Annotated in this window: 42 protein-coding genes and 3 pseudogenes; 22 read left to right on the top strand and 23 right to left on the bottom strand. The window is 64.5% G+C overall.

The window, feature by feature from the left end:
* The first annotated feature begins 133 nt into the window (after positions 1–133).
* On the top strand, positions 134–1,093 hold the full coding sequence (locus CIW48_RS20775) for a helix-turn-helix domain-containing protein (RefSeq protein ID WP_149312463.1): 960 nt from the start codon (positions 134–136) through the stop codon (positions 1,091–1,093).
* Positions 1,094–1,374: 281 nt separating this feature from the next.
* Here the strand turns inward: CIW48_RS20775 and CIW48_RS20780 are convergent, their stop codons facing one another.
* A complete protein-coding gene (locus tag CIW48_RS20780; RefSeq protein ID WP_173009334.1) occupies positions 1,375–3,279 on the bottom strand; it encodes a mechanosensitive ion channel family protein in 1,905 nt (634 codons plus the stop codon).
* Positions 3,280–3,629: 350 nt separating this feature from the next.
* Between CIW48_RS20780 and CIW48_RS20785 the strand changes: the two genes are divergently transcribed.
* Entirely contained in the window at positions 3,630–4,454 is an 825-nt protein-coding gene (locus CIW48_RS20785; RefSeq protein ID WP_246695351.1) for an MBL fold metallo-hydrolase, read from the top strand.
* An 85-nt stretch (positions 4,455–4,539) separates the two neighbouring features.
* Here CIW48_RS20785 and CIW48_RS20790 read toward each other — a convergent pair whose 3' ends face one another.
* Positions 4,540–4,776: a hypothetical protein gene (locus CIW48_RS20790; protein ID WP_149312466.1), complete on the bottom strand. Its 237-nt coding sequence runs from the start codon at positions 4,774–4,776 to the stop codon at positions 4,540–4,542.
* Positions 4,777–4,991: 215 nt separating this feature from the next.
* Here CIW48_RS20790 and CIW48_RS20795 point away from each other — a divergent pair, with 215 nt between their 5' ends.
* On the top strand, positions 4,992–5,744 hold the full coding sequence (locus CIW48_RS20795; protein WP_149312467.1) for a glucose 1-dehydrogenase: 753 nt from the start codon (positions 4,992–4,994) through the stop codon (positions 5,742–5,744).
* A gap of 316 nt (positions 5,745–6,060) precedes the next feature.
* Here the strand turns inward: CIW48_RS20795 and CIW48_RS20800 are convergent, their stop codons facing one another.
* The 3 genes from CIW48_RS20800 to CIW48_RS20810 are packed head-to-tail and all read right to left on the bottom strand — an operon-like array spanning position 6,061 to position 8,199.
* Positions 6,061–6,963, bottom strand: a complete 903-nt coding sequence (locus tag CIW48_RS20800) for a sigma-70 family RNA polymerase sigma factor (protein ID WP_149312468.1) — start codon at positions 6,961–6,963, stop codon at positions 6,061–6,063.
* Between the two features lie 46 nt (positions 6,964–7,009).
* Complete coding sequence (locus CIW48_RS20805; RefSeq protein ID WP_246695346.1) at positions 7,010–7,438, bottom strand: hypothetical protein; 429 nt, start codon at positions 7,436–7,438, stop codon at positions 7,010–7,012.
* Complete coding sequence (locus tag CIW48_RS20810; protein ID WP_149312469.1) at positions 7,435–8,199, bottom strand: NAD(P)H-binding protein; 765 nt, start codon at positions 8,197–8,199, stop codon at positions 7,435–7,437. The genes CIW48_RS20805 and CIW48_RS20810 overlap by 4 nt, the downstream gene beginning before the upstream one ends.
* Before the next feature lie 244 nt (positions 8,200–8,443).
* On the opposite strand from CIW48_RS20810, the gene CIW48_RS20815 reads away from it, so the two are divergent.
* Both CIW48_RS20815 and CIW48_RS20820 read left to right on the top strand, forming a co-directional pair.
* Positions 8,444–9,211 (top strand): hypothetical protein, encoded by a 768-nt coding sequence (locus CIW48_RS20815; protein ID WP_149312470.1) that lies wholly within the window; start codon positions 8,444–8,446, stop codon positions 9,209–9,211.
* On the top strand, positions 9,159–9,887 hold the full coding sequence (locus CIW48_RS20820) for an adenylate/guanylate cyclase domain-containing protein (protein ID WP_281407370.1): 729 nt from the start codon (positions 9,159–9,161) through the stop codon (positions 9,885–9,887). Before CIW48_RS20815 ends, CIW48_RS20820 begins: the two co-directional genes overlap by 53 nt.
* Positions 9,888–10,410: 523 nt before the next feature.
* On the opposite strand, the gene CIW48_RS20825 is transcribed toward CIW48_RS20820, so the two are convergent.
* Both CIW48_RS20825 and CIW48_RS20830 read right to left on the bottom strand, forming a co-directional pair.
* On the bottom strand, positions 10,411–11,667 hold the full coding sequence (locus CIW48_RS20825) for an adenylate/guanylate cyclase domain-containing protein (RefSeq protein WP_149312472.1): 1,257 nt from the start codon (positions 11,665–11,667) through the stop codon (positions 10,411–10,413).
* 861 nt (positions 11,668–12,528) lie between these two features.
* Complete coding sequence (locus CIW48_RS20830) at positions 12,529–13,182, bottom strand: DJ-1/PfpI family protein (RefSeq protein ID WP_149312473.1); 654 nt, start codon at positions 13,180–13,182, stop codon at positions 12,529–12,531.
* A gap of 70 nt (positions 13,183–13,252) precedes the next feature.
* Between CIW48_RS20830 and CIW48_RS20835 the strand changes: the two genes are divergently transcribed.
* The 5 genes from CIW48_RS20835 to CIW48_RS20855 all read left to right on the top strand — a co-directional run bounded on the left by CIW48_RS20835 (position 13,253) and on the right by CIW48_RS20855 (position 17,333).
* On the top strand, positions 13,253–13,864 hold the full coding sequence (locus tag CIW48_RS20835) for an XRE family transcriptional regulator (protein WP_149312474.1): 612 nt from the start codon (positions 13,253–13,255) through the stop codon (positions 13,862–13,864).
* A gap of 177 nt (positions 13,865–14,041) precedes the next feature.
* A complete protein-coding gene (locus CIW48_RS20840; RefSeq protein WP_246695347.1) occupies positions 14,042–15,304 on the top strand; it encodes an MFS transporter in 1,263 nt (420 codons plus the stop codon).
* A gap of 90 nt (positions 15,305–15,394) precedes the next feature.
* The gene (locus CIW48_RS20845; RefSeq protein ID WP_149312476.1) at positions 15,395–15,790 is read left to right on the top strand and encodes a Rid family detoxifying hydrolase; all 396 of its coding nucleotides are present in this window, start codon (positions 15,395–15,397) and stop codon (positions 15,788–15,790) included.
* A gap of 32 nt (positions 15,791–15,822) precedes the next feature.
* Entirely contained in the window at positions 15,823–16,380 is a 558-nt protein-coding gene (locus CIW48_RS20850; protein ID WP_246695348.1) for an MOSC domain-containing protein, read from the top strand.
* Between the two features lie 5 nt (positions 16,381–16,385).
* Positions 16,386–17,333 carry a PDR/VanB family oxidoreductase gene (locus tag CIW48_RS20855; RefSeq protein WP_149312478.1) on the top strand — a complete coding sequence of 316 codons (948 nt, stop codon included), beginning with the start codon at positions 16,386–16,388 and terminating at the stop codon, positions 17,331–17,333.
* A 291-nt stretch (positions 17,334–17,624) separates the two neighbouring features.
* Here CIW48_RS20855 and CIW48_RS20860 read toward each other — a convergent pair whose 3' ends face one another.
* On the bottom strand, positions 17,625–18,017 hold the full coding sequence (locus CIW48_RS20860) for a helix-turn-helix domain-containing protein (RefSeq protein WP_149312479.1): 393 nt from the start codon (positions 18,015–18,017) through the stop codon (positions 17,625–17,627).
* Positions 18,018–18,099: 82 nt separating this feature from the next.
* Between CIW48_RS20860 and CIW48_RS20865 the strand changes: the two genes are divergently transcribed.
* Both CIW48_RS20865 and CIW48_RS20870 read left to right on the top strand, forming a co-directional pair.
* On the top strand, positions 18,100–18,831 hold the full coding sequence (locus CIW48_RS20865; protein WP_149312480.1) for an SDR family oxidoreductase: 732 nt from the start codon (positions 18,100–18,102) through the stop codon (positions 18,829–18,831).
* 412 nt (positions 18,832–19,243) lie between these two features.
* Positions 19,244–19,336, top strand: a pseudogene (locus CIW48_RS20870) (IS5/IS1182 family transposase); the annotation flags it as partial.
* A gap of 74 nt (positions 19,337–19,410) precedes the next feature.
* On the opposite strand, the gene CIW48_RS20875 reads toward CIW48_RS20870, so the two are convergent.
* Entirely contained in the window at positions 19,411–19,686 is a 276-nt protein-coding gene (locus CIW48_RS20875; protein ID WP_149312481.1) for a hypothetical protein, read from the bottom strand.
* Between the two features lie 484 nt (positions 19,687–20,170).
* Between CIW48_RS20875 and CIW48_RS20880 the strand changes: the two genes are divergently transcribed.
* A complete protein-coding gene (locus CIW48_RS20880) occupies positions 20,171–21,775 on the top strand; it encodes a porin (RefSeq protein WP_173009336.1) in 1,605 nt (534 codons plus the stop codon).
* Positions 21,776–22,452: 677 nt separating this feature from the next.
* Positions 22,453–22,749: a hypothetical protein gene (locus tag CIW48_RS20885; RefSeq protein ID WP_149312482.1), complete on the top strand. Its 297-nt coding sequence runs from the start codon at positions 22,453–22,455 to the stop codon at positions 22,747–22,749.
* Positions 22,750–22,834: 85 nt separating this feature from the next.
* Here CIW48_RS20885 and CIW48_RS20890 read toward each other — a convergent pair whose 3' ends face one another.
* From CIW48_RS20890 to CIW48_RS20930, 8 genes are all read right to left on the bottom strand, one after another.
* Positions 22,835–24,220: a HAMP domain-containing sensor histidine kinase gene (locus CIW48_RS20890; protein WP_149312483.1), complete on the bottom strand. Its 1,386-nt coding sequence runs from the start codon at positions 24,218–24,220 to the stop codon at positions 22,835–22,837.
* Positions 24,207–24,887 carry a response regulator transcription factor gene (locus CIW48_RS20895; RefSeq protein WP_149312507.1) on the bottom strand — a complete coding sequence of 227 codons (681 nt, stop codon included), beginning with the start codon at positions 24,885–24,887 and terminating at the stop codon, positions 24,207–24,209. Before CIW48_RS20895 ends, CIW48_RS20890 begins: the two co-directional genes overlap by 14 nt.
* Before the next feature lie 176 nt (positions 24,888–25,063).
* Positions 25,064–26,452 carry an efflux RND transporter periplasmic adaptor subunit gene (locus CIW48_RS20900; RefSeq protein ID WP_149312484.1) on the bottom strand — a complete coding sequence of 463 codons (1,389 nt, stop codon included), beginning with the start codon at positions 26,450–26,452 and terminating at the stop codon, positions 25,064–25,066.
* On the bottom strand, positions 26,452–29,721 hold the full coding sequence (locus CIW48_RS20905) for an efflux RND transporter permease subunit (RefSeq protein WP_149312485.1): 3,270 nt from the start codon (positions 29,719–29,721) through the stop codon (positions 26,452–26,454). The genes CIW48_RS20900 and CIW48_RS20905 overlap by 1 nt, the downstream gene beginning before the upstream one ends.
* 1,111 nt (positions 29,722–30,832) lie before the next feature.
* The gene (locus CIW48_RS20915; protein ID WP_149312487.1) at positions 30,833–31,363 is read right to left on the bottom strand and encodes a tyrosine-type recombinase/integrase; all 531 of its coding nucleotides are present in this window, start codon (positions 31,361–31,363) and stop codon (positions 30,833–30,835) included.
* On the bottom strand, positions 31,320–34,484 hold the full coding sequence (locus CIW48_RS20920; protein WP_149312488.1) for a CusA/CzcA family heavy metal efflux RND transporter: 3,165 nt from the start codon (positions 34,482–34,484) through the stop codon (positions 31,320–31,322). The genes CIW48_RS20915 and CIW48_RS20920 overlap by 44 nt, the downstream gene beginning before the upstream one ends.
* Before the next feature lie 9 nt (positions 34,485–34,493).
* Positions 34,494–35,834 carry an efflux RND transporter periplasmic adaptor subunit gene (locus CIW48_RS20925; protein WP_149312489.1) on the bottom strand — a complete coding sequence of 447 codons (1,341 nt, stop codon included), beginning with the start codon at positions 35,832–35,834 and terminating at the stop codon, positions 34,494–34,496.
* A 55-nt stretch (positions 35,835–35,889) separates the two neighbouring features.
* Positions 35,890–36,087 carry a polyhydroxyalkanoate synthesis regulator DNA-binding domain-containing protein gene (locus CIW48_RS20930; protein ID WP_091777698.1) on the bottom strand — a complete coding sequence of 66 codons (198 nt, stop codon included), beginning with the start codon at positions 36,085–36,087 and terminating at the stop codon, positions 35,890–35,892.
* Positions 36,088–36,334: 247 nt separating this feature from the next.
* On the opposite strand from CIW48_RS20930, the gene CIW48_RS20935 reads away from it, so the two are divergent.
* The 5 genes and pseudogenes from CIW48_RS20935 to CIW48_RS34140 all read left to right on the top strand — a co-directional run.
* Positions 36,335–37,012, top strand: coding sequence for a response regulator transcription factor (locus CIW48_RS20935; protein ID WP_149312490.1), 678 nt, complete (start codon positions 36,335–36,337; stop codon positions 37,010–37,012).
* On the top strand, positions 37,005–38,390 hold the full coding sequence (locus CIW48_RS20940; RefSeq protein WP_149312491.1) for an ATP-binding protein: 1,386 nt from the start codon (positions 37,005–37,007) through the stop codon (positions 38,388–38,390). The genes CIW48_RS20935 and CIW48_RS20940 overlap by 8 nt, the downstream gene beginning before the upstream one ends.
* A 98-nt stretch (positions 38,391–38,488) precedes the next feature.
* Positions 38,489–39,215 (top strand): annotated as a pseudogene (locus tag CIW48_RS20945) (IS630 family transposase); the annotation flags it as partial.
* Between the two features lie 934 nt (positions 39,216–40,149).
* Positions 40,150–42,846 (top strand): EAL domain-containing protein, encoded by a 2,697-nt coding sequence (locus tag CIW48_RS20950; RefSeq protein ID WP_149312492.1) that lies wholly within the window; start codon positions 40,150–40,152, stop codon positions 42,844–42,846.
* Between the two features lie 65 nt (positions 42,847–42,911).
* Positions 42,912–43,100: pseudogene (locus CIW48_RS34140) on the top strand (transposase); the annotation flags it as partial.
* Between the two features lie 553 nt (positions 43,101–43,653).
* Here the strand turns inward: CIW48_RS34140 and CIW48_RS20960 are convergent.
* From CIW48_RS20960 to CIW48_RS20975, 4 genes are all read right to left on the bottom strand, one after another.
* Positions 43,654–44,334, bottom strand: a complete 681-nt coding sequence (locus CIW48_RS20960) for a hypothetical protein (RefSeq protein ID WP_149312494.1) — start codon at positions 44,332–44,334, stop codon at positions 43,654–43,656.
* 543 nt (positions 44,335–44,877) lie between these two features.
* Complete coding sequence (locus CIW48_RS20965; RefSeq protein WP_149312495.1) at positions 44,878–46,026, bottom strand: response regulator; 1,149 nt, start codon at positions 46,024–46,026, stop codon at positions 44,878–44,880.
* A gap of 15 nt (positions 46,027–46,041) precedes the next feature.
* The gene (locus tag CIW48_RS20970) at positions 46,042–46,410 is read right to left on the bottom strand and encodes a response regulator (protein ID WP_091777687.1); all 369 of its coding nucleotides are present in this window, start codon (positions 46,408–46,410) and stop codon (positions 46,042–46,044) included.
* Positions 46,407–48,833 carry a HAMP domain-containing sensor histidine kinase gene (locus CIW48_RS20975; protein ID WP_207105492.1) on the bottom strand — a complete coding sequence of 809 codons (2,427 nt, stop codon included), beginning with the start codon at positions 48,831–48,833 and terminating at the stop codon, positions 46,407–46,409. Before CIW48_RS20975 ends, CIW48_RS20970 begins: the two co-directional genes overlap by 4 nt.
* Positions 48,834–48,898: 65 nt before the next feature.
* Between CIW48_RS20975 and CIW48_RS20980 the strand changes: the two genes are divergently transcribed.
* Complete coding sequence (locus CIW48_RS20980) at positions 48,899–49,582, top strand: Crp/Fnr family transcriptional regulator (RefSeq protein WP_149312497.1); 684 nt, start codon at positions 48,899–48,901, stop codon at positions 49,580–49,582.
* A 58-nt stretch (positions 49,583–49,640) separates the two neighbouring features.
* Here the strand turns inward: CIW48_RS20980 and CIW48_RS34145 are convergent, their stop codons facing one another.
* A complete protein-coding gene (locus tag CIW48_RS34145) occupies positions 49,641–50,378 on the bottom strand; it encodes a formylglycine-generating enzyme family protein (protein ID WP_246695349.1) in 738 nt (245 codons plus the stop codon).
* Between the two features lie 291 nt (positions 50,379–50,669).
* Between CIW48_RS34145 and CIW48_RS34150 the strand changes: the two genes are divergently transcribed.
* Together CIW48_RS34150 and CIW48_RS20990 are read left to right on the top strand one after the other, a co-directional pair.
* Complete coding sequence (locus tag CIW48_RS34150) at positions 50,670–51,368, top strand: hypothetical protein (protein WP_246695350.1); 699 nt, start codon at positions 50,670–50,672, stop codon at positions 51,366–51,368.
* A gap of 307 nt (positions 51,369–51,675) precedes the next feature.
* Positions 51,676–52,572 carry a DUF4399 domain-containing protein gene (locus tag CIW48_RS20990; RefSeq protein ID WP_149312499.1) on the top strand — a complete coding sequence of 299 codons (897 nt, stop codon included), beginning with the start codon at positions 51,676–51,678 and terminating at the stop codon, positions 52,570–52,572.
* 518 nt (positions 52,573–53,090) lie between these two features.
* Here the strand turns inward: CIW48_RS20990 and CIW48_RS20995 are convergent.
* The coding region (locus tag CIW48_RS20995) for a calcium-binding protein (protein WP_149312500.1) at positions 53,091–53,521 on the bottom strand (431 nt) is incomplete at its 5' end.

The following is a 53,521-nucleotide window of genomic DNA, read 5'->3' on the forward strand; positions in this document are numbered from 1 at the left end:
CCACCGCCGGACCGAGGCAGGAGTGGCTGGACGGACAATCTCCGCTGCTTTCCGGCCAAGGCACATCGGGCGACTTGCCAAGGATACGGCAGCGGTGCATTGGCCGTAGACGCGCTTAAGATGGTTTCTCGCCATGCACGCTGTCGCGGTTCTCGCGCTCCATGGCGTCATCGCCTTCGACCTCACCATTCCATGCGAGACGTTCGGCCGTTTGTCCCTGCCGGACGGCTACCGCGTGCGGGTCTGCGGTGAGGGGCCTGAGGTTCGATCCTCGGCTTTCACGATCCGGGCGCCCTGGACGCTGGCCGACACCGCTGACGCCGACACCGTGATCGTAGCCGGCGTCGAGGATCCGAGCCTGCCGGTACCGGACGCGGCAATCGAGGTCGTTCGAGCCGCGGCGGCGCGGGGCGCACGTGTGGCCTCGATCTGTACGGGAGCCTTCGTCCTGGCCGCCGCCGGCCTGCTCGATGGCCGGCGTGCCACGACACACTGGCGGGCCGCACAACTGCTCGCGGCGCGCTATCCGCAAATCACCGTCGATGCCAACGTCCTCTTCGTCGACGAAGGTTCCGTGCTGACCTCGGCCGGCGCATCGGCGGGGCTCGACCTATGCCTGCACATGGTGCGCTGCGACCACGGCCAGGCCGTCGCGGCGGACGCGGCGCGCTTGGCCGTCGCGCCGCTCGACCGCGCAGGCGGCCAGGCGCAATTTATCCGCCAGGACCGGCCCTGTCCGGGTACGAGCCTGGCGCCCCTGCTCGATTGGATGGCCGAGAACCTAGCCTCTGACGTGACCGTGGCCGAGATCGCGCAGCGGTCGGGCATGAGCGTCCGGACCTTCAACCGCCGCTTCCGGGAGCAGACGGGCACGAGTCCGATTCAGTGGCTGCTCGATGCGCGCGTGCGAAGAGCCCAGGAGCTTCTGGAGACGACGCGCCAGAGCGTGGCGGCCATCGCCGCCGCCACGGGCTTCGAGGCGCCGGCGAGTTTCCGCGCCCGCTTCCGCCGCACGGTCGGCGTCAGTCCTGCCGGATACCGCCAAGCCTTCGCAGGCCGTCGTGACGAGGACGCCCCCACAGGGAGCCCTTAAGCAGCCTCGTCTGGGTCGAGCGTCCTTCTGCTCGGCCGATGATCGGCCGCCGCGAGACACCCGTCGGCGAGTTCTCCAACATATTCCGCGTCACGCGCAGTTATTGGGTGAAGAGCGGCCACTCCGTTCGCTCCAACCGGAGGTCTGGAAGTCGCCGAAAGCAGCCCGTCCGCTTCGGGAAGTGGAATGCGAGGAAGCGGATGCTCTTTCCGCTAAGGGTCTCACGCATTCTCAGGCGCGTGTTCAGCAGCTGCTCATCACGCGTGACGGCGCCGGCGTGATCAAGCAATGGATGGGCTCGTGCCCAACAGGATGCTGGAGGTGGCAGCGTTCGACAGGATGCGGCGCAGCAACTCCGATCTGATCCTGGCTTGGCTGCCGGGCAATGTACGAACCAAGACCGCAAACCGAACAGACGACTCCGACATGGCTGTCGCACCTAGGAAGCGCGGTGACGAAATCAGCAGGGCCTTCAGCGTCTCGTCTGCCTCTATCTCGGCGACGGCCGCCTCTATGACGCGTGCGGTAGCTTCGTAAGCCACCCCGTGAGGCACGAAGATTGGAACCTCCAGACCCGCCCAGTCGCGCGAAAAATTTGTCACCGCCTTCAACTCGCCGAACGCGACCGTGTGCATGTGCCCGTTGTCGTCGCGCAAACGGACAGAGCGCAACGAGAACGCCTCCACTTGGCCCTGCAGATTGCCGCTCTCGATGGTCTCGCCCACCCGGAAGGCGTCGTCGAACAGCAGGAAGAAGCCCGCGATGATGTCCCGGACGAGCGCCTGTGCTCCGAAGCCGATCGTGAGGCCGACCACGCCCGCGCCCGCGAGAAGTGGACCGATCTGCAGGCCGAAGGCAGATGCTATGCTCAGGGCCGCCGTTACCAAGAGCGCGACGAACACCACCGTGCGCACAGCGGGCAGCACGGTCGCGAGGCGGTCCGCGCGCTGGTCGCCTCCCACATGGGCGAGGCCGCGATCGATCAGGCTGCGGACAACCTGCCAAGCCAAGTCGGTTCCGAGTAGGATCAACAGCGCGGATACAGCTTCGGTGGTCATCGGCAGATCCAGCCCCCGGTCGGATCCGGGGAGGCCCTCGACAAGGAGCAGTAAGGCCGCGATCAGGGCGACGTTACGAGCGACACGCGCGACGATGCGCTCCTCGCGCGTCAGTGTACCGGCACGGTTCGGCCCGAAGGCGACCGTCCGTGCCGCGTCACCCAAGGCCAGCGACAGGGCCGGCGCAAGGCCCAGCACCAGTACGGCCCAGGCGGCACCGGGGAGGCCGGCCTGGGCCAGCAGCCATGAGGCGGCCGGAACAAATCCGAGGGCGACGGCGACCGGACGTGGCGACTGTCGCCCGGTCCCTCGCAGTGACACGACGACGGCGCCGACCACAGCTGGGACCAACAGCGCACAGAGCAAAAGCGTCAGGCTGGTGACCGCGTCGGCGTAGGCCGGTCCCGAACCGCCCAGGCGCAGCAGGGCCGACCAGAGGAGTCCCGTCGCTGCGGTGAGGGCCAGAACCGTGACCCCATGCTGCGCGCGCCACGCCGCGTTCGTCGGCAGAGCCACAAGACGCAGTCGCGGACCGCCGGGTGCGAACAAGAAACGGCCGAATGCGCGTGCGCTGCGCACGGCGACGATGGCTAGGAGCGCGTCGAGAGCCATGACGCCTGCCAAACCCGGAGGGGCTGCGACGAGGTAGGCGAGGCAAGCGCCGGCCGCGAAGCACAGGACGAGACTCTGGGCGAACAAGAGGCGTTGGGCCTGAGCCACCAGCCTCTGGCGTGCCGTGGCGAGAGGGCTGTCCACGATCCGCTGCATCCACGGTGTAGACCAGCGCCAGAATAGGCGCTCAGCAAGCCAACCGCCGAGCCAGAGCAGGAACAGCCGCGCAACCAGACCAGCCGGCGACGCTGTCTCGTCGGCGACGAGCGCCGCGGCCGCCCTAAGAGTCGCTGCGGGCAGGGTCGCCGTGGCCGCTGCCAAGTCGTTCGACCGGTCGCGAATTGTACCGAGATGCTGGTCGACGGCGCGGCTGAGCGTGAGGCCGGCGAAGCCGAGCGGCGGAGTCTGGGCGCGGGGTGCGGTCGGGGCCATCGACAGAGCAGCGACGAGCGCCAGGCCCCCGACAAGTCGGAACCTCATCAAGAGCGATTTGCGCGCATGAACCGCGACCCACACACGAGAAGAATGCGACACCGTCGTCGCCGGGTCGTCGCCCCCTCCTACACCACCTTGCGCGTCGCGCCACCAGACCGGCTAGCCGGCGCGACCGAAAAGCCTCGACCCGAGTAACACGCTCAATCGGTGGCCGTGTCACAGTCACGGTCACTACTTCGTCCTGACCGCATGGCGCGCAAGTTATTGCCCGGAAAGTCCGGACACCCGCGCCGTGCGAAGGATTGAGCATGATAAGTGTGGCAACCTCTGAGACAGGATCAAGTGGGCCCGACAACGAAGCGCGACATAGCCATGAACCCGATGAGGCGGTTCCGTCGCGCTATGCGCTCCGAATTGGCGAAATCGATGTGATGGTGATCAGTGACGGAGTGCTTCCGCTTCCGACCAAGATGCTGGCACACAACGCTGATCCGGCTGTTCGATCAGCTTGGCTTAATGACATGTTTCTTCCGTCAGACGCTTTCGACTGGTCGTTGAACGTGGTTGTGGTCCAAAGCGGTGAGCAGACGATCCTCATCGACGCCGGACTCGGGCTGGACCCGGACCTGAACCTGCCGCGGGCCGGGCAGCTCAACAAACGGCTGGCGGCGGCCGGGATCGCCCCCGGTTCTGTCACCGACGTGGTGCTTACCCACTTGCATATGGATCACATTGGCGGCTTGCTCGTCGAGGGCGTGAAAGACCGCCTGAGGCCGGATCTACGGATCCATGTAGCCGCCGCCGAAGTAGATTTCTGGGCGGCACCCGACTTCACACTCGCCGTCATGCCGCCTGGGTTCCCAGATGCGCTCCGGACCACCGCCAAGCGCTTCGTGACGGAGTACCGAGAGCGGCTGCGGCTATTCGACGAGGAGAGCACGATAGCGCCCGGGGTGGTTGCCCACCGAACCGGTGGCCACACACCCGGTCATAGTGTCGTCCGCGTGGCATCCGGGAACGATCGCCTGACTTTCGCCGGCGATGCCGTCTTCACGGTCGGGTTCGACCATCCCGAGTGGCATAACGGCTTCGAGCACGACCCCGAGGAGGCGGCGCGCGTCCGGCTCCACCTGCTGCGGGAGCTAGCGGCGACCCGCGAGCTGTTGGTGGCAACGCACCTCCCGTTTCCTTCCGTTGGTCGGGTGGCCGTCGATGGTGACGCTTTCCGCTGGGTACCGGTATTTTGGGATTACTGATACTGGGCTAATTCGGCTTTGATGGCAAAATTCGGTTGCTCCCGCTGCGGCCTGTACAGCAGGGGGAGCGATCCACGTCCGTGTCTCAGCGACTGATCTCGACGGCTTTATGGAGAAGCTTGTCTGGAGTGCTCACCATGTCGGTGGCCTCGATGTGACGACTCTCCGCTGAAACAACAGAGATCCGAAACGGGCCAGCGCTATTGGTGCGCACGCAATACAGCAATCCAACTATTTTTTCGGCCGCATCAGCGCCGTCTGTATGCATGTTTGTCTGCGGAACCTGCAACAATGAAATGGATGGCCGATGAATCTGCCCCATATGTTCTTGCTCGGCCGCAGTAAAACCAACCGACGACGCTGCTACCCACTGATGGAATAAGCCCGATCTCTCCGTATCACATCGCTGGCTCTCTTGGTCGCTTTTTCTCGCACCATGTCACACGTGCCGATGGGGCTTCGTCTTGTGTTCACTCGAGAGAGCAGCGTGCGCGTTCGAACCGGACAAGTGCACGCACCGGACACAGGAGACGAGATATGAACAGGTTTGCGGGCAAGGTCGCGATCGTCACCGGCGGAGGTGGCGGCATTGGCCTGTCAACTGCCAAGCGCTTTGCGTCGGAAGGCGCAATGGTCCTGATCACGGGACGACGGCGGCAGGCGTTGGACGATGTCACAGCCGGCCATCCGAATATCCGTGGCTTCGTAGCCGATGCCGCCTCACCAGCCGATGCTGCCCGGACGATCGGCAGGGCGGTCGAGCAGTGGGGACGGGTCGACGTGCTGGTAAACAACGCTGGCGCCGGTGCTCCATCGGCGCTCGCGAACGCAGATCCTGATCGTGCCGGTGCCGTCTATGCTGTCAACGTGATCGGCCCGACTCTTCTCGCATCCGCCGCGATGGGACATCTGGAGGAAAGCCGGGGCGCGATCGTCAACGTCTCCAGCACCCTTGCCCGCAAAGCGATTGCCGGGTTCGCCGACTACGCCGCCAGCAAGGCTGCGCTGGAGCAGGCGACACGCTGCTGGGCACTCGAACTCGCTCCGAAGGGTATTCGCGTCAACGCAGTTGCTTCCGGTCCTGTGGAGTCGGAATTCCTTCGGGTCAGGATGGGCTTTTCCGAGGAGGAAGTCGAAGCCATCAAATCACAGGAAAGAGAGATGATACCCCTCAAGCGGAGGGGTGAGCCGGACGATGTCGCCTCTTGGATCCTGCACCTCGCATCGTCCGAGGCAGGTTGGGTGACAGGACAGGTCCTCGGTGTCGACGGCGGCTTCTCCATCCTATAATGCCGAAATTCTACTCCTGACAATGGGCCCGACATTAAATTATAACTCTAAGAAGCGTCGTGGTCTGCATTTATTTGGCGCAGATTGATTGCTCATGATAAAATCAAAGGATGATTGATTTCGGATTTGCGCCGATGAGAGGACCGCTCGATTGTCGCGCGTAAGGCCGAACGCACGGTCCTCCCTCAACAAACTGATATACGGAACGCAGATCGGCTTCCGCGAGCTAGTCTCTGGCTGCGGTGTTCCACCAATCTCGATGGCCGGGTTTTGAAGGGACGCCGTTCTTAAGGTATCCCTGTGCCGTTCACTTAAATCACCTGTCGAGCTCTGCGGCTACGTGCCGAAGCTTGTCGGGATTGCGCACCATATAGATCGCGGTGATGCGTCCGTCGCTGACCTCAAGTGCGGTGGTCTGAAGCACACCACCACGATCGGCGCTGACGTAACCGGGTAATCCGTCGATGATCGCGGTGCGCAAAAGGACGGGTTGGAAATACGCCTTGCCGGAAAGCCCTGCGAAGAGCCGAAGAAGTCGATCCAAGCCGCGGATCACGTTGGGATAGGCGAGAACACGGCCACCGCCGTCCGAGCGGAGCTCGACATCGGCGGCGAGCAGTGATGCGAGCGCCGTCGTATCGCCGTCGCGCGAGGCGTTGAAGAAGGCGCGCGCGATTCGATCGGCCTCGGCCGCGTCCACGCGATATCGCCGGCGCCCAGACTCGACGTGCTTACGGGCGCGCACTGCGAGTTGCCGCACGGCAGCCGGCGCACGATCGAGCGTTGCTGCTACCTCGGGCAGCGCGACCTCGAACACGTCGTGCAGGAGGAAAGCCGCCCGTTCAAGCGGCGACAGCCGTTCGAGAGCCAGCATCAGCGTCATCGTCACGTCGTCCCTGACCGTCTCGTCTGGCTCACTCGCGCCCATAAAGGGTTCGGGAAGCCAAGCACCGACATAGGTTTCGCGCCGAGCCCGTGCCGATTTCATGTGGTCGAGGGATAGCCGCGTCACGATGCGCGTGAGGTAGGCGGCGGGTGCCGCGACACTGTCCTGAACGCCTGACCAGCGCAGCCAAGCCTCCTGAACGATATCTTCGGCCTCGCTCAATGAACCAAGCATGCGATAGCCGAGGCGCAGCAACCTTGGCCGTTGCGCCTCGAACTCCGCAATGCGCGCATCGTCTCGCGCTACCGATTTAGCTGAGGTTCCAGAGAGCATACCGGCGCTCCTTGGCGTCGACGCGAGATCCCTCGCACGCAGGTTGTTATGTCAGGCTCGGACGCTTTTTGGCGGACGCCAGACCGCACTCCGCCCAGACGACCAGCGCGGCAGCGATGATTGCTGGCAACGACACGGCTGGAAAGTCGCGGGCCAGGGCAGACGGCGCACAGATCCCCGCCAGTACCTCCCAGACATGAAAGAATGCGTGGCCGGTGAGCCAGAGCGTCACGGCACCCCAGAGCACGATCCGCATTGCAGGCCTCAAGACCCCAACCAGCACGGCGCCGCCGAGCAGCAGGAAAATCAGGCCGATGTCGCGCAGAAAGTGCTGGTTGAATGGACCGGTGGTGGGCACGCCGGGCACCGTCTCGTACCAAGCCATAGGCGCGGCGAGCATGAACACGCCGTTCGCCGCTAGAACCAGACCGTAGAAGGTCGCGAATGCGAGGCAGGAAGACGAGGCCCGCATCATGCGCTCCGTCCATTGCTAGAAGAGGCGGTCAGCCACGCATCAAATCGCGTCGGCATAATGCGCGCGTTCGCTCCCGGCGTCAGCGTGGCGTCCGTAATCGGGATGCCGAAATAGGGCGCCGCTGGATCAACCACGATGCGGCGGGGATCGTCGCGGTGACCGAGCCAGGTGCCGACGAATTCAGCGAAAGGCGCGCGTTCCGGCCCGGCGATCTCGACGATGCCATTTACCGGCTTGGCAAGTACGACTTCTGCAAGCGCCTGCGCGACGTCACGCGAGGCGATGGGCTGCATCGCTGCCGGAGAGAGGCGGACGAGACCGCCCTTCGTTCCCGCGTCCGCAATGGCGCCCATGAACTCAAAGAACTGCGTCGCCCGGATGATCGTGTAGGGGACGCTCGCGGCCGCGATCAGCTGCTCCTGCGCCAGTTTGGCTCGTAGGTAGGCTGGGGCATGCGCTCGGTCAGTCCCAACCACCGACAAGGCGACATGGTGACCAACACCAGCCTCTGCTTCAGCCTGGACGAGGTTGCGCCCCGAGGTCTGGAAGAAGGCCAGCACGGCAGCCTCCTCGAAGGAGGGCGAGTTGGAAACGTCGATTACAGCCTGCGCACCGTGCAGCGCCGCCGGGAGCCCCTCGCCAGTCAGCGTGTTCACACCGGAGACGGGCGAAGCGGGTACGGCGTCGTGGCCGAGCCTGAGCAGATTTGTGATGACTTGGCGGCCGATCAGCCCGGTCCCGCCAATGACGACGATCTTCATGGTTGTCTCTCACTCGCTCGCGCCGGACCAAGACCGGCTCATGCTTTGACGAGACAGCGAACGGTATCGTGACATCCGCGGGCGAGTAGCGTCCGTCAGGCCGGATGCGGTCAACTCGACTCCTCCGGCTTAGGAACCGCCGTGTCACATCATCATCGTTGGATGTCACAGGCGAGCCCGACGTCTCGTCCCTGTTGTGTGCGCCGGGCCAAGGACTGTCTCGGACGGCAACCTGGTAAGCAGCATGGAATTGAGAATTGGTAGCCGACCGATAAGGTCACCGCCACGCGGCAAGTTCTGGGCTCGAAATCCCGACCCGGGCGCACTGGGTCGGCGCGTTGCGGCGGCGCTCGCCGAGGAGCGCCGGCGCAGCGGCCTGCTTGGCGCGCATGCGCTCACGCTGGCCTACGTCATCATCGCGATCTGGTGCGCCGTGGTCCATCCCTGGCCGGGCGCTGTGTTCTACTTCGGTCTCGCGGCCGCCTTCGTTGCATTGGCGCTCGGCTGGTGGCGACTTTCACACCGGCCTCTGCCCTCGTTCATGGTCCTTGGCTTCGTCCTGGCGAACGCCGCCTTGCTAACTATCACCCTGCTTGTCCCAAACCCGCTCGATCCACCACCCTGGCCAGTACAGATGAAATTGCGGCCGCCTGCCTTTCCGTTCTTTCTGATGTTGATTGCTTGGTCCACGTTCACGCTGTCGCCACGGCTCGTGCTCGGCACAGGGCTGATCATCGTCGCGACCTGGAGTGTCGGAATCGCCATCGTGGCGCTCCAGCCAGAAACCCAGCTCGGCTTTGGGTTACCCGGCGCGGCCGCCGCGGCTCTAACGCGCTACCTCGATCCCGCCTTCGTCGATGCCGCCGCCTGGGCGACGAGCGTGTTCATAGGCTGTCTGATTACCGGGATCCTCTCGATTGTCGTGCACCGCACGCAGCAATTGGTCGCCGCCCAGGCTTGTGTCGAGCGCGCCCGCGATAACCTTACGCCACGTCTCCGCGAACCTCGTTGACGAACTCGCTGAGCTCGACGAGCCATTCGGGCCTGCTCGGGTCCAAGACGCCGCGATCCTCTTCGCCGACGTGATCGGATTCACGAGCCTGTGCGAGGGATGTTCGCCGAAAGATGTCATGGCGATGCTGCGCGGCTTCCACGAGCGTATGGCTGACTGCGTCTTCGAGACTGGAGGAACACTCGACAAATTTGTGGGCGATAGCGTTATGGCTACCTTCGGGACTCCGAAGCCGGGTCCTCGCGATGCCGCCAACGCGCTTGCCTGTGCTCGCAAGATGCTGACTTGTCTTGACGCGTGGAATATCGAGCGTCGTGCGCACGGTGAACCGGCTCTACAGATCGGAATCGGTCTGCATTTTGGGCCGGTTGTACTGGGCACCATCGGACACGAGCGACGGCTCGAATACGCGGTGCTCGGCGACACGGTGAACACTGCGAGCCGCCTCGAAGCGCTAAGCCGCAATCTCCAGACGTCGCTCGTGAGCAGTCATGCCCTGATCGAACAGGTTCGCGCTGAGGTCGGCGAGCATACCATTACAGGCATGCGCCGGCATCCTGCCGTAGTCGTCCGGGGTAGAACGCAAGCAACGGAAGTCTGGATCCTGGGCGAGCACGGTTGCAAGGCCCGATCACCGCTTTCTCAGGCCAGATCCGCAGCCACAGCTCAAACCTAGGGAGACTGCAAGCAGACCGGAGCGGGCATGTCTGCTTTCGGGGAGGCTCGTATGCGCCTCAGATGAGCGGATTGGGCGCCAAATCGAATGTCTGGTCCTGCGTGCGATGGCGATCCGGCGTGACGTAGTCTGGCCGAAAGCGGCTGGTCCGATTCGGAGGTGGTCGGCTGGAAAAGCGGACGGCCTCCTACCGACCCAACCCGGCCGTTTGCGCCGCCGTCGGCACTTCCCTATAGCGGCCCTTCGCCGGCCGTCCGGCAACGTCTGCTCGGGGTGGCGAGCCGTCACCGAACCAACGCTCGCAAGCCAATAGCTTCTTTGGCCGATGAGCCTACCCCGACCAAGGGCCCCGGCAGAACCGCATAAGTGCATCCATGTCGGCAGATTTATATATAAGATGGCCTCCATCAACCCAATCAATGCAGATCTACGGCCCAGTTCCAATCTTATGGATTTTATAATAGATGGATTACAGGGCAACAAAAGCCACCGCCCTCACAGGAAGCAGGGGCGCGTCCAAGTTCTAAGAGGGCATTTGATTCTCGCTCCGGTGCATAAACACTTGTCGTCGAATTAGTACGTATGCGTTCAGTTCACCGAATCCTTTAAGAAATATTTTACCACGTTCCTCGAACTGATAATTGTCCTTCAAGCGCCAATAAGTTGTCTCCGTAACCTGAATTTGACCTTGCTCAGAACTGTGTTCCATTCTGCTGGCGAGGTTCACGGTATCCCCCCATAAGTCAAACGAGAGCTTTCGGAGTCCAATAACGCCGCTGATAAGCTGGCCTGTAGCTATTCCTACTCTGACTGCTACTGGGTACCCGCTCCGCTGAGCAAAGCTTTCCACCTCCGAAACTAGATCCAGTGCAAAATCGGCCATTGATTCGGCCGCGCTCCGTGCTTCACCATCAATTCCAGAGACAACCATGTAGCCATCCCCAATGGTTTTAACCTTCTCGACACCGTGGATCTCTGTCAATCCGTCGGCAATAGAGAATATTTCATTCAGAACTTCGACTAAGTGGTGAGGCGATAACTGCTTTGTCAAAGTGGTAAAACCTACCAAATCAGCAAATAATACATGAGCCTCACCGTGCGACTCGGCGATCACTTGATCACCTTGTTTCAGGCGAGCAGCAATATGGCGAGGTAGCATGTTGTCGATCAATGCCTCCGATCGCGCACGCTCGCTCTCGATCTCCTTGTCTTGGAGAAATCTCGTGCGTTGCAGACTTTCGTAGCGGAACGTGACTATAGATCCTGCCGTAATAGCCGAAATGACAAAGAAATTGTTCGCCACTGCTAGATCTACGCGCAGGCCAGATGCCAACACGGCCGCATTGTAGGCCAGCATCAGGCTTAGTCCCCCAAATAGCGAGGGCATGAAGAGCAATCGGAAGAAGCCGAAATTGAACATCAGACACAATACAATACCGCTCAGCCCCACAGTAAGACCATTCGGCATGTTCGAGATTATGAAGACGACGCTGGCTCCAGCAAGAAATACGTCTAAAGCAAGGATCAATTGGGGCAGCCGCCCACCGCCGAAGAGCGTCATGGATATCAATAAAAAGGCAGTCACCGAAAATCGGACTGACAAAGAAAGCACTACAATCTCTGGAGCCGTGATGTAGTCCCAAATCGCAAACGATAAATAGATTGACGATCCTAGCGCCAAGGCCGATCTTGACGCGTTCGAATACATTTTGGCATAATGAGACTGAAATTCTGCCTCCAAATCAGCAGGAAATGATGGGAACATTGTACGTTCCATCATTTAGCGATATCCTATCATTTTGACGATACTCCAGATCATTATCAACACTATTGAGACACTACACCGACAATTTTCTACCGGGCAGCGCTCCGGTTTTGCGTCTGCACGCATTCGCGAGCCTGTCATGCATATATCGGTACGTCGTGGGTCCTGTATAGCGAGAGTAGTTTACCTGCTATCGCGCTTTCGTGTTCTCCATCTTGGAGCCATGGTGCAGTCGGGCAGCATCACAATCGGGCCTGATTACGGCACGACATTCGAGTCGGCCGGGCGGGGCGTAGTCGCTTCACCTGACCAAGGACAAGCCTGCACGTGCTTAGCCGCGCTCGCGAATCACCATCCGGGAGATCGTTACCTTCAAAATGCTAGGGGCAGTCTGCTTCTTAGTTTCAGATGCATGCAGCGGCCGGACCGCTACCGGCCTTGCTCGGTCGATCAGGGCCGCTCAGACGTCCAGCAAGCGGACCTTTCGAAGGTCCGAGAAGGGCCGCGAGCAGGCACTGAGATGATGTCGGCTTCCGTGCTTCGCCGCCCGGAAGCGGACAGGCGGAAACCACCCAATCCAGCCGCTTCGAGGCGGCCGACGCCGGACCGTAAATGGCCGAAAGCCGTCAGTGCGCTACGCCGGAGAGTTGTTGGGAAAGCGGACGGCTTTCTCCCGAGCGAACGTTGCCGTTTCGGGGATCGCGCGCGCTGCCCCAAGCAATCGTTTCAGCACTGAAGCATGCCCAGGGAGGGCGCATCGAGGCGGCGGCTGGGCCGTATGAAAGGCTGGGCCCGAGCACCGGGATTAGCCCAATGGCACATTGGCGACTTCGTTGAGCCGGCCTGGAGGTTGCCAGCTTGTTCTTCGGCCTCCCATCACAACTCGGAACAGGCCGCGACGATGCCCAGAGCGTCGGCATTCGCCGCAAGCGCCCGGTCGTATTCGATCAACCGCGCCACGGCTTGGCAGGCATCCAGGCCGTAAAGCTTCCCGATCAGGTACAGGGTGGTGTCGATGGCGAGCGAGACACCGCCTCCGGTGACCACCACGTCATCGACAATTGCCGCAACCCGGGTGGTTACGCCTGCGGCTCTCGCGAACAGCAGGTCAAGGGGTGCGACTGCCTCGGTACCGGCCGCCACGCGCCGAGTCGTAGCGCTGCGCCCATCAAGGCTGCCCGCCGCCGCAAGGATCAGGGCTCCGGTGCAGACGGAGGCCAACGTCTCGGGACGTCGACCCCGCAGGAAGGTCAGAAGCCGAGCATCTTCCGACGCCTGAGGCCAACCCGGACCACCGCAGACGATGAACACGTCGCAGTCCGGGACATTGTCCACCCCGAAGGGTACCGCGACGGTCAAGCCGCCCGCCATGTGGACCGGTCCTGCCTCGACTGCGATCACGGCGTCGGCGAGGTTTGGCAGGATGCGCCGGGCCATGGAAAGGACGCCGACGGTTCCTCCCAGATCGATGGGCTCGATGCCCGGATAAACGATGATGCCGATGCGCGCCGGTGCATCCCGATCTCGCATGGTATTCTCCTCTTGATCGTCGGAAGGGTCTTGTCGCAGGACCCTAGACCTTCAGGGTGGACAGGACGGAATGACCCTTCGAACGACGGTGCGGCGGGAGCAGATCGAGAACGAGGCGCGTTCGCAACTCGCGATTGTGGCAGACGAGGTGCGCCTCCATCGCAAGCAACGCGATTTGTCCCTAGAGGCGCTCGCGACCCTGTCCGGCGTCAGCCGCTCGATGATCTCCAAGATCGAGCGGGGCGAGGCCGTGCCCTCGACGGCCGTGCTCTCGCGCCTCGCCGAGGCCCTGGGGGTCACCTTCTCACGCCTGATGGCATCGGAGGCCGAGCGCGAGATCCTGCTGATCCCAGCCGCGCGCCAGCCCGTGCTGCGCGACGAAGCCTCCGGCTTCCTGCGCCGCTGCCTGTCGCCGGTCCTGCCAGGGCGCGGTATCGACTGGGTGCTCAACACACTGCCGCCAAACGCGAGCACGGGCGAGTTCGTGGCGCATCGCCGGGGCGTGTCCGAGTACATCTACGTCCTCAAGGGCAGGCTGCAGGCGGTCATCGGTGATCGCGTTCTGGTCGCAAACCAGGGTGACAGCCTGTATTTCGAGGCCGATGCCGGGCACGCTTTCAGCAATATCGGTTCTGGACCCTGTGAGTACTTCCTAGTCATCGACGCGTCCCGCCTGCGCTGACGCCGGGCTCCAGACCGCGCCGCGCCTCCGCCACGCGCGCAATCCAACATGGCACACCGATTGCCTCCCCGATAGTGGAATTCATTCCACTCAGATGAGAGAGGCGGGCCTGTCATGACCAGCATCCCTGCTATCGCTGCGTTGAACCTTGAAGCCACGCCCGCCGATGACCGGCAGATGCGTCAGATCATCCTGGCCAGCATGCTCGGCACCATCATCGAGTGGTACGATTTCCTGATCTACGGCACGGCTGCCGCCCTCGTGTTCAACAAGCTGTTCTTCCCGGGCCTCGACCCCGTCGCCGGCACGTTGGCGGCGTTCGCTTCCTACGCGGTCGGGTTCGTGGCGCGCCCGCTCGGCGGCGCGATCTTCGGTCATTACGGCGACCGACTCGGCCGAAAGGGGATGCTGACCCTCACCATGCTGATCATGGGCGTCGGCACCTTCCTGATCGGCTGCCTGCCAACATATGCGCAGATCGGCCTGTGGGCGCCAGCTCTCCTCGTGGCCCTCCGGTTGCTGCAGGGCATTGGCATCGGCGGCGAGTGGGGTGGCGCGGTCCTGATGGTGATCGAGCACGCGCCCGAGCACAGACGCGGGCTCTACGGCAGCCTCGTGCAGGTCGGCTTCCCTCTCGGCATCGCGGCCTCGACCGCGACCTTCCTCTGGCTGACGAGCCTGCCGGAGGCCGATTTCCTCTCCTGGGGCTGGCGTCTGCCGTTCCTGGCGAGCGCGCTCCTGATCGGCATCGGCCTGTTCGTGCGCCTGCGGCTCGTCGAAACGCCTGCCTTCGCCCGGATCAAGGAGGAAGCCGCGGTCGCGCATATGCCCCTCCTCGACGTGATCACGAAGCAGCCGCGCACCTTCCTGATCGCGGTCGGCCTCAAGGTCTCGGAGGTCGCCTGGGTCTACATCCTGACAGTGTTCTCGATCGTGTACGCGACCAAGACCCTTGATCTGCCCCGCTCCCTGATCCTCAACGCGATCCTGCTCGCGGCCGCCCTCGAACTCGTCACCATGCCGCTGTTCGGCTGGCTCTCGGATAAGATCGGACGCCGACCGATGTACTTCGCGGGCTCGGCTGTCAGCGCCGCCTGCGCGCTCGTCCTCTTCGGCCTGCTCGACACCCGCGACCCGACGATTGTAGTCGTGACCATCGCGGTGATCATGAGCCTGACCCACGCGATGATGTTCGGCCCGCAGGCCGCGTTCATGCCGGAGCTATTCGGGACGCGCACCCGCTACAGCGGCGCTTCGCTGGGCTGCCAGGTCGCGGCGGCAATCTCAGGCGGCTTCGCACCAATCATCGCCACCGGGCTCCTCGCCTGGGCGGGCGCGACTTGGCCGATCGCGCTGTACCTGATCGCCCTCGCGGTCGTGAGCTTCGTCGCCACGATGGTCGCGGCAGAGACACGGCATCTCGACATCGCACGAAGCTGAAAAGGCCGCGCTGCCGCCCAGCGACATTCCATTGTGATGGAAATTCATCCACTGTGCGTGGCGAACACCTAAGCGTCGAGCGAGGACATAATGACGGACAGGACGGTACTCAGCACCGAGGGAGCGGCCAAGGCCGTCGGACCTTATGCGCAGGGCACGCGCGTGGGCGATCTGGTCTTCGCCTCTGGCCAGCTCCCGATTGATCCGGCGACCGGCGCCATTCCCGACGGCGTCGAGGCCCAGACCCGGCAATCGCTCGCCAACCTCGCTGCGGTGTTGGCCGCGGGTGGCGCAAGTCTCGCCACAATCGCTAAGACGACCGTATTCTTGAAAAATATGGACGATTTTGCCGCGATGAACGGCGTTTATGCCGAGCACTTCCCCGAGGCGCCTCCGGCCCGCTCAACCGTCGAGGTCGCGCGCCTTCCGCGCGACGTCCTCGTCGAGATCGAGGCGATCGCCCTCGCGACAGGCGCCTCGGCATGAGCGCGGATGCGACCCGCGACGCAGGCCCTGCCATGATCGACGCATTCGCGCATCCTGCCGGATCTGCGGCTCTCCCGATTCCCGGTGGTGCCACCGCCTGGAGCGGCACGTTGCTCCACATCCACATCGCACCCACGGCGAGCTACGAGATGGAGGAGTTGCAGGAGGCGACCTGCGTCGCCGGCCGCGGCATCGTAGGCGATCGCTACTTCTCGGGAACCGGCACATACTCGCCGAAGCCCGACGTGCGTGAGGTGACGCTGATTGAGCAGGAGGCCTTGGACGCCCTCGCTCGCAACGATCCCCCGCTGCAGGGTGGGCCGATCACTCTGTTCCCGATTGACCACCGCCGCAACCTCACAGTCCGGGGCGTGCCGCTGAACCACCTCGTCGGCCGCCGCTTCCGCGTCGGGGATGTGATCCTGCGCGGCGGGCGGCTGAACTTCCCCTGCAAGTACCTGGAGGAGTTGCTCGGGTTACCCGTCTACCTACCGCTCTACAATCGTTCGGGGCTGAATTGCAGCATCGAACGCGGCGGCGTGATCCGCCCCGGCGACGGGATCAGCCTTCTCGACGGGGCCGCGGACTGAACGCCATGACCGCGCGCATCATCATGAAGCTCAAGGTGGCGTCGGCACGGCTGACGACGCCTGCAGTGCTGCATCTCCGCCTGATCCACCCGCAGCGCCCGGAGCTTCCGGCCTGGGATCCGGGTGCCCATGTCGACCTGCGGCTCCCGGATGGCCGCGTGCGGCAGTACTCACTCTGCGGAGACCCGGCAGACCGCTCGGGCTACGAGATCGCGGTCAAACACGAGAACGCGGGCCGGGGTGGCTCGTCCTGGGCGCACGCGAACCTCCGGCTTGGCGCTGTCGCCCACGTCTCGGCGCCGCGCAACAACTTTCCCCTCGTGGAATCGGCCCGCGAGCACATTCTGATCGGCGGCGGCATCGGTGTGACGCCCTTCGTCGCGATGGCGCGCCGACTGGCGGCGCAGGGAGCGGGCTTCGTCCTCCACGATTGCGCGCCTTCGGCCGAGCAAGCCCCGCTCCTCGACGAACTCCGCGCCGTTTGTGGCGGGCGCCTGCGCGAATGGTTCTCGTCGAATGGCCGCCGCTTCGATCCGGCCGAGATCGGGCCGCCCCGGGACGGGGCCCACGTCTACGCCTGCGGGCCACAGCGCCTGCTCGACGCCGTGCGGGACTCCTTGAGTGCGGCGTGCTGGCCAGAGGCACAGGTCCACAGTGAGGTGTTCCAGGCCACCCTCGACGAGAACTTCAAGCCGGAACCGTTCGACGCGCGCATCGCTTCGACCGGCGCGGTGCTGCATGTGCCGGCCGACCGCTCGCTGCTCCAGGTGCTGCGCGATCACGGGTTTGCCACCGCCTCCTCGTGCGAGCTCGGCGTATGCGGGACCTGCACCTGCGGTTACCGGGACGGCGTGGTCATCCACCGCGACGTCGTCCTGCCGGTGGCGAGCCGTCAGGACCGGATGACCCCTTGTGTGTCCCGAGCTCGTGTCGGCGTCACACTGGATCTCTGAAGCGCCGCGCCGGCTTCCACCCGTCACGAAGAGGAAGGTGTTTGCCTCTCGTTCCAGGAGCCAGTCAGGGGAACATTCACGACAACCTCGCGACGGCAATGAGCGAGGACCGCTTGGCCTTCACGCGCGACATGGAGGCCAGCGCCCTATGGTCGCGAAGCTATCGACCGAAGCTGGCCGAAAGCAGCCGGTCTGTTTCGGAGCAGGACATCCGCAAAAGCGGACGGCCTCCTACCGACCCCGATTAGACACAGCAGTTCAAGATCTGGCGAGCCGGAGGCAGGCGCGCTCTCACGGCCTAGTTTTGGTGCTGTCATGCTCGTGGTTGGCCGCGTCAATCGCCGCACCGTTGTCGAGGGCCCACGCGCAGAGCGCCTCGAAGGGCTGGCGTAGCGAATGGCCAAGCGGGGTGATCGCATACTCGACGCCGATCGGTGCGGTCGGCAGCACTGTCCGAGTCACCAGACCGTTGCGCTCCAGCCTCTTCAACGCGTCCGCCAGCGCCTTGTGCGTGATACCATCGAGCCGCCGCTTGATCGCGTTGAACCGTGCCGGTCGCGGGCAGAGCACCGTGAGGATCAGGATCGTCCACTTGTCGGCGATCTTGTCCAACACCGGGCGGACCCGCGCCATGTTGGCGAGCGCGCACTCGGACGCGGCATCGAGATCGGTATCATCGACCATATCTAGGCTAACCTAAGTGCGTTCTTGATAGCAGATATACGATCTGTATCTCCTGAGCCATCGCGGATGAAGGGATGCGCTGATGGCTCGCATGATGGACAAGGTGGCTCTCGTGGTCGGTGGGGCGAAGGGCATCGGCCTGGCGGTCGCCGAGCGGCTGGCGATTGAGGGCGCGTCAGTCGTCCTCACCGGACGGCGAGCCGACGAGGTCGAGGCAGCTGCCGCGAGGATCGGGAAAGGTGCGCGGGGTCTGGTCGCGGACGCCGCCCGACAGGAGGATTTGCGCCGCGTCGTGGCGACGGTGCGGGAGGCGCATGGCCGGATCGACGCGCTGGTTCTCAACGCGGGCATCTCAGAACCGGCGACCCTGCGCGACGGGACGCCCGAGCATTTCGACCGGCACTTTGCGGTCAACGTCCGTGGTGCCCTCTTTGGGCTGCAGGCGGCTCTGGGCGCGATGGGGCGGGGTGCGTCCGTCGTGCTGATGGGGTCGATCGCCGACGCCGCGGGCATCACGCCCTACGGGACCTATTGCGCGACGAAGGCGGCGCTACGTTCCTACGCGCGCACATGGACCGCGGAACTTGCCCCGCAGGGCATCCGCGTGAACGTGGTGGCCCCCGGCCCAACCGACACGGCCATGATGGCGCGCGTGCCGGAGGAGGCGCGGGCCGCGCTGATCGCGCCGATCCCGCTCGGCCGCATGGCGCGTCCGGAGGAAGTGGCGGCGGCCACGCTGTTCCTGCTGAGCGACGAGGCGAGCTTTGTCGCGGGAGCCGAACTGTGCGTCGATGGCGGGATGCGACAAGTCTAGCTCCTCGAGCACGGTTTCAGCGTGTCCGCTTCGGCCTGTTTGCATCTCCGAAGCGGATCGTCTGAAAACCACCCATCTGAAATGTTCGCGCGAGCGACGCGTGGCGGCAGGTCCTGGCCGCAAGCGGCACTTCCGCTTTGGAGAAGCCAGCCGGAACAGCGGACCGATATTTGCCGCCCCGACGGGCGCAGCCCTCAACGTATGGCCATCTCAGAACCGGATGCCGGCATACCGCCTGCCCGCAGAGGCTAAGCTGGAGCGGTCGCGGCGGCCGCGCCGCGTCGCAGCTCGATGGCGCCGGCCTCGGCCTGGGGTGTGAACTGAGCCAAGCTGTTACAGGGTTTGTCGTTTTGTTATTCAGGCAACCGTTTTGCGGCCTGGAGGTGGCGATGACAGACTTGTTCTGGGTCTGGACTTCCGCCGCATCGCCACCTGCTACGGCAAGCTCGCCCGAAACTACGCCTCGGCCCTCGCGCTGGCCACCGTCATCGCCTTCTGGTGCTGATCGAGTCCAAACCCGTGTGCAGGAATGCGGCTCACCACTCCGTGCACGTGTCGTGGCTCCCGAATGGCGCAGCCTCACGCCGGCGGAGTCGCTGCGCCGGCGACGCGCAGAACCCTGACCAGCCATGTCCGGATCGCCCAAACGGTCCGAATGAGGACGGCTGCCGCAAAGGCGGAGCTGACGGCGATCAAGGCCGCACCGATCAGAGTATTGCCCGCGTCGTCGTACTTCAGCGACTCTGCCAGCGGCAGGAACATTACGTAGGAATGCGAGAACGCGAGCAGGCCGAATAAGGACCAAGCTAGGATGATCACGAATGCGCCGGCAATCCAGAGATCCAGTTCACGCATATTAAGCTCCCGGCAAGAGCCGGCTTCATACCCTCAATGAACTTTGAAAACCATCCCGGTTTGATATTTGTAAATTAAAATTCAATCTTGGCTTCGAAACACGATTGTAGAGAAAGTATAATATTTCAAGAATTGAAACTCTTCTGGATGGATCGCGAAGGAAGGATGTCGGGCCGCCACCCGCAGCGGGCTCTGACATGCGCCCCTTGCCGCCTTCTCTTGAGAAGGACGGCGTCATCGCTGATAGACCGATTTGAAATCCAAATTCCAGTTTATATATCTAATATCAATTTTCAAATCAAATCGTATTTTATTTGTCAAATATACATTACTACGATACGGTCAAGCTGCCGATCTCGTGATCGGCCAAACTTCTAAAATACTGCGACAGACCGCCGGATACGGAAGCATTCCGTGGCCTGAACGCGGAGCTTTGGGTTGACGCTTGCACGCATGTGCTCGCGACGTCGCATGTGGGGACATTATGACTGATCTCAAGACGCTCTTGTTGTGCAGTTCGGCTGTGGTGGTTTCGGGCGTCGCCGCAGAGGCTGCCGACCTTCCAACCACGAAGGCCGCGCCGATTGAGTATGTCCGTGTGTGTAACGCTTATGGCGCCGGCTTTTTCTATATTCCTGGCGGCGATACCTGCATCCGCATTTCAGGCCGCGCGCGGTACGATTTCCTGTATCAGACCAGTAAGGTCCGCACCGCAACCGGCGGCGACTTGACGGGCTATCTCGGGCTGCTGCGCCTCAACCTCGATGCCCGCACGCAGACCGATTACGGGACACTCCGCGCTTTCCTGCGTCTCGACCTCGCCGATCGCAGCGGTCCCTTCCTCACCTCCGGATCCCGCCAGCGGGAGGGCTTGGCCTTTCCGGGCCTGGGCGCCGACGCCTTCAACCGCACGCAGACCTACGTCAACGCCGACAAGGCCTTCATCCAGTTCGCCGGGCTGACGGCCGGCCGGGCAGCCTCGTTCTTCGATTTCTACGCCCACGACTTCGAACTGATCGGCGGCACAGCCGGTTCGGATACGTTCAGCACGAACCTGCTGGCCTACACGGCCTCGCTCGGCAACGGCGTCACCCTGAGCGCCTCCATGGAAGATCCGGTCTACCGGCGCTTCCCGGTCTTCGGGAGCGGCGGCGCAGTCGGCGCATTCACGGCCGCCGGCGGCTTCGCCGGATACAGCAACGGGTTCAACCCATTCACCCCCGCCACATACCTCGCCCCCATCGTGGTCGGGCCAGGCAACGTCGCCTTCGTGGACGTCACGCAGAAATCGCGGCTGCCGGATTTCATCGGCGTCGCGCGCATCGATCAGGCGTGGGGCTCCGCGCAGCTGTCCGCGGCCGTTCACGAGATCAACGTCGGGGACGCGTCCAGCAGCGTGGCAGGCGTGTCGACGGCAACGCCCGGACTCGGCATCTCGCCCACCGGACGCGCCTCGAGTGCCTATGGCTGGGCGGTGCAGGGCGGGCTGAAGGTCAACCTGCCGTTCATCGCCATGGGGGATACCCTCTACCTCCAGGGTGCGTACGGTCAGGGCGCTCTGAGCTATACCGGCATCTCGAACTATACGGCTCCGTACGATGCCCTCGCAGCGGCTCCGGTCGGGGGCGGCTCGTTCCAGCAATATTACGCGGATGCCGTGCTCAACCCGGCGACGGGTCGGCTCGAACTGTCGACCACCTTCTCGGCCGTCGCTTCGCTGCTCCATTACTGGGGGCCCGCCTGGCGCTCCGCGTTCTTTGGGAGCTATGCGGAAATCAACTACAACACGAAGGGCCGTAACGCCCTCGGGCTCCTGGGCTTCGGCTTCGCGCCGGCCGGCGCCAGCGCCGCCAACGCCCTCGCCTTCGCCTTCGCGACGAGCCCGGTGCTGCGCGGCAACAACCAGGTCGTCACCGGCGCGAGCCTGATCTGGACCCCGGTGAAGGATCTCGATATCGGCGTCGAGGGCGAGTACATTCGCACCGCCCTCAACAGCGGTGTCACACCAGATATATCAAAGAATTCGCTGCGCTACGTGAATGCGCAGGACGCGGCGCAATTCCGGTTCCGCGTGCAGCGGGATTTCTAGGCGCATTCTCTTCACGCCCTGTCACCCGATCGATTGCATGGAGCTCAGCTGAAAGGCTGAGCTCTTACATTTTTCGGTTTCAATAACAAGTATTACTTACAATTTACCATTTAAAATCTATTTTCATTGCCCACGCCCCTGAGTGATGTACAAGTAAGTCAGCTCCTTGGAGGCGCTCGTCGCCGCTGAGCGGGCGTTTGCTGCGGTTTCGAATTCGACGGGCTCAGGTACCGGAGCAGGTCGAACCGAACCCAAAGCTTCAGACCCAACGACTTCGCCGACCGGGAAACCGGTCGGCATTTTCGTGTCGCAGCTTCGGTTTCAGGAGTCTCACCGCGGTCGCCGGAACGCCTACGCTGTGGCCCTGCCGCGCCGGACACATCCCGGCTTCGCGGTGCCTCGCGAATCGTCACCGCTCCGGCGGCCCTTCAGGCATGACCGCATAGCGGAACGTTCATGGCAGAGCAGCCGGATCCGGACCTGATCGGGCAGCGATGAGAGCGTCAAGCTTTCCTGCGGCAACCGCAAGAATATCTGCCTGAAATATAATTTATAAATCCAAATTACTTCAAATACTGAAATAATTATTCCGCAAGAAAACATAGAATTTCAATCGGCTCCGTCACACTGTGTACTCCCGTCGCTGATATGCGACTGCTTGAATAAGAGATCGGGTCATGAAAACTCTTGTCCTGGCTTGCTCGTTCGGCGTCATGCTGATCTCGGGCTCCGCCTTCGCCCACGAATCCAGCGCGCAGATCGATCCCAGCCTGATCATCCGGACGAACGGCAGTGGTCTCGACGCGTGGTCTTACGCCGAGGGAAACGATAAGGCGGGAGGCATGTGGGAGGGTGCGACCGGCTACAGCGCATCCACGCCGCAGCAGCCCGCCTACACCGGATCCGTTCCGTCGAACCGGCAGTGGAGCCGCCTGAATACCCGCACGCGCCAACGCAGCGCGCCGTCTTACTGACCGGTCCGGTCGGCGCGTCGCCTGTCGCTGCTGCGGCAGGCGACGCCAGCCCCCCGTACGGCGCCGAGCAGGGATGGCGCGGGCCTCAGACGGCTTCGATCGGGGCAGCGCCAAGAACGGTAGATCCGTAGCCCTGATGGGGCCAGAGCAGAGTGACGCAACAGCCGGTCCCGTCGCTGGCGATGTCGAAGACCGCGCTGTGCAGCCGCGCGATCGAATCGACCAAGCTCAGTCCGATCCCGAACCCACTCTTGTCGGTCCTGGACGCGCCACGGCGGTACCGGGCTCGGACGGCGGTCAGCTCCTCGGCAGGGATGCCACAGCCGTTATCGGTGACACGGATGGCGGTGGGGTTCTGCAGGAGCGCGACTTCGACCCACCCTCCGGATGAGGTAAATTTCAGGGCGTTGTCGATCAAGTTGCTCACGGCCTCGAAGATCAGGCTGCGGTCACCCCCCACCTCGAAGGGGCCGTCAGGCCGCTCCCACCGGAGCTGGATATCCCGTTCGGCCGCGAGCGGCTCGTAATACTCCACGGCATCCTCGAGCAGGCGGCTCAGGTCGACATGCGTGAAGCCAGATCGGCGCAGGCGATCCTCCATCTCGGAGATGCGCAGCAACGCCGAGAACCGGATGACGATCGACTTGACTTCGGCGAGCACGTCCTCGTTGCAGGCGCGGAACGCCTCGACGCTGTCGGCCTTGCGTAGGGACCGCTCCAGCGTCCCGACGACCCGGGTGAGCGGCGTCCGCAGGTCGTGGGCAATGTTCTCGTTGACGCCCTTGATCTCCAGCATCAGCCGCTCGAGCTGGTCGAGCATGTCGTTCACGACGCGGGTGAGGTGGGCGAGGTCGGCCGAGACACCACGCGTCGGAAGCCGTTCGTTCAGGTCACCGCGCATGATGCGAACCACCGCCGAGGTGATCGCGTCGTTCTGACGGAGCGACCCGACACCGAACACCACGGCGCCGATCAGGCCGATGACGATGGTGGCCGCCATCCCCCAGGAGAAGGTCTCGACCAGGGCGTTCTCGAGGGACTGGAGATCCTTGGCCGAGCGGCTGACCAAGACATACTCGCCGCTCGGCAGCTGCGTGAGCTGGCTGAACAGCGTGCGCGTCCCGTGGTCCGTCTGCTGCGTTAGGACGAAGGGGTGCCCGACCGGTGCCGTCGCCGGGTAAGGGATCGGGGCACCGGCGCGGCGCGCATGATCCGGTCCGAACAGCACGAGCGGGCGCCCGCCCTCCGCGAAATCCTCCGACGCGTCGATGCGCTCGCGCAGGGCCCGGGGCGGCAGGTTCAGGAGGTGCTTCGACTCCCACTCCACCCATTCGAAGGCGGCCTTGCGGCCGTAGCTGCGCGTGTCGACGTACAGGAAGCCGCAAAGGGCGAGGGATGCGCCTCCGAAGGTCGCGAAGAACAGGCTCGCGACCCGGAAGCCGCTGGTGCGGCGAACCTCAAGAAGACGCACGGAGGATGAAGCCCGTGTTGCGCACCGTGTGGATCCGGGGGTTCAGCCCGTCAGGATCGAGCTTCTTGCGGATCTTACCGATATGGACGTCGATGACGCTCGACTGGTGATTGAAGCTGTAGCCCCAGACCGACTCGAAGATCATCTTGCGGCTCACCAGCACGCCGGCGTTCTGCATCAGGAACTCGATGATCGCGAACTCCTTGGGCAGCAGTTCGACTTCACGGCCGGCGCAGTGAAGCACGCGCTCGATCAGATCGAGGCGCAGGTCGCCGACCACAAGCTCGTTAACCGCCTCGGCGGCCATCTTGCGCCGGGCCAGCGCGTCGACGCGGGCGGTCAGCTCGATGAACTCGAACGGCTTGGCGAGGTAGTCGTCGCCGCCAGCGCGCAAGCCGTCGACGCGCTCGTTGACGGCCGAGAGAGCGCTGAGAATCAGCACCGGCGTTGAGACCTTGGCGGCACGCAGCTTGGTGAGCAGCGACAGGCCGTCGATCTCGGGCAGCATGCGATCGAGGACGATCACGTCGAAGTTACCCTCCAGCGCCTTGCGCAGACCGGTCGTCCCGCTCGGCGCCTCGTCGACCTGGAAGCCGTATTCCGCGAGGGCCGAACCGATCTCGGCGGCAACGCGGCGATCATCCTCGACGACCAATACACTGGGCATTCTTTTTTCCTTCTTATTTTGTATTCGGTTGTTCGGCCTGGCCTCCTGCGGTTCTGCAGGGGAGCCGGAATTATCCTCTCCGGGTTCGCTGTCAAATGATGGTCGGTCTGCGCTGGCGGAATGCGTCATTGGACCGGCAAAGCTTACGGGACCGTGGGTGGATTGGACCATGCGCCTCACTCCGCACTGGCCTGCTCGGAGAGCTTGGCGGTCGCCGCCTTCGAGCCGGCGTCGCCTTTCGGAGCGACTCGGGCGCCGTCCTGGAGGGTCGCTGGCGGGTTGAGGACGACCGTTTCGCCGCTCTTGAGCCCGGTTCGCAGCTCCAGCCGGGTGCCGAGATCGCGCGCAATCGTGATCGGGCGAAGCCGGACCGTGTCGTCGGGCTCCACAACGGCGACGTGCGTGCCCTTCGCATCGAAGATCAGCGCCTCCGAGGGCACGGTGACACGGGGATGCGTGCGCGGCACCGCAAAGGTCACCGCGACGTAGAGGCCGGGCCGCAGGATCCCGTCTGAGTTCTTCACGTCAACCTCGGTGTCGAGGGTCCGCACGGCGGAGCGCAGGGCGACCGAGCTGCGCGAGACCGTCCCGTCGAACACGCGATCCGGCATCTGCGCGACGCGCACGCGCGCCTGGACGCCGTCGTGCATACCCACCGCGGCCGATTGCGGCACCTGGACCGAGACGCGCAGCACATCCGTGCTGTCGATGGTGAAGAGCGGCGTCCCCCCGCCGGAATCGGCGTGGACGAGGTCGCCGCCATCGACCATGCGGGCGGTCACGACGCCGTCGAAAGGTGCCACGACGTTCTCGAACGTGGTCAGCGTCCGCAGCCGGTCGACGGTGGCCTGCTGGGCCGAGATGTTGGCCTCGGCCACCTTCACCTTCGCCTCGGCGGCCGCCAGGGCCGCGGTGGCCGTCAGCATGCCGGCCCGGGTCTGGTCGGCATTCTGCTTCGAGGCCCAGCCCTGGCCGGCCAGCGTCGAAGTCCGGGCATCGGTGGCGTTGGCCAGCGTGACGTTGGCCCTGGCCTGCTCGACATCCGCGCGGGCGACGGCGAGCTGGGCCTGGAATTGGCCGAGCTGAGCCTCGGCCTGGCGCGCCTGCTGGTCGAGGTCGGGGGCGGCGATGCGCACGAGCAGGTCGCCCTTCTTCACCCGCGAGCCGATATCCACCCGGCGCTCGGCGATGTAGCCAGTGGCGCGGGCGAAGATGTCGGCATGGTCGAAGGCCTCCGTCTGACCCGGCAGGGTCAGGGATATCGGCTGATCGTCCTCGGTGGCGAACAGGGTGCGCACCGTCGGGACGAAGTCGACCGCCTCGGCCTGCGTATCCAGCGAGGCCTGGTAAGTCTGCCACTGGTGCCATCCCCCCAGGCCGAGGGCGCTGCCGAGCGCCAGGACGGCCACCAGGAAGGGCCGCTTTCGCGGCGGCGGCAGATCGGCATGCGCCAGCGTCTCCCCGGCCTCATCCTGACGCAGGGGATCGATCGCGACCGCGTGGCGATGCGCCTGCTCGGCTGCCTCGTGGGCGTCGAACGCGTGAGCGTCGGAATTTGCGCGCATCAATAATCCTCGAGGGGCTTGATCGGGTTGTGCCGGAGCAGGGTGTAGAGAAGCGGGACGAAGAGCAGCGTCGAGAGCGTGCCCATACCGATCCCGCCCATGACCGCGCGGGCAAGGGCGGCGTTCTGCTCGGCGCCCTCCCCCGATCCGATCGCCATCGGGATCAGGCCGAGGAACATCGCCGAGGCGGTCATCAGCACCGGCCGCAGCCTTGTATGGCCGGCCATTAGGGCGGCCTCGCGCGCCGAGCAGCCCGTGGCCTCCCGGTGCTCCTTGGCGAAAGTGACAAGCAGGATCGAGTTCGCGCTCGCCACACCGACCGACATGATCGCCCCGAAGAGGGCCGGGATCGAGAAGGCCGTGCCGGTGATGAACAGGCTCATCACGATGCCGCAGAAGGCGAGCGGCAGCGCGGCGATCACCACGAAAGGATCGACCCAGGTCTGATAGTTCAGGACGAGCAGCAGGTAGACCGCCACCAGCGCGATGCCGAGCCCGATCTCGATCCGCGAGAAGGCGCTCTCCATGCTCTCAATCTGGCCGCGGACCAGAACCTTGTCCGGGGCCGGAAGTCGGGTCTGCGCGTCGGCGACGATCCCGTCCACGGCGTTGCGGACGCTGCCGAGATCGGCGTTCTGGACGTTGGCGAGGATGTCGAAGGTCGGCTGCTGGTTGACGTGATTGATCACCGTCTGCTCCGGCTGCCGCTGCATCGTGGCGATGTTCGACAGCAGGATCGGAATGCCCGGCCTGTCATGGCCGGTCGCATGGACCGAGACCGGTGTATTCATCAGCTGGTCGATGTCGGCATTGCGCCATTCCGGCGTCTGGACCCAGAGCTGATAGGGCATCCCGGATTTCGGATCGGCCCAGAAGTTCGGGCTGACCTGGAAGGAGCCCGACAGCGAGACGTTCATGTTCTGCGCGATGGACTGCTCGCTGACGCCCATCTCCGAGGCGAGCCTGCGGTCGACGTTCACGGACATCTGCGGCGCGTCGACGATCTGGTGAAGGTGGACGTCGACGGCCCCGCGGACCGCCGAGATCCGGCGCACGAGATCGCGGGCCACGGCGAGATCGTCGGCGTCGTGGCGTCCGGACACCTGTACGTCGATCTGCGCGATCGTGCCGAAATTCAGGATCTGCGTGATGATGTCGGAGGGCTGAAAATAGAAGACGTCGTCCGGGAAGGCGTCGCGCAGGACCTTGCGCAGGCGCGCCTCGTAGAACGAGATCGGCTTGTGCTCGCCCTTCAGGTTGATCAGCATCTGGCCGTCATTGTAGGCGACGAACGATGCGTCCATGAACGCGAAGTTATAGTTCGACGCCGGCAGGCCGATATTGTCCAGGATGAGGCCGAGTTCATCTTTCGGGACGACCTGCCGGACGACGTCCTCGACCTGCGCGAACCGCTTCTCCGCCTGCTCGATCCGCTGACCCGGGCGGGTGCGGATGTGCAGCGTCATCTGGCTGGACTCGATCTGCGGGAAGTAGTCCTGCCCGACGAAGGGGAAGATCGCCGCGGTCACCGCGAAGACGGACAGCACGCCGCACAGGGCGCGGCCCGGGTGGCGGAGCACGGCGGAGAGGAGGCCGACATAGCCCGCGTGGAACCGCGTGAAGCCCCGCTCGAAGGCCCCCCGGAAGGCGAGCGAGCCGCGCAGCGGATACCGGAACACCCAGACGAGCGGTCGCCGCGCGAAGCCGAGCAGCCGGCCGAGGATCGAATGGCGCCGCTGCGGTGCCATCCCGTCGGCTGCGGGCTCCGGGCTGCCGTGATGCCGGGCGTATTCCGGAGCGACGAGGACGTCGATCAGGATGGCGACGAGCGTCCGCGACAGCAGGTAGGAGGTCAGCATCGCGAACACCACCGCTTCGGCCTGCGGGACGAACAGATAGCGGGGCGCGTCGGTGAGGAAGAAGACCGCCGAGAAGGCCGAGCAGATCGCGAGCGTCGAGATCAGCGCCGGCTTGGCGATGCCCGCGACGCCCTCGACCACCGAGCGCCGGAAGGAGAAGCCCTCCTCGAACATCCGGTAGGTGTTCTCGATCGCCACCGTGGCGTCGTCCACCAGGATGCCGACCGCGAGCGCGAGGCCGCCCAGCGTCATCACGTTGATGGTCTGCCCGATGGCGACCAGGATCGACAGGGATGTCAGGATGCAGAGCGGGATCGAGACGAGCACCACGAGAGTCGAGCGCCAGGAGCCCAGGAACAGCAGGATCGCGAGGCCGGTCAGGCCCGCCGCGATCACCGCCTCGCGCACCACCTCGGAGATGGCGTCCGAGACGAAGACCGACTGATCGAACAGCGGCGTGATCGTCATGCCCTTCGGCGCGGCGGCGTGGATGTCGGGCAGGGCGGCCTTGACGGCGTTCACGACGTCCAGGGTCGAGGCCGCGCCGTTCTTCAGCACCTGCAGGAGGACGGAGTGGTGACCGTCGGCGCGAACGACGTTGATCTGCGGCGGCGCCCCGTCCCGCACCTGGGCGACGTCCCGCAGCAGGACCGGCTGGTTGTTCTCGACCTTGATCGGGATGCGATTGAGTTGATCGACGAGAAGCGGGCTGGAATTCAGCCGGACCGTGTACTGTTGCGTCCCGATCTTCGCGAGCCCGGAGGGCACCACGAGGTTCTGCTTGAGGACCGCGTTCAGGACATCGAGCGGAGTCATGCCGATCGCGCGCAGCTTGGCGGGATCGAGATCGACCATCACCTGACGCGGCGCGCCGCCGTACGGGGACGGCAGGGTGGAGCCCGGCACCTCGGCGAGCCGGCGGCGGGTCCTGTACTGGGCGTAATCGAAAACGTTGGTGAGGGGCAGCTTGGACGACGACAGGGCCATTTGGATGACCGGCACCGATGACGCGGAGAACCGCATGATCACCGGCGGCTGCACCCCGGGAGGCATACGCGAGCGGATCGCGTTCATGGCCGAATCGACCTGCGTCATCGCGAGATCGATGCTGACCGCAGAATCGAAGTAGATCCGCTCGGTCACGGTACCCTGGATCGACGTCGACTCGATCCGCCGGATGTTGTTCACGTTGCTCGATAGCGAAAACTCGCTGTAGTTCGTGATGCGCTGGACCATGTCTGTGGCGTCGAGACCGCTATAGGTCCAGACCACCACGACGACCGGTATATCCACGGACGGCAGCACGTCCTTCGGTGCCACCGCGATCGAGCCGATACCCGCGAGGAACATGAGGACGGCAAGAACATAGAAGCTCTTGCGGAACTTCAGGGCAAACCGGACAAGATCCATGCGGCCAATCGCGCTTTTCGCCCGAACTCTGCTGACCGCTGGGCCCCGACTGCGGCCTCGGTCTAAGATGGCAGAAAGAGGCTTGCGTTGTGGAGGCTGAGCGAGGCCCATGCCCGGCTCCACGACGATATAAGGCACTCTCATCAGTGCTTCGAATGAATTCGCTCTTACATCTTGAAGCGATTTTTACTTCAAAAAAATTGCGGCCTTATCTTTCAAAAACCGGACTTCATATGGAACACGCACCGCCGGCGTCCGGGATGACCGCAAGGATCAATCTTTAGAAATAAAAATATTTTTCAAATATCGAAAGCATCTTCATGCATTGGCAGCGTATTCATTTGTGATTTATCGGGAAGACGCTATAACCCTATGAGAGGCGCGCAAACGATCTTTCGGTCGTCGATCTTCGGTCCAAGCGCGCCATGAGACATACGGTACCAGCATATTAGCCTAGCTCACCCACACTGAAGCAGGCGCCTTCACGATGGCTCGGCCCGCGCCTGGGCATCTGCATGCACGGTTCAACGGCCGCTGATTGGCACTGCCTGCATCAGAGAGGCCGACCATCCATGCTTCTGGAAAACATATCCCGAGCACGAGAATGCTCTACAGACCCAGTCTGTTCGAGACAGCTCAATGATAAACCAGAAAAAACTTGTACTCCTAATCATCGTTGCCTTGTATGGCCTCGTCACGCCAGCGTGGTCCGAGAGCGAGATGCCTGCCGGCGGCGCGTTCATGAACAGCTACACATCGGACCCCTATTTCGATCCGCGATCACAATATTCTCAGCGTCACACGCTCGGCGACATCGGAGGACAACCCATGATGGCCGAACCTTTGGGCACTCAGCCACCATGCGCGCTTTTCGATAAGCCCTGTGCCGACAGGTTCGAGCGGACACGGCACCATGCTTATCCTTAGGACAGGTTGATCGCCGTCAGAGCTCCGAACACCCGACCTCCGCGCCCGACAGCGAGCGCTTCGGAACCCTGCAGCCATGTCCGTTCTGAAGATCTCGCGAAAGGCCGCTGAACGGCCGGTATGGGCGCATATCCGCCCGGCTGGTTTCGAGGCCCCTCGACGCCGAAGCCGAGGGGCCGAACGCTCAAATTTCCGCCCCTTCGGCGAGCGTGAGAGCATTCTCGACATCGAGACAGAGGTACCGGGCCGTGCTCACGATCCTCGTATGGCCGAGCATGATCCGCACGGCACGCAGGTTGCCGGTCCGTTTGTAGATCAATGATGCTGTCGTTCGGCGCAGGGAGTGCGTTCCGAAATCCTCCTGCGGCAGCCCCATCCCGGTGACCCACTCATCGACCAAACGCGCATACTGCCGGGTGCTGATATGCGTCACGTCGTCGGCGCTGCTCGGGGAGGCATAAACGTCGACTGCTCCACCTCGAACCTCCAGCCATGCCAGGATGCTGGCAGCCATGTGCTGCTGACATCCATCGAAGTCAGCGAAGGCCGAAGCCATGATCGCCCATCCGAAGTAATTCAGCGCAGCGAACTCGGTGGGTCGATCAGATTTTGTCGGGAGCGAGGTCGGACCTTTCGGCCCGGAGCGAACCCAGCCGTTGCCGTAACGGCGCTCACCGATCGGTGCCCTCCCGCACCCCTTGGCGCGGGCGTGCATACCGTCGCTCCTGCCTCCTGCCGGCTCGTGAACTGCCGAAGGGCAGACGTAACCTCGCGACCACCGGATAGACGGCGGGCAGGACCACGAGGGTCAGCAGGGTCGCGCTGATCAGGCCGCCGATCACCACGGTGGCGAGCGGGCGCTGCACCTCCGCCCCGGCGCTGGTCGAGATGGCCATCGGCAGGAATCCCAGGGCTGCAACGAGGGCGGTCATCATCACCGGGCGCAGCCGCATCTCGGCGGCGCGGCTGGCAGCCTCCCCTGGGTCGAGGCCTGAGCCTTCGAGGTCGCGGATGTAGCTCGTCAGTACCACGCCGTTCAGGATCGCGATGCCGAAGGTCGCGATGAAGCCGATTGCCGCCGAGATCGAGAACGGCATGTCGCGCAGGGCGAGTGCGAGGATGCCCCCCGTGGCGGCCATCGGCACGTTCAGGAAGATCAGGCCAGCGAGGCGGATGTCGCCGAACATCACGACGAGGAGGACGAGGATCCCCGCCAGCGCCGCCGGCACCACGACCGACAGGCGGGCGGTGGCCTCCTGCAGGTTCTGGTATTGGCCGCTCCATTGCAGCGCGTAGCGCGGCGGCAACTTCACTTGAGCGGACACGGCCTTCTGTGCGGCGTCGACAAAGCTCTGCACGTCCCGGCCGCGGACATTGGCCTGGATCGAGATCCGCCTCTGCAGCCGCTCGCGGCTGATCTGCGCCGGGCCGGAAGTGACGTCCACCGAGGCCACCATCGAGAGCGGCACGGTCGTCTGCGGCCCGTTCCCCTTGCCCGGCCGTCCGACCGGCAGGGCGCGGATCCGCTCGATGTCGCTGCGGTCGGCAGGATCGAGCCGGACCACGATGTCGGTGATGGAGTTGTCATCGCCGTAGACCATGCCGGCGGTACGTCCGCCGATGCTTTCGACCACGTCGAGCACGTCCGAGACGTTGATGCCGTAGCGGGCGGCCCTGGCGCGGTCGACCTGGATCGACAGAGCCGGCATCCCGGCCTGCGCCTCGGCCTTCACGTCCGCCGCGCCCCGGATGCCCGAGACCACGCGCACGATGGAATCGGCCGTGTCCTTCAGGACCTTGAGGTCGTCGCCGTAGAGGCTGACCGCGACGTCGCCGCGCACGCCCTCCAGCAGATCGTCCATCCGCATCTGGATCGGTTGCGAGAAGCTGTAGGCGACGCCGGGCACCTCCTCCCGGAGGCGCTTGTCGAAGGCCGCGACGAGACCTTCCTGGCTGTCCGCCGTCTTCCAGGTCGAAGGGTCGGTGAGGGTGATAAAGCTGTCGGCCGATTCGACGCCCATCGGGTCGGTCGGGATCTCGGCGCTGCCGGTAAGGGAGACGACCCGCTTCACCTCGGGGAAGGATGTCAGGATCCGCTCGATGCGCGTCACCGTGGCCAGCGAGGCGTCGAGGGAAATCCCGGGCAGCTTCTCGGACGTGATCACGATCGACCCCTCCGACAGCTTCGGCAGAAACTCGCCCCCGAGCCGCATAGCCACCACGCAGGAACCGATGAACAGGGTGGCCACCGTGAGGACGATCACGAGCGTGTGCCGCTTGGCCCAGCGCAGCACCGGCGTATAGGCGCCCCGCACCGCGTGGACGAGGCTCGTCTCGCGCTCGCCGATCTCACGCCCGGACAGGAAGATCGCGGCGAGCGCCGGCATCAGGGTTAGCGTGACGATGAGCGACGAGCCGAGTGCCAGGATCACCGTGAACGCCATCGGGGCGAACATCTTGCCGGGGACGCCTTCGAGGGCGAGGATCGGCACGTAGACGATGATGATGATCGCCACCGCGAAGATCACCGGGCGGGCCACCTCGGCGGCGGCGTCGCGGATCAGGTCGTGGGCCGGGCGATCCGGGTGCTCGCCGCGCGCACGGAGCACGTTCTCGATCATCACCACGGCACCGTCGACGATCAGCCCGAAGTCGATCGCCCCGAGGCTCATCAGGTTGCCCGACAGGCCGAGCAGCCGCATTCCCGCGAAGGCCATCAGCATCGAGAGCGGGATCGCGGCAGCGACGATCAGCCCGGCGCGGAGATTGCCGAGCAGCAGGAGCAGCACCACGATCACCAGCACCGCTCCTTCGAGGAGATTGTGCTCCACCGTGTGGATCGTGCGCTCCACCAGGGCGCTGCGGTCGTAATAGGGAACGATCTCGACCCCCGGCGGCAGCTGCTGACGCAGCTCCGCGATCGTCTTCTTCACCCCTTCGACCACGGAACTGGCATTCGCGCCGTACCGCATGAGCGCGATGCCGACGACGGTCTCGCCCTCGGCGTCATGGGTGACGGCGCCGAGCCGGACCTTGGGGGCCTCCTGCACCGTGCCGAGGGTGCCCAGCGTCACTGGAACGCCGCCGGGGCCGGTCGCGACGACGATGTTGGCGATGTCCTCCGGACTCTTGGCGAGGCCGAGGCCGCGGATCGTCTCCTGCTGGTCGTTGTGCTCGATATAGGCACCGCCCCGGGCGGCATTGTTCTCCATGAGCGCCGTGTAGACCTGGGCCAGGGTCACGCCGTAGCGGCGCAGCGCTTCCGCCGAGACGCGGACCTCGTCGGTCGGCATCTGGCCGCCGTAGATGTTCACGTCGGCGATGCCCGGGGTGAGCTTCAGCTTCGGCGCGATGGTCCATTGCAGGATGCGCTTCAGCTGCATCGGCGTGTAGGCGGGCCCGCGCAGCTCGAACTGGAAGATCTCACCGAGCCCCGTCGCCATCGGGCCCATCTGCGGATCGCCGAGCCCTGCCGGCATCAGATTCTTCGCCTGGGGCAGGCGCTGGAACACCTCGGCCCGCGCCGACGTGACCGATACAGACTCGTCGAAGGTGACGTAGACCGCTGAGACCCCGGCCCGCGAGGTCGAGCGGACGTTGGAGAGTCCAGGCGCACCCGCCATCGCGTTCTCGACCGGGAAGGTGACGAGCCGCTCGACCTCCAGGGGGCCGAGCCCCGGCGAGAGGGTCAAGATCATCACCTGCTTCGGCGAGATGTCCGGCACCGCGTCGATGGAGAGCCCTTCGAGGTTGGCGACCCCGCCCGCCGCCGCGGCGAGGGCGACCACCAGCACGAGGAAGCGGCGGCGGACCAGAAGGGCGAACCAGCTCCTCATCGTCGCCCCTCAATCCGTCGATCCGAGGAGGCTGCGCAGCAGGATGGCCTTGAGGCCGAAGCTGCCCGCGGTCGCGACGCACTCGCCGTCCGCCATGCCTTGGCGCACCTCCACCCAGTCGGTGCGCTGGATGCCGAGCGTGAGGGCCCGCCGCTCGAACCGGTCCGGGGCCTTGCGCACGAAGGCGATGGGGCCGGCTTCCGTCTGCTGCACGGCCGCCGCCGGGATGGTGACGCCGCCGCGACCCAGATCCGCCGCCACCGTTACGGAGACGAAAAGGTTAGCGCGCAGGAGATCCTCCGGGTTGTCGAGTTCGATCCGCGCCGGGGCCGTGTTCGTCGCCGGATCGACGGTCACGTTCACAGAGCGGACATGGCCCTCGAAGGGCGGATGGTCGGGCATCGGGCTCTCCACCGAGGCCGCGTCTCCCGCCTTCACCCGGGCGATGTCGGCCCCGTACAGGTTCGCAAGCACCACAACGCGGGTTGGGTCGGCCACAATGAAGGCGTCCCGCCCGGTATCGACTACCTCGCCCAGCGTGATGCCGACGCTCGTCACCACGCCGCCGATCGGCGTGACCACGGCACTGGTGCCGGGCGCGGCGCCCTCGGCCGGAGCGAGGCGCTGGTACTGCGCCCGGTACATGTCCGCGTTCGCTTGCGCCGACTTTACCGCCGCCTGGGCCTTAGCGAGATCGACCTGACGCCGCTCGACCTCGGCCTGGGCGACGCCGCCGAACTTCAGCTGCTCCAGCCCACGCTTCACCTGTAACGCCGCCACAGCCTCGGAAGCCTGAGACTCGCCGAGTGCCGCCTGCGCCGCCTGGAGCCCGTTGCGGGCGTCGAGGATGCCGGCAGCATCGAGGGTCGCGAGCGTTTGTCCTGCCGTGACACGGTCGCCGGGCTGGACGGCGAGGCTTAGCACCCGCCCCTGCGTGCGCGGCTTCAGATGCGTCACCCGCCGCTCGTCGAAGGTGACGGTTCCGGGCGCGCGCACCGGTAGCACGATCCGGCGCGTCACGGCTCGGCCGAAGGCGAGACCCATCCGCTTCTGTCCTGCTTCGTCGAGGGTGACGAGATCGGGGTTCGCCGGGGCGTCGCCGGATTTGTCCGCCTTCGCGTCGGAAGCCGGTGGAGGGGCGAGGCCGAAGGCGTCGAGGATGGGGCCGCGATAGGTCCAGCCCGCGAAAGCCGCAACGGCCAGCACAGTCAGGACGACGAGTGCTCGGCGCGCGGGGCTCCGGCGCACGTCTTGAGCAGACGAAGAGGCATCCTCAGACTCCAAGCCGTCGTTCTCGATAATGTCGGACGTCTTCGCGCGGCGCGCGGATGACTCAGTGTTCAGCGACATGGGCAGGCGGACCGCCAGCCGGTCGAACCGAATCCCGCGAGGGTGAGGGAATGGGTCATGCGTCGAAGCCCGAGGGGAGCACCTCGTCGCTCACGAAGCGACCGGTCTCGACCTCGCGGATCACCACGTCGAAGCCTTCGCCCCGCAGTTCCCGCAGTCGCTCGACGGAGACATAGGTTCGGGTCTCGACATCGTATAGCCGGCTCTGAGCGTAGCGATTGATCAGGCGGCGGGGCCGCCGCTTCCGGGGCATGAGGCGTTCCCTCAGCAGTTGGGGATCGCGTCGGATGCGGCGGCGACGCTGGGCGAGATCAACATCGGCAGGGCTCGGAACAGGATCGTCCCCGCCCGAATAGAAGCCGAGGTACGCGCTAGAGTCGTTCTAATAAGTTGGGTGAAGCCAATGGGGCGCCACTAAATTCGGGTTCACAGTCGTGTCCTTGCGCAGACCGCCGGGCCGACATGCGACAGAATGGAGAGCGCGGGAGGGACGGGCTGGCGTGGCGAGGCTGCTGCTGATCGAGGATGACGGGGACACGGCTGGGGACGTGCTCGATGATCTGCGCGGGCGCGGCCACGAGGTCGCCTGGGTGGAGACCGGGCCGGACGGCGCCCGGTCGGCACGGGAGGGCGGCTGGGACGCGATCATCCTCGACCGGATGCTGCCGGGCCAGGATGGGCTTGGCGTCCTTCGGGACCTGCGCCGGGATGGCGACCGGACGCCCGCCCTCGTCCTGAGCGCGCTGGGCGACGTGGACGAGCGCATCCGCGGCCTCCGGGCCGGCGGCGACGATTACCTCGCCAAGCCTTTCGTTCTCGGCGAACTCGCCGCGCGGATCGAGGCGCTGCTCCGCCGCCCGGTCGACGGCCGCGAGACGCTGCTGCGGGTCGGCAGCCTGGAAATCGACCTCGTCGCCGGGACCGGCCGGCGCGGCACGCGGAACCTCGACCTCCTGCCCCGCGAACTCAAGCTGCTCGCCTACCTAATGCGCTCGCCCGGCCGGATCGTCACCCGGGCGATGCTCTTCGAGGAGGTCTGGAACTACCGCTTCACCCCGAAATCGAACCTCATCGACGTCCATCTCGGGCGCCTGCGCCGCAAGCTGGAGGCCGCCGGGGAGGTGCCCCTGATCCAGAACGTCCGCGGCGTCGGCTTCACCCTCACCCCCGATGACTGACCTCCTGCGTTCGACCACCCTGCGGTGGGCGCTGGGGATCGCCCTGTGGTCTGTGCTCCTCGCACTGACGATGTTCGCCTTCATCTATTGGCAGACCGCCTCGTATCTGCGGGAGGAACTCGCCGAGACCCTGCGGCTCGAAGTCCGCGCGGCCGCCGCCGACCCCGCCGCCACGGCTTTGCGGGTCGACACCTGGACCGCGATGGATCCGCACGCGCGGCACTACGGCGGCTTCTTTGCGCCGAACGGCGTCCGCCGCGCGGGCAACCTCGATACGATCCCGAAGGGTTTGCCGCAGGACGGGGACGCCTATCGCGTGAACGCCACGGTGGTGGTTGGGGGCCGCAGCCTCGCCGATGAGATCTGGGCGTCCGCCCTGTCGCTGCCCGGCGGCGGCACGGTGGTGATCGCCCATGACACCGACGACATCGACAAGGTGCGGGTCACGACCTTGCGGGCCCTGGGCCTCGGGCTGTTGCCGATGCTGGCGCTTTCGGGGATCGGCGGCATCGTCCTCGCCCGCCGGGGCCGCCGGCGCTTTGCCGCCACGGAGGCGGCGCTCGCGGAGGTGATGCGCGGCAACCTCGGCAAGCGCCTGCCGGTCGGGAAGCGGGGCGATGAGTTCGATCGCCTCGCCGCGAACGTGAACCGGATGCTCGACGAGATCGAGCATCTGATGGGCGAGGTCCGCAGCGTCGGCGACGCCGTCGCCCACGACCTGCGCACGCCGCTCACCCGCCTGCGGGCCCGGCTTGAGCGCAGCCGGGCGCAGGCGAAGTCGGTCGCGGAGTTCCACGAGGCGATCGACCAGGGCCTCGCCTGGATCGACCAGACGCTCGCCATGGTCACCGCCGTGCTGCGGATCGGCGCGATGGAGGAAGGCCGCAGGACCGCCTTCGCCCCGGTCGATCTCGGCGAGTTGGCCGCGGCGGCGGTCGATTTCTTCGAGCCCGAAGCGGAGGAAAGGAGCATCCGGCTCGTCCTCGCAGCCGACGCCGAAGTCCCCCCCGTCCATGGCGACCGGGACCTTTGCTTCGAGGCCCTGTCGAACCTCATCGACAACGCCCTGAAGTTCACGCCTTCCGGGGGGGCCGTGCGCGTCGAAGTCGCCCATTCCAGTCAGGCGGTCGAGGTGGCCGTCGAGGATACCGGCCCGGGTCTGCCCGCGAGCGAGCACGGTAAGATCTTCCGACGGTTCTACCGCGCGGAGATGTCCCGCCAAACCCCCGGAAACGGGCTTGGCCTGAGCTTGGTCGCCGCTATCGCCAAGCTTCACGGCGCAAGTGTCAGTGTTCGCGCGGCGGAAGAGGGGGGTTGCCGTTTCACGATGAATTTCTCGAAATTGATCATCGGCGGCCACATGCCCTTCGCTGATTGAATTACTTTGGCGAAATGCCTGATTATTAATGATTGAATGCAAAACATACAGATTTCTGGCTCGTCGGCCGACAAGACTTGGGTGCCGAGACGGTCGGCATCACCCTGGATGAGATGCGCGACCGGCTTCGGGATGAGCACGATCTGACCGTCGGGCTCGGCACCCTGTGGAGCTTCCTCGACGCGCGTGACCTCACCTACAAAAACAGACAGCTCACGCCGCAGAGCAAGATCGCCCGGACGTGCAGGCTGCGCGCGAGGCCTGGTCCGAGGGCCAGCGCAATCTCGACCCTGAGCGTCCCCTGTTTCTCGACGAGACCTGTTTCTCGACGAGACCTGGACCTCGACCAACATGGCCCGCCGGCGCGGACGGTCTCCCCGAGGCGAGCGGCCGCGCTCGCCCGTGCCGCATGGCCACTGGAAGACGACGACGCTGGTGGCAGGCTTGCGTCTGTCCGGGATCGCCGCGCCCTTCGTGCTCGATGGGCCGATCAACCGCGACGCCTTCCAGACTTACCTCGAGCGCGTGCTCGTGCCCGAACTTGTTCCCGGTGACATCGTCGTCATGGACAACCTCGGCAGCCACATGGGGCCGGCCGTGCGGGCGGCGATCGAAGCGGCAGGCGCGCGACTGCTGTTCCTCCCGCCCTACAGCCCGGACTTCCACCCCATCGAGATGGCCTTCTCCGAACTCAACGCTCTCCTGCGCAAAGCTGCCGAGCGAACCGTCGAGGGTTTGCGGTCCGCCATCGGACGCCTCGTCGACACCGTCACACCCGACCAGGGCGCCAACTTCTTCGCCGCCGCAGGATACGAACCAGATTAAACCGGAAACACCCTAGCCGTAGCGACGGCGCTTGCTGCATCATTCGAGGATCGAGGGCGGTCCCGACCACAAACCGCCTGATCCATTCGCCGATCCGCTTTCATCCGATCACCTCGTAAAGGCATGCTGCTCACCGGGTGTGTCCGGGCGCATTGTGGCGCCCGGACACACGGGTTTCAGGCGTCAGCCGCGTAGTGGTCGGCAGCATAGTGACCGCGGAATTCTCGGTGGGTTGGCAACTCGGCGTGCGGCGTTCAGCGCCGTCCCTGTGCGGCGACGAAGGGCCGCTTCTCCGATTTGAACGCCGCAAGCGGCAAGGTCGCTGGCGGCCGGCCGCGGTCATCGAGAGATTCGCGCGTGTGCCTTAGACAGGTGGTTTGTAGACTTGCGCGAGTTCGCATGATCAAATTTATGATGTGGAGCGATATTCTGCCGACCTTCGAGTAAAGTACAAATATAGTAGAGTTCCCGGGCCGCTTACTTTCCCGATCGCCGCGTTCAGAACACATCCCTATAAACAAAACGAGCTCAGGTCACCGCTCATGCTCCGCGATGTGATAGCGGACGATCGCCACGTCACTCGTTCCGTTCATGTCGCGCGGCTATGTTCGAACACCCGGCGAGTGGTGGCGCGTGAGGGCATGAACAGCACAGGCTCCGCAGATCGAACATTGAGCCCTCTAACGCGGTGACAGCCAGCGACTGACGACGAGGGTCGCGATCTTGCCGTCGTCAAATGTGAGGACACGCGAATGCGGCGACGATTCTGAGCGCGAACCGAGCCGCAAAACATGCCTTGAGCGAGGGGTAAGGTCTGATTCAGCTTGCTCGATCTTTGGCCTGTTGCCGAGAACTCGCGAGGAACAGTCTTTCAACATCTTGGAGGCCAGAAGGCGACTGGGGCATGGGATGACGTACGAGGAGCGCAATACCCGTGTCGGGAATTCGATCGACGCCCGCGACCGAACTCCGGCCTGCCGCGGCCCTAGTCGCGTCGTTCGTTGTACTGACCTTGGTGATCGCGTTAAGCGCGACGCTCTTCATCGGCGACATGCACCGGCAAGCTGTGCAGGACGTCGAGCATAATCTGGTCGGGCTTTCAACGGTCCTCGCCGATCAAGCGGACCGCTCCCTGCAGGCTATCGAGATGGTCCAGGAAGCCGTCATCCAGGGCATGCACGAGGCAAACGTTGCCACGACCTCGGATTACGCTGCCGTGGCGAGTCGGCAGGAGCTGCACGTGGCGCTCAAGGCCCGGATCGCCGCGCTCCCGCAGGTCAACGCCATCACGCTCATTGACCACGCCGGCAAGCTCCTGAATTTCAGTCGGTTCTGGCCGATCCCCGAAGTTAATATCGCGGACCGGGACTACTTCAAGGCGCTCGCCGCTGATCCCAAGCTCCAACGATTTACCGGTCAACCGGTTCAGAATCGCGGCGACGGGGAATGGACAATCTACGTTGCCCGCAAAATTTCGGCACCGGACGGAACATTCCTCGGCCTTGTGCTCGGCGCGGTTGAACTTGGCTACTTCGAACGGCTCTATCAGAAGATCACACCGGCCGACGATGCTGTCGTTTCAGTGTTTCGCAATGATGGCATGCTGCTCGTGCGCCATCCCCATCGAGAGGCCGTCATCGGCACGGTATTGCCGGCGACGGGAGCCGCGCTGATCGCCGCAAAGAACCCGGCCGGCGGCGTCATCCGCAATGTCAGCCCCATTGATGGTCACGAGCGTATCATCGCGACGCAGGCTCTCGGCCGGTATCCCTTCATCCTGAGCATCAGTCGCACGGTGGAAGCGAGCCTTGCCCCTTTCCACCGACAGGCGCTGGTTGTCGGCACGGCGGCGACACTCCTGTTGGTCTGCATCGCGGCCCTGTTCCTGCTCTTCCTGCGGCGGGCTCGCGTCGAACGGCGCATCGCAAGCGCCGAGGAGCGCGCCCGCAGCGAGCGCGATTTGCGCGCGCATTACGAGCGCTTCGGCGTCGCGCTCGACAACATTGTTCAGGGACTTTGCCTGTTCGACGCGTTCGACCGGCTCGTCATCATGAACGAGCGCTTCGCCAGTCTCTACTCGGTCCCTCACCATCTCCGGCGGGTGGAAACGAGGGCCGCGGACCTTCGCCGATACATTCTAGAACAACGGGGGGAGGCGGCCGGCGCCTGGGACACTGTCATCACCCCTCCGACACCGCACGCGTCTCTGGACTACGCCGGCATCGTTCACTTGGCCGACGATCGCGACATCAGCGTCCGTCGCGTGCTCCTTTCTGACGGGGGATGGATCTCGACGCACGAGGACGTCACGGAGCGCCGTCGCAGCGAGGAACGACTGCGCTTTCTCGCGCGTCACGACGTTTTGACCAAATTGCCGAACCGCTTGCAGTTCGAGGAGATCGTCGAAGGGGGCTTGGCGATCTGTTCCGAGACGGGCGAGGAGGTCGCCCTTCTCTGCCTTGATCTCGACGGCTTCAAGCAGGTCAACGACCTGTTCGGCCATCCGACCGGGGACCGCCTTCTCTCCGAGGTCGCCGCGCGCCTGCGGGGACTGCCCTGCGAACGCTGCACCGCCGCGCGCCTCGGTGGCGACGAGTTCGCCGTGTTTGCGACAGGTCTCGATGTCAGGACGGCCGCCATGACCGCACAGGTCGTGATCGACGTGCTCTCTGCGCCCTATGCGGACGGCGAGCGGCGCATCGATATCGGTTGCAGCGTCGGGATCGCGTCGTTTCCGCGCGATGGAGGCACCTACGAGAAGCTTCTCTCCGCAGCCGATATGGCGCTGGTTCGCGCCAAGAAGGAGGGGAAGGGAACTTACCGGTTCTTCGAATCGATGATGGATGCGGCAGCGCGCGAGCAGCACCAGCTCGCGCTGGATTTGCGCGCTGCCATCGGCACCGCGCAACTCGAACTGCACTACCAGCCCCAGTTTGAGGTAGCCTCGAACCGCGCCTGCGGCTTCGAAGCACTCCTGCGCTGGACGCATCCGACCCGCGGGCCGATCTCGCCCGGGCAGTTCATACCGCTTGCAGAGGAGACGGGGTTGATCCTCCCACTCGGCGAGTGGGTGCTCCGCGAGGCCTGCCGCGAGGCCGCGGCTTGGGAACTCCCCCTCGGCATCGCCGTGAACGTCTCGATCGCGCAGCTCCAGCAAGCCAATTTCACGGACGTCGTCCGCGCGGTGCTTGAGAAGACGGGACTGAAGCCGGATCGGCTGGAGCTTGAGGTAACCGAGAGCCTATTCCTGAAAGGTTCGGCACGCTCGCAGGAGGTGCTGCGCGACCTGAAAGCGCTCGACGTGCGCATCTCGATCGATGATTTCGGGACGGGCTACTCGTCGCTGGCAACACTGCAGGCGTTCCCCTTCGACAAGATCAAGATCGACCGGTCATTCGTGGGGCAGATCGGCATGACGAGCACAGGCGGCGAGATCGTGCGCGCGATCATCAGCCTAGGCGAAAGCTTGGGCATCCCGGTGATCGCGGAGGGGATCGAGACTGAGGAGCAGCTTTCGTTCCTGCGGCAGCATCGCTGCGCGGAGATTCAGGGCTATCTGTGCGGCAGGCCGCAATTGATTGCGGCTTACCGCCCGCTCCTCACGTCCGTGGCGGATCTCCGCATGGTCTAGGGTTTGTCGTCGTCTGAGCTGATTGGGAGCGCATGCGTTTTGCTCCTCCCTTATGAGGAGGGACGATGCTGAGCGACGGGCATTGGGCAGTTCTGGAGCCGCGGGTCGAAGTCTGCCGACCGAACGCCCAGACGCCGTTTCAGGACCTTAAGCGAACACTCTCGGCAATCCTGTGGCGGGATCAGAATGGCGCCAAGTGGCGTGCAATCCCACAAGACCTGAGGCCGTGGGGACGCGCCGCTCAGATTCTCATCCCCGGCCCCGTCGCGACACGCTACGAGAAGACCGCAGCCGGCCTCGGCGGCATCCTCTGCCTCACCGCTGCCCTCGATCACCTCGGGTGCCGACAGACCCTAGTCGAAGCGCTCGACGCGGCGGTCCGCAGCCTCGTGATCGTAGATCTCGGGATCGACGTGGATCCACCAATCGCCTCGCTATCGGTGAACCTCGCGTCGGTGTCGGGCAATGCGAGCGCGAGTTCAGCTCGCAGCGATCGCGCGAAACGCTTGCCGGGCCCAGAGCCATCAGCGCCGCCGGTGCCGTCGTGACTGCCTCATTGGCGGTGGTCATTCACCTGTATCGCATCGATTGCAGACCTATTCATTGAGAACGCGTAGCAAGTTCTATTCATCCAAACCTATTTTTCGGAATTAAAAATATATCACTGATATTATTGTAGCCAATTTAGAATTATGCAAATCTGCCGAAATAATCATACTGTTTTTATGATCTAAAATTTCTCAACTTTAATATATTAAAACGTGCCTCTCAGATTTCATCTGAGAAGCACGCCGCGTCGGGATCATATCAGCGCCGGCTATAATCTTGCATACCTCTGATCTCTTTCTGTCGCTGCTCGTATGAGGTCATGAACGTATCGCGGGCTTTCTTCATGCCATGCTGCCGGTAGTCGTTGGCGACCGCGCGACCTTTTGTGTATACTTGCTTTCCGTAATAGGCAGTCATCGCACCAGCGCCCGCGGCCGTCCCGCCACTGTGTAGCAGCGCGGCCGTTCCGCCGCCGGCGGTGAGCAGGCCTACGCCGACTGCTGCGCCGATCTTGGCTTCCTTCGTGCGCGCGGCCTTGGACACGTCATCGGCCAGCGGCTTGAAGACTTTCAGTGGTGTATTCTCGATGACCTTTCCAGCCGCGTGATAGTACTTTGAAACCGCTACTCCGACGGGCTTGGCGACCTTCATGTACGCCTTCGGCGCAGCCTTCGCGGTCTTGACGGCGTCCTGGCCGACGCTTTCAGCGGCGCGACCAATGCCCTTGGCGCCCCGTTCCACGGTCCTGCCAACAGCCTTTGCACCCTTCTCGGCCGTCCTGCTGACGGTCTTGGTGGCCTTCTTGACTTCCTTCACGGCGCCTTTCGCGAGCTTGACGGGATTGAGGTCACTGAAGCCGAAGGCGGATGCCGGAGCAGTTACAGTGAGCGTCAGCGGAATGGCGAGGCTCAAAGCGAGGAGAGGACGATGGAATGTCATGGACGTTCTCCGCAGTAGCAGCCCTGATTGGCGGCCCGGGAAAGAAAATCCTTTTCGTCGTGATCTTCTGTGACCAAGTTCACATGCGGCTGGAGGAGCACCGCAGAGCACAATCTGCAGTCGCGACGCAGAGGCGGATCACGGCACGTCGATCCAGAACTACATCGAGCGATTGCAACTCACGCGTCTGGGCTCGATCAGGCACATGCCAGTCAGCGTTGCCGATGTCGCGGGCTGACGGTCCGGAACATCAGCAGCGAACGCGTCCGAGCAGACCTGCGACAGGCGGTCTCAACCGGTGGCTTCAAGCTGCCGATCGACAGTCACAGTGCATTGGCCGAGGCGCCGGCGGCCCTGGCGCGGATGAGGAAGAACGAGCATTTCGGCAAGAGCGTTCTGAACGTCCGAGCGGCGGATCATCCTGCGCGGATCCGATTCCGGATCGGCAGCGTACGACAGGCAAGATGCGCACACTGCCACGATCAAGAGGCGCGCAAGCTATCTCTAGCTGGACGAGCAACAGAATCCTCTGCTGAAACCGGGTCAGGAGCCGGCCCGATCTTCCGACAAGGCCACGAGCTCGAATGCTGCAACCTCACGCAGAAAACCCTTGAGGGGCAGATTGCCCAGGGGCCGCGCTTGCGCGACTGCTTGGACAGCGCTGAACACGGAGCGGCTCACCACGATCTGCCCCGCTTTGGCCACGTCGCAGAGGCGGGAAGCCAGATTGGTCACGCTTCCGAGGGCCCCGTATTCGAAGCGTCCCTCGAAACCGAACTGGCCGAGCGTCGCGTAGCCTCGGGCGAGACCCAATCCGAAACCGATCGAATGGCCGCGTGACTCCCACTGGCGCGACAGGCTGCCGACGCGTTCGCGGAGAGCAAAGGCCATCCGCACCGCGCGCTCGGTGTGCTCTGGGCAAGGGTACGGATCATTGAAGTAGGTCATGATGCCGTCGCCGGCGAAGTGCTCCAACGTTCCTTCATATTGGAACACGGCTTGGCCGACAGTCGCATGATACTCGCGAAGGACCGCGACCACCTCTTCCGGCGCGGCCGTATCCGTGAAGGCCGTGAAGCCGCGCAGGTCACAGAACACCACCGTGATCTCGCGCCTGTGCGGCTGCAAAAGCGCGTGGTCGTCGCGATCTGCGGCGACAAGATTGGCGATCTGGGGTGAGAGGAACCGACGCAATCGACCGATCCGCTGGAGTTCGGCGGCCTTGACGGCGACCTGGCTCTCGAGATCACGGTTGGCCTCGGCGAGCGCCGATTTCTGATCCGCAAGCTCGCGCGCCTGCGCTCGCACTGTGTCGGTCAGCGCTTTAAGGCGCAGCATCGAGCGGACCCGCGCCATCAGAGCCGCATGCTCGTAAGGTTTCGTCAGATACTCATCCGCGCCGGCATCGAGCCCCTCGACGACGTCGCGCGTCTCCACACGCGCGGTGAGCAACACGACGGGGACGTAGCGCAGAACCTCATCCGTCTTGAGGCGACGCAGAACATCCAGTCCACTGAGACGCGGCATCATCACGTCGAGAAGGATAAGGTCCGGTGGTTGGGCAGCGGCTCGCGCCAGCGCAGTCTCGCCGTCCGGTGCGAGCCCAACCTCGTAACCCTGCGCCTCCAGGCGGACGCGCAGGATCTCCAAGTTCTCAGGATTGTCGTCGACGACGAGGATTTGCGCCGGCACGGCCTCCGCTCCGCCTCAGACGTCAACGAGCATTTGGCGAACGAGGCTCAGGACCTTGCGCGGGCTGAACGGCTTGGCGACATAGCCGTCGCAGCCCGCGGCGAGGGCTCGATCTTCGTCGCCCGAAAGGGCGTAGGAGGTCACGGCAACGACCGGGATGTGACGCGTCGAGGGATCAGCCTTCAGGCGCCGGGCGGCCTCGTAACCATCCATCACGGGAAGCTGGATATCCATCAGGATGAGGTCGGGCTGCTCGGCTTGCGCCACCTCGACGCCTCGCTGCCCATCCGGAGCCTCGACGATGCCATAGCCGGCAGCCGAGAGAAGGTCGCGCAGGATGCGACGATTGTCCTCCGTATCCTCGACGATCAGTATCCGCTTCATGAGGCCTTTTTCCTCTCGACAGCCGTGCGGATCGGAAGGGTCACCTGAAACACCGCACCCTGTCCCAACTCCGATCGCACCTCGATCCGGCCACCATGCAGGAGGACGAGTTGGCGGGTGATCGAGAGGCCCAGTCCCGTACCGCCCTGCTGGCGCGTGCTCGAGCTGTCCACCTGCTGGAATTCGTCGAATATCCGTGCCTGATCGACTGGCGCAATACCAGGACCCGTGTCGGAAACCTTGATGACGAAGGTGTCGTCGACGGCCTGCGCAGACACCTCCACGAAGCCGGATTGCGTGAACTTGATGGCGTTGCCCACGAGATTCATGAACACTTGTGTGAGCCGCCGCTCGTCGCCCTGTCCGATCGGCAGTGTCTGCGGGACGTCGGTCTGCAGGGCGAGGCCCTTTGCCTGGGCCAGCGAGGAGGCTGCCACCGTTACGGATTCGATCAATGCACCCAGCGCGTAATCCTGGATATCAAGCGTGAGCAGGCCAGCCTCGATCTTCGTGAAGTCGAGAACGTCATTGATCAGGCTCAGCAGGTGGCGGCCGTTGATCTGAATACGCTCCAGGGCCTCGCTGGCCTTCTCGCTGAGCGGACCGTACAGCCCGTCGGCCAGAAGCTCCGAATAGCCTAGCACGGCGTTCAGTGGCGTGCGGAGCTCGTGGCTCATGTTGGCGAAGAACTGCGTCTTATGGAGATCTGCGGCGGCGAGCTGTCGGCCTTTCTCGTCGACCTCTTGGAAGAGACGCGCGTTGCGGATCGCGAGAGCGGCCTGATGCGCGAACGTGTGCAGGACATGCTCGGAGCTGCCCAAGGGAGCGGCGTCCCGAGCGAGCAGGAGGAGGAAGCCGAGGCGGCCGTCGCTGTCGGCGAGGTTGATGAGCGTGGCGGATTGAAACCCTTCCGCAACGCCTGTGAGAAGTCCGCTGATCGTGGTCAGGTCGCGGACCAGGATGACTTCGGCCGCAGCGTCGCCGGCTTTGTCCAGGGCATTGGCGGGGAGTATGTCGCTGACCGCGCTGGGCGGCAGACCGTGGTCACCAGCGCGGCGGAACGTCTCGCCCGGCGCCTCGACCAAATAGACGGCGCTGGCGTCGGAACCCGCGAGCGTCGCGGCCCGCGCGGCGATCGCCCGCACGACGTCATCGATCTGAAGGGAGGCGACGATGGCGCGCCCGGTTTCCTCGAGAGCCCGCAATTCGCTGACGGAGCGGGCGAGATCTCGGGTCTGTCGCTGGATCTCGCTCTCGAGCCGCGCATACGACGTCGAGAGTGCATCGGCCATGGTGTTGAAGCGCGTCGCGAGCGCCTCGAACTCGTCGCCCGTGCGCACGGCGATGCGGTGCTCGAAGCGGTTGGCCGCGAAGTGCTCGGCCCCGGCATGCAGCGCGCGGATCGGCACGAGCATACGGCGGGCCAAGAGGAGACTGGCGCAGATCGCCACGACGAGGCCGAACGCGAGGAGCCAGACGAGCCGGATGAGCAGGTCGCGCACAGGCGCCAGCGCCTCGCTCAGGGGCTGCGCGACGATGAGCGAGGCGGGTAGCACAGCGAGGGCATATTGGGTGGCCAGGACCGGCTGTCCCGCGCCATCGGAGACATAGGCCACCGAACCGGGTGTCGGCAGGGTCAGGCGATCGCCCGTCGCATGCGGGCTCTTGTCGGAGCGGGCCACGCTGATCCCGTCCGGCGTGACGAGGTCAGCGTAGCTTCCGACACCGGCGGCCGCGGACGGGAGGCTCCCCGTCAAGGCGGTCAGCCGGACACGGGCCAGGGTGGCGCCGGTCCCCGCGCCCGGATGCGGCAGGAGCAGGTTTGTGTAGATCTCGCCCCCGACGATCTGGAGGTTCTGAAATCCCTTGTGCTGCGGGACCGGCCCAAGATCAGCCGATGCCATGGGATCAGCGCTGTCCGGCCGGCTGGTTCGGACACGCTCGCGGCCCTCGTCATCGAAAAAGGCGAGCGTCAGGACGATCGGTGTCTGGTCGAGAAGCGCAGCGTAGTCCTCGCGGTGCTGGGCGAGGCTCTGCGCGCTTGCCCGTGTCACCCAACCCACCTGTCGCTCGATCTCTGCCAGCGTGTCTTCGACGGCCGCCGTCGCGCTGGCCGCGAAGGCGGCCTGGACGCGGGCGACGCGCTCGACGGTTTCCCGATACAGAAACCAGGTCTCCACGGCCGCGTTGATGGTCAGAACCAAGGCGACAAGACTTACGAGCGTCAGGACGTATTTGCGGAACAGGCTGCCTCGCCAAGTCAAGCTCGGCGCCGACGAGAGTGCGCCCTCCGTCCGCATCGGCAGACTCCGCAATGCCGGGCTGGCAGGGACGGCTTGTCCCCACAATAGGTGACGTGAATCGCCATCGAATGCTCTATAGCCAGCATGGTCGAACAAGGAAAATTGGGCAACTGAAAACAAGCCGTTGCGCGATGACCTGCGTTCGCGTGAGAATCTGGCGCTCTTACGTTCTCGGGGTGGCGGTGATGTCGAAAGGCTCCGGTTTCGGTCCGCTTCTGCGCGTGAACCCGCTGTTCGCGGACCTCGGCCCGGAGGTGATTGACAGTCTTGCCGAGATGGCGACGGCGCGCATGCTGCGAGCGGGCGAAATCTTATTCCAGGTCGGCGATCCTGGTGACACGCTCTACGGAATCAGGCGCGGGGAAATCCGAATCGAAACCGGGACCGAGGCCGGACGACGAATCGTGCTCAACAGTCTTGGGGCCGGCGACTTGTTCGGTGAGATTGCCCTCCTCGACGGAAACGAGCGCACGGCCGATGCAGTGGCCGTCGTGGCGAGCGAGGTTTTCGTCCTGCGGCGTTCCGATCTTCTCGCCTACCTCACGCGCGAGCCCGACGTAGCCATCCGGTTGATCGGTCTCCTCTGCAGCCGGATCCGCTACATCGCCGGCCAGATGAACGAACTGGCCACGCTGTCGCTGGGAGTCCGGCTCGCCCGCCGACTGGCGGTGCTGGCCGAGGATTTCGGCAACGAGATCCAGATCTCCCAGGAACAACTCGGCGCTTTCGTGGGTGGCACGCGCGAGAGCGTGAACCGCCAATTGCAGGTTTGGCGCCGCGCCGGGTACATCGATCTGCGCCGGGGCTGTGTCGTGCTCCTCAATGCCGAGGCGCTGACCCGCATGGCACAGGAGCCTTCCTCCGGGTGATCCGAGGATGTGCCGGACGGACCCCGCGTCCCGATGGCGAACAAGCTCGCGCGCCCGGTCACGGCAGCCCGCGCACCACCCGGAACCCGTTGGCATAGTACCGGACATCGGCATCGTACCGGAACCGCGCCGAGGGCTTCACGTAGCTGGCCGAACTATCGAAGGAACCGCCCCGGAGCACCCGCTGGCTGCAGGTCCCGGTGAGCCAAGCCGTTCCATCCTGCGGGGCGCCTCGGTAGGAATCATTCCAGCAATCCTCGACCCATTCGGCTGCGTTGCCCGCCATGTCGAATAGGCCGAACCCATTGGGCGCGAAGCTCGCGACGCTGGACAGTTCGTGGCCGCCCGTCCGGCTGCACTCGCGGCAATTGGCCTTGCTGTCGCCGACCTGAGGCCCCCAGGAGAAGGCGGTGCTTGTGCCACCGTGCGCGGCGTACTCCCATTCCGCCTCGCTCGGCAGGCGGTAGGTCCGCCGCGTCAGCGCGCTGAGCCAAGCGACATATTCCTGCGCGTCGAACCAGCTCACGTTCGTGATTGGCTGCGTGCCGGCCTGCTCGTCCACGACCTTCGGCCGGTACTTGCAGGCCCCCGCCTCGACACAGCTGCGCCACTCGTTGATGGTCGCCTCCCGGCGTGCGATCGCGAATGGGCGCGGGATCGTCACCCGATGAACAGGACGGTCGAACGGCTGAGCGCCGGCGCCCATCTCGAACGTCCCCGCCCGCAGGATGACGAGTTCGGGGCACGTCTCACAATCCCGCAGGCTCTGTCCCGCCGTCTGACGGCTCTCCTGCATCGGCGCCTGAGATTGCGGTGGCGCTGGTGGGCCTGGAACAGGCAAGGCCGCCGCGGTCTGCGGAACGGCCGTCGGGGGCGGTTTCGTAGATGGCGCCGGCAGGGGCGGCGCGGCTGGATCGGAAGGCGGACGACGCGCGACGAGAGGCGGCTCGCCCTTGCTGGTCCGGTCCGGCACAATCGACGCCGGAGCGTTGGCCGGCGCGACGGCGAAACGAAACTCTTCGATCAAGGACGAGGAGATCCATGGAACGCGCTCCGCCTTCGATGCGCGCGATACCCCGATCCGGGTATGGGTGAACGCCTCTTCCGCTGTCAGGTTCGGCGCGCGCAATTCCTTCCCGAGTTCACTCACGAACAGGCTGACATCACCGTCATCCTCGCGCACCACTTTCCCCGGCGGGGCCGAGAAAAGGATCAAGCTCCCTTCCGGAGCGTCGACCGGCGCCAAACCCGCCGACGAGGCTCGGAAGCGGCGCTCGAAGGGATTTTGCCGAGCCGCGTCAACCACCGCGATCTTCACGCGCACGCCGCGACGGTTCAACTCGCTCAGGATCGCATCGAGGCTGATGCCATCACGACGGACTTCCGTCTCGGACCAGATCTGCGCGTTGACGGGAATAAGATAGCTCTGGCGCTCGACCTGGATGCCGTATCCGCCGAAGTACACGAAGGCGGCCGCACCGGCGTTGAGCTTGGCATAGAAGGTGTCCAAGGTCGCCTGGACGTCCTCTCGCCTCAGATTTTCGCGCAGGTCGACGTCGAAATCGCCTCGCCGCAACTCTTCCGCGAGGAGGCGCCCATCCTTCACGATCGTCGGCAAGGAACCCTGGGCATCGGGGTAGCGGCTGTTGGCGATGAGCAGGGCAAACCGCCGCCCGGCTCCGATCGGGTTCTGGGCCAGGCCGGGCCGCACCGCCAGCAGCAGTTCGCTCAGCGCGAGGAATGCCAGAAAGATCAGCACGCCGCTTCCGCCGATGCGGCTGCGTAACCCTGCCCGAGGCGTCAGCTCCGGAGGGCTCCCAACATAGATCCGTCCTGACATGAACGATGACCTGTACGCAATGATCGGACGAGCGAGAACTGCAGTGTAGGTAGAAATGGCCGAAGCGCAATCATCGCCGATCCCGAAGTTTCGTTCATTCCTGGGCCCTAACGCCTAAACAAGATATCAATAGGTTTCAATTGCCATTCCAGCGACGCCGTTGTATGGATCAAGCGTCGTGCCGCTCGAATCGAGAAGACATCGCACGCCCTCGAAATGCGAGTTCTGATCAGCGCGTTGCGCAGGAGGCAATGTGATTGATGCGGTGAAATCAGTTGCGGGCGGCCTACCTCGAGCGGCTCTTGTTCTGCTGCTGACCGCGTCCACCGTAACGGCGCAGGAGCGCAAAGGCGGCCCGACGCCATCGCCGTCAGGCGCAGCGGTCTACTTCGTCGACGTCAAGAACGGCAGCACCCTTCCGCCCAAGGCGACGATCCATTTCGGCCTGCGGAACATGGGTGTGGCACCGGCGGGCCTGGATCGCCCGAACTCCGGACACCATCATCTTCTGATCGACGCGCCGATGCCGGCTGCGGACCGGCCGATCCCGAACGACTTCAACCACATGCATTTCGGCGCCGGGCAGACCGAGGCTGAGATCGAGCTGACGCCAGGCGAGCACACGCTCCAGTTGCTGCTCGCCGATAAGGACCACATTCCGCATAATCCCCCTGTTGCGTCCGAGGTCATCAAGATCCGGGTAGCATCCCAGGTCGCCGAGCCGGTTGCCGCGGCAGAGGGAGGGGCCATCCAACAGCGCCCGTCACCACCGGGAGCGCGCGTGTACTTCGTTCAGCCGCGCAACGGCGACGTCGTAGCACGCAAGACCCTCATCCGCTTCGGCCTGACCGGAATGGGCGTGGCACCGGCGGGTTTCGACAAGGCCAATACAGGTCACCACCATCTGCTGATCGACACCTCCCTGCACGCGCTCGATGAACGGATCCCGAATGATTTCGAGCACCTGCATTTCGGCCTCGGACAGACGGAGGCGCTGGTCACGCTGCCCCTCGGCACGCACAGTCTGCAACTTGTTCTCGCCGATGCAGACCACGTCCCCCACAAGCCACCCGTCATGTCCAACGTGATTCGGGTGACCGTGACGCGGACCGGACGCAAGCCGCGACCACGGCGCCACCACAGCCGGTAGATGATTGCTCGCCGGGCCGCGCGGCCTGAGCGCGGTCGACGGTCGGTGATGCGATCCGCGTCACGCGGCAAGTTCGGAATACGCGGTGCTTCATCGGATCGCGCCGCCGGCCTAGCGGTTGGCGGTAGAATTTGTGACGGGCTCTCCGCGCTTGGGCAGGCCGTCGAGAGCAGCTCGCCGTGCGAGAAGAAGATCCAAGTCGCGCCAGATCTGGCATTTGACGCGTAATTCGGTGGAGCGTCTCATGGCGGCCTCCCGTCAGTTCGCCTTCTGATGGCGAGTATCGCCGCGCGCGCGGCCACCGGCTGTGACGAAGATCACGAAGATGCGCCTCATTCGGCCGGAGGGGCCGTGAATAGACCGGGATGCTCACCGACATTTGACCGAATCGGCTGAAATTAAATTTTCCCAGCGAGCCCGATCGCGCGACTGTCAGACGAAGTCGTGCCCCGCCAGGTGAGCCTGGCGGGGCACGCTGTCATGGGCTTATGGCCGTTGAGTTTGGCCGATTACGGAATTCAGTGGAACATGCCCATGTCGAGAACGTGAGCATCGACGTGTCCACCCATGTCCTGGTGAACCGGCATCTGCTCGTGGCCATGGTCCGCAGGTCCGCTTCCCCCGTAGAGGTGGTCGTTGCCGGCCCCGCCGTGGATGGTATCGTTGCCCTTGCCGCCGTAGACGGTGTCGTCACCCTTGCCGCCGTTGAGGTGGTCATTGCCGGCCCCGCCGTGGATGGTGTCGTTGCCCTTGCCGCCGTGGATGGTGTCGTTGCCCTTGCCGCCGTAGAGGTGGTCGTTGCCGGCCCCGCCGTGGATGGTGTCGTTGCCCTTGCCGCCGTAGACGGTGTCGTCACCCTTGCCGCCGTAGAGGTGGTCGTTGCCGGCCCCGCCGTGGATGGTGTCGTTGCCCTTGCCGCCGTAGACGGTGTCGTCACCCTTGCCGCCGT

This window comes from Methylobacterium sp. P1-11 (assembly GCF_008329595.1).
Classification (GTDB): Bacteria; Pseudomonadota; Alphaproteobacteria; order Rhizobiales; family Beijerinckiaceae; genus Methylobacterium.

What these genes read in the sequence shown, in the direction of transcription:
- CIW48_RS20875 (WP_149312481.1), bottom strand. Translation starts at nt 19,686, where the DNA reads ATGCGTGAACTGGATCTCTGGATTGCCGGCGCATTCGTGATCATCCTA.
- CIW48_RS20795 (WP_149312467.1), top strand. Translation starts at nt 4,992, where the DNA reads ATGAACAGGTTTGCGGGCAAGGTCGCGATCGTCACCGGCGGAGGTGGC.
- CIW48_RS20865 (WP_149312480.1), top strand. Translation starts at nt 18,100, where the DNA reads ATGGCTCGCATGATGGACAAGGTGGCTCTCGTGGTCGGTGGGGCGAAG.
- CIW48_RS20840 (WP_246695347.1), top strand. Translation starts at nt 14,042, where the DNA reads ATGCGTCAGATCATCCTGGCCAGCATGCTCGGCACCATCATCGAGTGG.
- CIW48_RS20900 (WP_149312484.1), bottom strand. Translation starts at nt 26,452, where the DNA reads ATGCGCGCAAATTCCGACGCTCACGCGTTCGACGCCCACGAGGCAGCC.
- CIW48_RS20960 (WP_149312494.1), bottom strand. Translation starts at nt 44,334, where the DNA reads ATGACATTCCATCGTCCTCTCCTCGCTTTGAGCCTCGCCATTCCGCTG.
- CIW48_RS20835 (WP_149312474.1), top strand. Translation starts at nt 13,253, where the DNA reads ATGACCCTTCGAACGACGGTGCGGCGGGAGCAGATCGAGAACGAGGCG.
- CIW48_RS20925 (WP_149312489.1), bottom strand. Translation starts at nt 35,834, where the DNA reads ATGTCGCTGAACACTGAGTCATCCGCGCGCCGCGCGAAGACGTCCGAC.
- CIW48_RS34145 (WP_246695349.1), bottom strand. Translation starts at nt 50,378, where the DNA reads ATGCAGGAGAGCCGTCAGACGGCGGGACAGAGCCTGCGGGATTGTGAG.
- CIW48_RS20885 (WP_149312482.1), top strand. Translation starts at nt 22,453, where the DNA reads ATGAAAACTCTTGTCCTGGCTTGCTCGTTCGGCGTCATGCTGATCTCG.
- CIW48_RS20980 (WP_149312497.1), top strand. Translation starts at nt 48,899, where the DNA reads ATGTCGAAAGGCTCCGGTTTCGGTCCGCTTCTGCGCGTGAACCCGCTG.
- CIW48_RS20805 (WP_246695346.1), bottom strand. Translation starts at nt 7,438, where the DNA reads ATGATGCGGGCCTCGTCTTCCTGCCTCGCATTCGCGACCTTCTACGGT.
- CIW48_RS20860 (WP_149312479.1), bottom strand. Translation starts at nt 18,017, where the DNA reads ATGGTCGATGATACCGATCTCGATGCCGCGTCCGAGTGCGCGCTCGCC.
- CIW48_RS20880 (WP_173009336.1), top strand. Translation starts at nt 20,171, where the DNA reads ATGACTGATCTCAAGACGCTCTTGTTGTGCAGTTCGGCTGTGGTGGTT.
- CIW48_RS20785 (WP_246695351.1), top strand. Translation starts at nt 3,630, where the DNA reads ATGGTGATCAGTGACGGAGTGCTTCCGCTTCCGACCAAGATGCTGGCA.
- CIW48_RS20970 (WP_091777687.1), bottom strand. Translation starts at nt 46,410, where the DNA reads ATGAAGCGGATACTGATCGTCGAGGATACGGAGGACAATCGTCGCATC.
- CIW48_RS20915 (WP_149312487.1), bottom strand. Translation starts at nt 31,363, where the DNA reads ATGCACGCCCGCGCCAAGGGGTGCGGGAGGGCACCGATCGGTGAGCGC.
- CIW48_RS20850 (WP_246695348.1), top strand. Translation starts at nt 15,823, where the DNA reads ATGATCGACGCATTCGCGCATCCTGCCGGATCTGCGGCTCTCCCGATT.
- CIW48_RS20790 (WP_149312466.1), bottom strand. Translation starts at nt 4,776, where the DNA reads ATGGGGCAGATTCATCGGCCATCCATTTCATTGTTGCAGGTTCCGCAG.
- CIW48_RS20775 (WP_149312463.1), top strand. Translation starts at nt 134, where the DNA reads ATGCACGCTGTCGCGGTTCTCGCGCTCCATGGCGTCATCGCCTTCGAC.
- CIW48_RS20940 (WP_149312491.1), top strand. Translation starts at nt 37,005, where the DNA reads ATGACTGACCTCCTGCGTTCGACCACCCTGCGGTGGGCGCTGGGGATC.
- CIW48_RS20895 (WP_149312507.1), bottom strand. Translation starts at nt 24,887, where the DNA reads ATGCCCAGTGTATTGGTCGTCGAGGATGATCGCCGCGTTGCCGCCGAG.
- CIW48_RS34150 (WP_246695350.1), top strand. Translation starts at nt 50,670, where the DNA reads ATGGGTGAACGCCTCTTCCGCTGTCAGGTTCGGCGCGCGCAATTCCTT.
- CIW48_RS20845 (WP_149312476.1), top strand. Translation starts at nt 15,395, where the DNA reads ATGACGGACAGGACGGTACTCAGCACCGAGGGAGCGGCCAAGGCCGTC.
- CIW48_RS20825 (WP_149312472.1), bottom strand. Translation starts at nt 11,667, where the DNA reads ATGATGGAACGTACAATGTTCCCATCATTTCCTGCTGATTTGGAGGCA.
- CIW48_RS20920 (WP_149312488.1), bottom strand. Translation starts at nt 34,484, where the DNA reads ATGAGGAGCTGGTTCGCCCTTCTGGTCCGCCGCCGCTTCCTCGTGCTG.
- CIW48_RS20930 (WP_091777698.1), bottom strand. Translation starts at nt 36,087, where the DNA reads ATGCCCCGGAAGCGGCGGCCCCGCCGCCTGATCAATCGCTACGCTCAG.
- CIW48_RS20800 (WP_149312468.1), bottom strand. Translation starts at nt 6,963, where the DNA reads ATGCTCTCTGGAACCTCAGCTAAATCGGTAGCGCGAGACGATGCGCGC.
- CIW48_RS20905 (WP_149312485.1), bottom strand. Translation starts at nt 29,721, where the DNA reads ATGGATCTTGTCCGGTTTGCCCTGAAGTTCCGCAAGAGCTTCTATGTT.
- CIW48_RS20855 (WP_149312478.1), top strand. Translation starts at nt 16,386, where the DNA reads ATGACCGCGCGCATCATCATGAAGCTCAAGGTGGCGTCGGCACGGCTG.
- CIW48_RS20810 (WP_149312469.1), bottom strand. Translation starts at nt 8,199, where the DNA reads ATGAAGATCGTCGTCATTGGCGGGACCGGGCTGATCGGCCGCCAAGTC.
- CIW48_RS20815 (WP_149312470.1), top strand. Translation starts at nt 8,444, where the DNA reads ATGGAATTGAGAATTGGTAGCCGACCGATAAGGTCACCGCCACGCGGC.
- CIW48_RS20830 (WP_149312473.1), bottom strand. Translation starts at nt 13,182, where the DNA reads ATGCGAGATCGGGATGCACCGGCGCGCATCGGCATCATCGTTTATCCG.